The sequence below is a fragment of the Actinophytocola sp. genome (assembly GCF_036402745.1).
Taxonomy (GTDB): domain Bacteria; phylum Actinomycetota; class Actinomycetes; order Mycobacteriales; family Pseudonocardiaceae; genus Actinophytocola.
This window is the reverse complement of record NZ_DASWSJ010000173.1, coordinates 1-40,459: the sequence shown is the minus strand read 5'-3', so window position 1 is coordinate 40,459 and position 40,459 is coordinate 1. Positions and strand designations below refer to the sequence as shown.

At 71.5% G+C, this 40,459-nt stretch carries 33 protein-coding genes and 1 pseudogene; 19 read left to right on the top strand and 15 right to left on the bottom strand.

What is annotated here, in order from left to right; translation table 11 throughout:
- Positions 1 to 55: 55 nt before the first annotated feature.
- A complete protein-coding gene (locus VGD70_RS17195; protein ID WP_331082480.1) occupies positions 56 to 1,030 on the bottom strand; it encodes a LysR family transcriptional regulator in 975 nt (324 codons plus the stop codon).
- 88 nt (positions 1,031 to 1,118) lie between these two features.
- Here VGD70_RS17195 and VGD70_RS17190 point away from each other — a divergent pair, with 88 nt between their 5' ends.
- The 4 genes from VGD70_RS17190 to VGD70_RS17175 all read left to right on the top strand — a co-directional run bounded on the left by VGD70_RS17190 (position 1,119) and on the right by VGD70_RS17175 (position 4,128).
- On the top strand, positions 1,119 to 1,979 hold the full coding sequence (locus VGD70_RS17190) for an alpha/beta hydrolase (protein ID WP_331082479.1): 861 nt from the start codon (positions 1,119 to 1,121) through the stop codon (positions 1,977 to 1,979).
- A complete protein-coding gene (locus VGD70_RS17185) occupies positions 1,979 to 2,560 on the top strand; it encodes a molybdopterin-dependent oxidoreductase (RefSeq protein ID WP_331082478.1) in 582 nt (193 codons plus the stop codon). Before VGD70_RS17190 ends, VGD70_RS17185 begins: the two co-directional genes overlap by 1 nt.
- Before the next feature lie 24 nt (positions 2,561 to 2,584).
- Positions 2,585 to 3,385 carry an alpha/beta hydrolase gene (locus VGD70_RS17180; protein ID WP_331082477.1) on the top strand — a complete coding sequence of 267 codons (801 nt, stop codon included), beginning with the start codon at positions 2,585 to 2,587 and terminating at the stop codon, positions 3,383 to 3,385.
- A 98-nt stretch (positions 3,386 to 3,483) separates the two neighbouring features.
- Positions 3,484 to 4,128 carry an enoyl-CoA hydratase-related protein gene (locus VGD70_RS17175; protein ID WP_331082476.1) on the top strand — a complete coding sequence of 215 codons (645 nt, stop codon included), beginning with the start codon at positions 3,484 to 3,486 and terminating at the stop codon, positions 4,126 to 4,128.
- 12 nt (positions 4,129 to 4,140) lie between these two features.
- On the opposite strand, the gene VGD70_RS17170 is transcribed toward VGD70_RS17175, so the two are convergent.
- Complete coding sequence (locus tag VGD70_RS17170) at positions 4,141 to 4,974, bottom strand: enoyl-CoA hydratase/isomerase family protein (protein WP_331082475.1); 834 nt, start codon at positions 4,972 to 4,974, stop codon at positions 4,141 to 4,143.
- 121 nt (positions 4,975 to 5,095) lie between these two features.
- Between VGD70_RS17170 and VGD70_RS17165 the strand changes: the two genes are divergently transcribed.
- The 5 genes from VGD70_RS17165 to VGD70_RS17145 all read left to right on the top strand — a co-directional run bounded on the left by VGD70_RS17165 (position 5,096) and on the right by VGD70_RS17145 (position 14,363).
- Positions 5,096 to 5,674 (top strand): helix-turn-helix domain-containing protein, encoded by a 579-nt coding sequence (locus VGD70_RS17165; protein ID WP_331082474.1) that lies wholly within the window; start codon positions 5,096 to 5,098, stop codon positions 5,672 to 5,674.
- A gap of 192 nt (positions 5,675 to 5,866) precedes the next feature.
- Complete coding sequence (locus VGD70_RS17160; protein ID WP_331082473.1) at positions 5,867 to 7,078, top strand: ROK family transcriptional regulator; 1,212 nt, start codon at positions 5,867 to 5,869, stop codon at positions 7,076 to 7,078.
- Positions 7,079 to 7,311: 233 nt separating this feature from the next.
- Positions 7,312 to 12,996, top strand: coding sequence for a ThuA domain-containing protein (locus tag VGD70_RS17155; protein WP_331082472.1), 5,685 nt, complete (start codon positions 7,312 to 7,314; stop codon positions 12,994 to 12,996).
- A 147-nt stretch (positions 12,997 to 13,143) separates the two neighbouring features.
- On the top strand, positions 13,144 to 13,854 hold the full coding sequence (locus tag VGD70_RS17150) for a hypothetical protein (RefSeq protein WP_331082471.1): 711 nt from the start codon (positions 13,144 to 13,146) through the stop codon (positions 13,852 to 13,854).
- Entirely contained in the window at positions 13,851 to 14,363 is a 513-nt protein-coding gene (locus VGD70_RS17145; protein ID WP_331082470.1) for a hypothetical protein, read from the top strand. The genes VGD70_RS17150 and VGD70_RS17145 overlap by 4 nt, the downstream gene beginning before the upstream one ends.
- Positions 14,364 to 14,478: 115 nt before the next feature.
- Here VGD70_RS17145 and VGD70_RS17140 read toward each other — a convergent pair whose 3' ends face one another.
- A complete protein-coding gene (locus VGD70_RS17140) occupies positions 14,479 to 14,742 on the bottom strand; it encodes a WhiB family transcriptional regulator (RefSeq protein ID WP_331082469.1) in 264 nt (87 codons plus the stop codon).
- A 388-nt stretch (positions 14,743 to 15,130) separates the two neighbouring features.
- Here VGD70_RS17140 and VGD70_RS17135 point away from each other — a divergent pair, with 388 nt between their 5' ends.
- Complete coding sequence (locus tag VGD70_RS17135; RefSeq protein WP_331082468.1) at positions 15,131 to 15,892, top strand: GAF and ANTAR domain-containing protein; 762 nt, start codon at positions 15,131 to 15,133, stop codon at positions 15,890 to 15,892.
- A 12-nt stretch (positions 15,893 to 15,904) separates the two neighbouring features.
- Here VGD70_RS17135 and VGD70_RS17130 read toward each other — a convergent pair whose 3' ends face one another.
- From VGD70_RS17130 to VGD70_RS17105, 6 genes are all read right to left on the bottom strand, one after another.
- Entirely contained in the window at positions 15,905 to 16,717 is an 813-nt protein-coding gene (locus tag VGD70_RS17130) for an ANTAR domain-containing protein (protein WP_331082467.1), read from the bottom strand.
- 288 nt (positions 16,718 to 17,005) lie between these two features.
- Complete coding sequence (locus VGD70_RS17125) at positions 17,006 to 17,386, bottom strand: STAS domain-containing protein (protein ID WP_331082466.1); 381 nt, start codon at positions 17,384 to 17,386, stop codon at positions 17,006 to 17,008.
- A gap of 43 nt (positions 17,387 to 17,429) precedes the next feature.
- Positions 17,430 to 17,951, bottom strand: a complete 522-nt coding sequence (locus VGD70_RS17120) for an ATP-binding protein (RefSeq protein WP_331082465.1) — start codon at positions 17,949 to 17,951, stop codon at positions 17,430 to 17,432.
- Between the two features lie 108 nt (positions 17,952 to 18,059).
- Positions 18,060 to 18,488, bottom strand: coding sequence for an STAS domain-containing protein (locus VGD70_RS17115; protein ID WP_331082464.1), 429 nt, complete (start codon positions 18,486 to 18,488; stop codon positions 18,060 to 18,062).
- A gap of 45 nt (positions 18,489 to 18,533) precedes the next feature.
- Entirely contained in the window at positions 18,534 to 19,406 is an 873-nt protein-coding gene (locus VGD70_RS17110; protein ID WP_331082463.1) for an NAD(P)-dependent oxidoreductase, read from the bottom strand.
- 289 nt (positions 19,407 to 19,695) lie between these two features.
- A complete protein-coding gene (locus tag VGD70_RS17105; protein WP_331082462.1) occupies positions 19,696 to 20,883 on the bottom strand; it encodes an ROK family transcriptional regulator in 1,188 nt (395 codons plus the stop codon).
- 166 nt (positions 20,884 to 21,049) lie between these two features.
- Here VGD70_RS17105 and VGD70_RS17100 point away from each other — a divergent pair, with 166 nt between their 5' ends.
- Together VGD70_RS17100 and VGD70_RS17095 are read left to right on the top strand one after the other, a co-directional pair.
- On the top strand, positions 21,050 to 22,204 hold the full coding sequence (locus VGD70_RS17100) for a sugar phosphate isomerase/epimerase family protein (protein WP_331082461.1): 1,155 nt from the start codon (positions 21,050 to 21,052) through the stop codon (positions 22,202 to 22,204).
- A gap of 376 nt (positions 22,205 to 22,580) precedes the next feature.
- Positions 22,581 to 24,719: an acyltransferase family protein gene (locus tag VGD70_RS17095; RefSeq protein ID WP_331082460.1), complete on the top strand. Its 2,139-nt coding sequence runs from the start codon at positions 22,581 to 22,583 to the stop codon at positions 24,717 to 24,719.
- 124 nt (positions 24,720 to 24,843) lie between these two features.
- On the opposite strand, the gene VGD70_RS17090 is transcribed toward VGD70_RS17095, so the two are convergent.
- Complete coding sequence (locus VGD70_RS17090; RefSeq protein ID WP_331082459.1) at positions 24,844 to 25,443, bottom strand: TetR/AcrR family transcriptional regulator; 600 nt, start codon at positions 25,441 to 25,443, stop codon at positions 24,844 to 24,846.
- Positions 25,444 to 25,530: 87 nt separating this feature from the next.
- Here VGD70_RS17090 and VGD70_RS17085 point away from each other — a divergent pair, with 87 nt between their 5' ends.
- The 3 genes and pseudogenes from VGD70_RS17085 to VGD70_RS36965 all read left to right on the top strand — a co-directional run.
- On the top strand, positions 25,531 to 27,264 hold the full coding sequence (locus VGD70_RS17085) for an ABC transporter ATP-binding protein (RefSeq protein ID WP_331082458.1): 1,734 nt from the start codon (positions 25,531 to 25,533) through the stop codon (positions 27,262 to 27,264).
- Entirely contained in the window at positions 27,261 to 29,117 is a 1,857-nt protein-coding gene (locus tag VGD70_RS17080) for an ABC transporter ATP-binding protein (protein WP_331082457.1), read from the top strand. Before VGD70_RS17085 ends, VGD70_RS17080 begins: the two co-directional genes overlap by 4 nt.
- Position 29,118: 1 nt before the next feature.
- Positions 29,119 to 29,331, top strand: a pseudogene (locus VGD70_RS36965) (DUF6817 domain-containing protein); the annotation flags it as partial.
- A 264-nt stretch (positions 29,332 to 29,595) separates the two neighbouring features.
- On the opposite strand, the gene VGD70_RS36960 reads toward VGD70_RS36965, so the two are convergent.
- Entirely contained in the window at positions 29,596 to 29,721 is a 126-nt protein-coding gene (locus VGD70_RS36960) for a DUF1731 domain-containing protein (protein ID WP_414637983.1), read from the bottom strand.
- 24 nt (positions 29,722 to 29,745) lie between these two features.
- A complete protein-coding gene (locus tag VGD70_RS17070; protein ID WP_331082455.1) occupies positions 29,746 to 30,468 on the bottom strand; it encodes an SDR family NAD(P)-dependent oxidoreductase in 723 nt (240 codons plus the stop codon).
- A gap of 86 nt (positions 30,469 to 30,554) precedes the next feature.
- On the opposite strand from VGD70_RS17070, the gene VGD70_RS17065 reads away from it, so the two are divergent.
- Complete coding sequence (locus VGD70_RS17065; protein WP_331082454.1) at positions 30,555 to 32,627, top strand: transglycosylase domain-containing protein; 2,073 nt, start codon at positions 30,555 to 30,557, stop codon at positions 32,625 to 32,627.
- A gap of 244 nt (positions 32,628 to 32,871) precedes the next feature.
- Complete coding sequence (locus tag VGD70_RS17060) at positions 32,872 to 33,720, top strand: TIGR03619 family F420-dependent LLM class oxidoreductase (RefSeq protein ID WP_331082453.1); 849 nt, start codon at positions 32,872 to 32,874, stop codon at positions 33,718 to 33,720.
- A 144-nt stretch (positions 33,721 to 33,864) separates the two neighbouring features.
- Here the strand turns inward: VGD70_RS17060 and VGD70_RS17055 are convergent, their stop codons facing one another.
- Positions 33,865 to 36,684, bottom strand: coding sequence for a helix-turn-helix transcriptional regulator (locus tag VGD70_RS17055; RefSeq protein ID WP_331082452.1), 2,820 nt, complete (start codon positions 36,682 to 36,684; stop codon positions 33,865 to 33,867).
- A 424-nt stretch (positions 36,685 to 37,108) separates the two neighbouring features.
- Positions 37,109 to 37,450, bottom strand: a complete 342-nt coding sequence (locus VGD70_RS17050; protein WP_331082451.1) for a hypothetical protein — start codon at positions 37,448 to 37,450, stop codon at positions 37,109 to 37,111.
- 772 nt (positions 37,451 to 38,222) lie between these two features.
- Here VGD70_RS17050 and VGD70_RS17045 point away from each other — a divergent pair.
- Positions 38,223 to 39,413 (top strand): FAD/NAD(P)-binding oxidoreductase, encoded by a 1,191-nt coding sequence (locus tag VGD70_RS17045; RefSeq protein WP_331082450.1) that lies wholly within the window; start codon positions 38,223 to 38,225, stop codon positions 39,411 to 39,413.
- A gap of 208 nt (positions 39,414 to 39,621) precedes the next feature.
- Positions 39,622 to 40,002, top strand: coding sequence for a hypothetical protein (locus VGD70_RS17040; protein WP_331082449.1), 381 nt, complete (start codon positions 39,622 to 39,624; stop codon positions 40,000 to 40,002).
- On the opposite strand, the gene VGD70_RS17035 is transcribed toward VGD70_RS17040, so the two are convergent.
- Positions 39,989 to 40,459, bottom strand: a 471-nt coding sequence (locus VGD70_RS17035; protein ID WP_331082448.1) for a hypothetical protein, incomplete at its 5' end; no start/stop codon positions are given. The genes VGD70_RS17040 and VGD70_RS17035 overlap by 14 nt on opposite strands.

The window sequence follows — 40,459 nt, the reverse complement described above, 5'->3', positions numbered from 1 at the left end:
CCCGAGACGGACGCCGCGTTTCCCCGCGGTTACGGACTTTCTACGCCGGCGCCCCTCACCGGCGCGTGAGCTCCGGGGCCGCCGGGTCGTCGGCCGGCAGCCAGGCCGGCGCGGACGTCCGGGCGGAGAACCGTTGCCAGTCGAGACGGTCGGCGGTCTCGAGGGCGATGTCGAGGTAGTCGGCGACCGGTCGGGCCGGGGGCTCGTCACGCCAGGCGAGGGACCAGGGGTAGTGCGGGTGCAGCTCGGTCGGCTGGTGGACCGGTAGGCCCGCGGCCGCGTACTTGTCGGCGTAGCTGTCGGACTCGAAGAGGAACGCGGAGCCCTCCGCCCGCATCAGCGCGGCGAGGCAGTGGCTGAACGCGCCGGGCGTGCCGAGCCAGCGCATCCTCAGGCCCGTGTGCCGCTCGAACGCGGACAGGTAGTCGCCGTGCGCGTTGTACAGGCCCGAGCCGCGCGCGTCGGCGAAGACCTCGATCGGGCGCTCGTGCAGGGACACGCTCTCCCGCGGCACGTCGCCGGGGCGGCCGACGAGGCGCATGGGCTCCAGACGCAGCAGGCGATGCCGCCATCCGCTCGGCCGGTCGGCCAGCATCTGCGGGGTCACCCGCATGATCGCGACGTCGAGCAGGCCGTCCAGCAGCGCGTGCAGCTGGCCCACGCTGTCCAGCGCGCTCTCGATCAGCTGGATGTCCTTGCGGGCACTGGTGTACGCGTCGACGACGATCCGGCTGGTGGCGAGCTCGAACACGTGCGCCACGCGCAGGACGCCGGGCTGGTTCTCCTGCTGCATCCGCTCGGCGATCGAGAGCAGCGTGCGGGCCTCGTCCAGGAAGCGCTGCCCCCGCGCGGTGAGCGTGACATGCCGGCTGTCCCGCACGAGCAACGGCGCGCCGAGCTGCTCCTCGAGCTTGCGGATCTGCTTGGACAGCGCCGGCTGGCTGATGTAGAGGCTGGCGGCTGCCCGCCCGAAGTGCAGCTCGTCGGCCACGGCGACGAAGTACCGCACCAACCGCAGGTCGAGGTCCATACCCTGCCTCCCCCGACCACGCTAGCCGGGTTATCGATCGGCACCAAACGGGTCTTGGACGCGGCCACCCGGCCGGGTGTTGCCTGGGGTGGCACGCATCAAGCTGGAGGAGGGCGTCATGCCCCACGTCACCGTCGGCCGGGAGAACTCGGCCGACATCGAGCTGTACTACGAGGACCTCGGCTCGGGCAGCCCGGTCCTCCTCATCCACGGCTACCCGCTCAGCGGCCACTCGTGGGAGAAGCAGGTGCCGCCCCTGCTGGCCGCCGGACACCGCGTGATCACCTACGACCGCCGCGGGTTCGGCGACTCGAGCCAACCGAGCGGCGGCTACGACTACGACACGTTCACCGCCGACCTGACCACGCTCATCGAGACCCTGGACCTGCGGGACCTCACCCTCGTCGGCTTCTCCATGGGGACCGGCGAGGTCACCCGCTACCTCGGCACCCACGGGTCCGCGCGGGTGCGCAAGGCCGTTCTGCTCGCCCCGATCCCGCCGTTCCTGCTGAAGACCGACGATAACCCCGAGGGCGTCGACCGCGCCGTCTTCGACGGCATCGAGGCCGCGATCGTCGCCGACCGGCCCGCCTACCTCAAGGCGTTCCTCGACGACTTCTACAACGTCGACAAGCTGGGCGGCACCCGGATCAGCGACCAGGCCTGGCAGCTGAGCTGGAACGTCGCCGCGGGCGCGTCGGTCATCGCGACACTCGCCTGCGTCTCCACCTGGCTGACCGACTTCCGCGACGACGTGTCCAAGATCGACGTGCCCACGCTCGTGGTGCAGGGCGACGAGGACCGCATCCTGCCCATCGACGCCACCGGGCGGCGGCTCGCGGCGCTGCTCAAGGACGTCCGCTTCGTCGAGATCCCCGGCGGCCCGCACAACATCGGCTGGACCCACTCGGACGAGGTCAACGCGGCGCTGCTCGACTTCGTCGCCTGATGCCCGCGACCCCGGGCCGGCCGGGCACCGCCGACCTCCCGCCCGGGCAGGTGCTCATCGCGGACCTACCCACGGTCGGACCCGAGCCGCCGCCGCGGATCGGGCCCGCCGAGTGGGAGCTCTCGCTCATCACCGAGGACGGCGGCGTGCGCCGGTGGGACTGGGCCGCGATCCGCGCGCTGCCCAGCGAGCAGGTCACCGTCGACCTGCACTGCGTCCACGGCTGGTCGGTGGTCGACACGCGCTGGACCGGCGTGCCGGTCGCCACCCTCTTCGACGGCGTCCGGACCACCGCCGACCACGCCGTCGTGGACAGCTACGGGGGCTACACGACGAACCTGCCGCTGGAGGACCTGCTCGAGATGCCGACCTGGCTGGTCCACGCGTTCGACGGCCAGGACCTGACCCCCGAGCAGGGCGGCCCCGCCCGGCTGCTCGTACCGCACCTCTACCTGTGGAAGAGCGTCCGGTGGGTCCGCGGCATCACGCTCAGCCACCGGGACCAGCCCGGCTGGTACGAGCGGCACGGCTACCACAACTACGGCGACCCCTGGCGCGAGCAACGCTTCAGCGGCGACTGATCCGAACCAACGAGAGGCCCTCCCATGACCACACCGCGCAGACCCGCCGTCTTCATCCACGGACTCTGGCTGCACGCGACGAGCTGGAGCCCCTGGCTCGACCTGTTCCGCGAGGCCGGCTACGAGCCGGTCGCACCGGGCTGGCCCGACGAGCCGGCGACCGTCGAGGAGGCGCGGCAGAACCCAGACCTCGTGGCGAACGTCGGCATCGACGACGCCACCGAGCACTACGCCAAGATCATCGCCGAGCTCGGCACCGACGCGGTGCTCATCGGCCACTCCTTCGGCGGGCTGATCACCGAGAAGCTGCTGGGCCAGGGTGTCGGCGCGGCCGGGGTCGCCATCGACCCCGCGCAGATCAAGGGCGTGCTGCCGCTGCCGCTCGCGCAGCTGCGGGCCGCGCTCCCGGCCCTGGGCAACCCGGCCAACCTGCACAAGGCGATCTCCTTGACGCGCAAGGAGTTCCGCTTCGGTTTCGGCAACGCGCTCACCGACGAGGAGTCCGACCTGCTCCACGAGCGGTGGACCATCCCGTCGCCCGCGCGCCCGCTGTTCCAGGCCGCCGCGGCCAACTTCGTCCTGCACTCCCAGGCCAAGGTCGACACCGACAACAGCACCCGCGGGCCGCTGCTGCTGATCTCGGGCACCGCCGACCACACCGTGCCCGACGTGGTGACCCGCTCGACGCTCAAGCAGTACCGCGACTCGACCGCGGTGACCGAGCTCCGCCAGTTCGAGGGACGCGGCCACTCCCTCACGGTCGACAGCGGCTGGCGCGAGGTCGGCGAGGCCGTACTCGAGTGGCTCAAGGCGCACGGCGTCTGATCACCACCACCTGAGGGCGCGGCGCGGGGCCAAGCGAAGTTACCGGCCAGTACCATGCGGTCCGGTACCCGTTGGCCGCTGCCGCAGGAGAGTGCTCGATGCTGACTCGTGACGCCGATGTCTTCGTGCTCGACCTCGGCGATGGTGAGAACCGGTTCCATCCGGACTGGCTGGGCGAGGTGAACGCCGCGCTCGACGAGGTCGAGAAGGCCACGCCCCGGGCGCTCGTCACCACGGCCAGCGGGAAGATGTACTCCAACGGCCTGGACCTGGAGTGGCTCGGCCAGCACGGCGACCAGCTCGCGAGCTACGTCCGCGACGTCCAGGCGCTCCTGGCGCGCGTGCTGGAGTTCCCCGCGCCGACCGTCGCGGCGATCCAGGGGCACGCGTTCGCCGCGGGGGCGATGCTCGCGCTGGCGCACGACTTCCGGGTGATGCGTGCCGACCGGGGCTACTTCTGCCTGCCGGAGGTCGACATCAACATCCCGTTCACGCCGGGCATGTCCAGCCTGATCCAGGGCAAGCTCGGGCCGCGGGCCGCCGTCGAGGCGATGACGACCGGCCGGCGCTACGGCGGCACCGCCGCGGCCGCGGCCGGCATCGTCGACGCGGCGGTGGCCGAGGCCGAGGTGCTTTCCACCGCCGTCGAGCGTGCCCGCCCGCTGGCGGCCAAGAACCCGCAGACCCTCGGCGCCATCAAGGCCCAGATGTTCGCCGACATCCTGCGCGCGCTCCGCGACTGAGCCCGCCGGGCACTACCGCACGAGCCGGTCGGCGGACATGCCGAACATCTGGTGGGCGAGGCCGAAGCCGAGGTCCTGGACGAGGCGCCGCTTCCACGGGCGCTGCGCGATCGCGTGGGTGAGCCGGCGGGCCGCGCGGGGGCTCTTCATGATCGTCGCGGCGAGCTCCCAGGCGCGGGGGAGCAGCCGGTCGGCCGGCAGGACCTCGTTGACCAGGCCCAGGTCCAGCGCCTGCCGCGCGGTGATCGGCTCGGCCGTGTAGAGGTGGTAGGCGGCCCGCTTGGTGCCGATCAGCTCCTGCAGGGTCAGCTGCTGGCCGTCGCCGGGTGCGGCGCCGGTCGGCAGGTGCGGGTCGACGATGGTGGCGGTCTCGGCGGCGAGGGTGATGTCGCACAGCAGCGCGAACTCGGTGTGCGCGACGCTGGGCCCGTTGATCGCCGCGATCGTGGGGATGTCGATCCCGAAGACGAAGTTCTCCAGCAGCTTGGTGGCGTCGTAGTAGACGTGCTCGTAGGCGAAGTCGGCCGGGCGGGGCTCGCTGCGGAGCTCCTTCGCCGCGTCCGCCGGGTCACCGTCGGCGGCGAGCCACGTGTCGCCGGTGCCGGTGAGGATCAGGACCTCGTTGTCGGGGTCGTTGCCGATCTCCTGCCAGGCCTGGCCCCACGCGTTGTGCATGGCGAAGCCGAACCGGGCGGGGCCGCCGCCGGTGTGCATGCGCAGCTCGATGATCCCGTCGTGGCGGCGCATCGCGAAGTGGTCGGCGTACTTCTCGGCGTACTCGGCGAACCGGGGCCTGCGCACGTAGCCGCCGGAACGGTCGTGCCACTCGTCGAGCTCTGCGGGCATGGCGACACCTCACTGGTCGATACTGGTCGGTCCGGATGCGATGATGGGTTGAGCGGAGCGCTGCTCCGATAATACGGAGCAGTGCTCCGGAGGGCAAATGTCGACTGTGGAGGCTGCCCGCATGGCGAACGACGGTGTCGACGGCCCGGCGCGCAGCGACGCTCGGCGCAACCGCGACCACCTGCTGACCGCCGGCCGGGCGGTCGTCGCCGAGCAGGGGACCGACGCGTCGCTGCGCGAGGTCGCGCGGCGGGCCGGGGTCGGCATCGGGACGCTCTACCGGCACTTCCCGAACCGCGAGGCGTTGCTGGAAGCGTTGCTGGGTCAGGGTTTCGACGACCTGACCGCGCGGGCGGCGGAGCTCGGTGACAACCAGGACGCCGGCGCGGCACTGGTCACCTGGGCACGCGAGCTGGCCGTCGGCTCAACTCTCTACAAAGGACTTCCGGCCTCGGTGATGGACGCCCTGCACAACCCCCGCTCCGGCCTGCACGCCTCCTGTGAGGGGATCCGCGCGGCCGCGGCCGCCCTGCTCACCCGCGCCCAGCGGGCCGGCCACATCCGGCCCGATCTGCGCCCCGAGGAGCTGCTGGCAACCGTGAGCGCTATGGCGTGGGCGGCCAAGCACGCGGACCACCCCGACGAGGTCACCGACCGGTTCCTGTCCCTGCTGCTGGAGGGCCTGTCGGTGCGCCGGTGATGCGCCCGGTGATTCGTCCCGCTGGTGCCGTCGTGCCGGGTTACCGGTACGAAACTTGCCGGTAACCCTTGACGCCGGTTTCACATCGCCTTAATTTGTCCGGCTAACGGACAAATTAATTGGGCGGTGCCAATGAACGCCTCCGCGCCAACGCGACGACCGGCCGGCCGCCAGCCGGCCGACCAGCTGACCATGCGTCGCAGCAACCTTGCCCTGGTGCTGCGCCACCTGCGCGACGCCGGTCCCCGCTCCCGCGCCAGGATCTCGGTCGAGACCGGCCTCAACAGGGGCACCGTGTCGAGCCTGGTCGCCGAGCTGATCGAGCGCGGGCTGGTCCGCGAGGGCGACGTGCAGCGCGGCGGCTCGGTCGGGCGGCCGGGGCAGATCGTGGAGCTGGACGGGCGCTGCATCGGCGGCATCGGCGTCGAGATCAACGTGGACTACGTGACCGCGCTCGTGCTCGACCTCACCAACACCGTCGTCTTCGACCAGCGCGTGGCGCTCGACGTGCAGGCGCTGCCCGCCGCCGCCGTCCTCGACGCGGTCACCGACCTGGCCGTGCGGGCGCTCGCCGAGTGTGCCCGGATCGGGATGACGCCGGCCGGCATGACGCTGGCCATCCCGGCCCTGGTCGACACCGACTCCGGCGTCGTGGCCTTCGCGCCGAACCTGCACTGGACCCAGGTCGCCGTCGTCGACGGCGTGCTCGAGCGGCTGACCGAACGGCTCGGCCGGCCGGCCTTCCAGGTCCAGGTCGACAACGACGCCAACCTGGCCGCGCTGGGCGAGTACGCGATGGGCGGCATGGCCGGCACGCCCGACCTGGTCTACCTCACCGGCGAGACCGGCGTCGGCGGCGGCGTGATGATCGACGGCCGGCTGCTCCGCGGCGCCGAGGGGTTCTCCGGCGAGATCGGGCACATGCCGCTGAACCCGAGCGGGCACATGTGCGGCTGCGGCCGGCGCGGCTGCTGGGAGACCATGGTGGGGCTGGCCGCGCTCCTGCGCATGGCCGCCACCGCCGACGACCCGGTCTGCGACCCGTCGCTGGACCTGGAGCAGCGGCTGGCCATGATCAGCCGCCGCGCCGACGAGGACGACCCGCGCACGCTGGAGGCGCTGGAGCTCGTCGGCACCGCGCTCGGCCTCGGCGCGTCGATCCTCGTCAACGTGTTCAACCCGCGCGTCCTGGTCCTCGGCGGCTACTTCGCGAGCCTCGGCGACTACCTGCTGGAGCCGATGCTGAGCGAGATGCGCGCCCGGGTGCTCGCGGCGGACGCGGGGGCCTGCCGGGTGGAGCTCTCGAGGCTCGGCTTCGCCGCGGCCTCGCGCGGTGGCGCACACGTGGCGCTGGAGGCGGTACTCGACGACCCGACCCTGGTCGCCATGCGACATAGGGCCTGAAAGGCCGTGGTGCGGAGCGTTGCAGCGCGCCGCACCACGGCAGGTGCACCACACGGGAGGAAGGAGGAACCGTCGCGGACGATCCGCACCTGTCGGGGAAGCAACGCCAGTCACACCCCGCCCGGATTTCCGGGCACCTCTTGGGAGGTTAATCGATGTCCCTGACGAGCAGGGCCGCCGCGGCATTGTCGCCGCGGTTACGCCGTTTGGCTCGACTGTGCAGACCGCTGGTGGTGGTCGCGGCCGTTGCGGCGGTCGCCACCAGCATGGCGTCGGCGTCGGCCACCGTGGCCGAGGCCGCGCCGGCGGCCGCGGCCGCGCCGTTCAAGGCACTGGTCTTCTCCAAGACCACCGGATTCCGCCACGACTCCATCCCGGACGGCATCGCCGCGATCCAGAAGATGGGCCAGGACCACGGCTTCGCGGTCGACGCGACCGAGGACGACTCGCTGTTCACCGACGCCTACCTCGCGCAGTACGACGTGGTGATCTTCCTGTCCACCACCGGTGACCCGCTCGGCACGCAGGCGGAGAAGGACGCGTTCCAGCGCTACATCCAGCACGGCGGCGGCTTCGTCGGCGTGCACGCGGCCGCGGACTCGAGCTACAGCTGGGCGTGGTACGGCGGGCTCGTCGGCGCCTACTTCAAGCAGCACCCCGCGATCCAGCAGGCCACCGTCAAGGTCGAGGACCCGGCACACCCGTCGACCGCGGGCCTGCCGAGCAAGTGGACCCGGACCGACGAGTGGTACGACTACCAGTCCAACCCGCGCGCCAAGGTGCACGTGCTCACCTCGATGGACGAGACGTCCTACACCGGCGGCACGATGGGCTTCGACCATCCGAACACCTGGTGCCAGGACTACGACGGCGGCCGGTCCTGGTACACCGGACTCGGGCACACCAAGGAGAGCTTCACCGAGCCGAACTTCGTCAAGCTGCTGCTCGGCGGCATCCAGACGGCCGCGGGCGTGGTCGCCGCGGACTGCTCCGCCTCGCAGGACACCAGCTTCGACAAGGTCACCCTCGACGCCAACACGTCGAACCCGATGATGCTCGACATCGCCGCCGACGGCCGGGTGTTCTACATCGACCGGCTCGGCGACGTGAAGGTCGTGCAGCCCGCCGGCGGCACCGCGACCGCCGCGCACCTGAACGTGTTCACCGCCAACGAGAGCGGCCTGCTCGGCATGGCGCTCGACCCGGCGTTCGCGACCAACAACTGGATCTACCTCTACTACTCACCGACAGGCACCGAGAACGTCGACCGGCTCTCCCGGTTCACCGTCAAACCCGACAGCACCCTCGACCTCGCCAGCGAGAAGGTCGTGCTCTCGGTTCCGGTGCAGCGGTCGCAGTGCTGCCACCACGGCGGCGGCATGGTCTTCGACAAGCAGACCGGTGACCTGTGGCTCGCCAACGGCGACAACACCAACCCGTTCGCCTCCGACGGCTACAGCCCGATCGACGAGCAGGCCGGCCGGTCGGAGTGGGACGCGCAGAAGTCCTCGGCCAACACCAACGACCTGCGCGGCAAGATCCTGCGCATCCACCCGGAGGCCGACGGCACCTACACGGTTCCGGCCGGCAACCTGTTCGCGCCGGGCACCGCGAAGACCCGTCCCGAGATCTACGCGATGGGCTTCCGCAACCCGTTCCGGATCGGCATCGACCCGCGGACGCACAAGCTGATGGTGGCCAACTACGGCCCGGACGCCGGCACGCCCAACCCCAACCGCGGGCCGGAGAACACCGTCGAGTGGGACATCCTCAACCAGCCCGGCTTCTACGGGTGGCCCTACTGCATCGGCCAGAACGTGCCCTACCGCGACTACGACTTCGCCACCGGCACCTCGGGCCCGGCGTTCGACTGCGCGCACCCGGTGAACAACTCGCCCAACAACACCGGCCTGACCGACCTGCCGGCCGCGATCTCCGCGACGGTGGACTACCACTACGCGGCCAACCCCGCGTTCCCCGAGATCGGTGGCGGCGGCGCGCCGATGGCCGGGCCGGTCTACCGCTACGACGCGAACCTGGCGTCGGACCGGAAGTGGCCGGCCTACTGGGACGGCAAGGCGATCTTCGCCGAGTGGAACCAGAACAAGCTGTACTCGTTCCAGCTGAACGAGGACGGCAGCCAGCTCGTGGACATCAACCAGATCCTCAAGTCGTTCACGATGCTCAAGCCGATGGACATGAAGTTCGGTCCGGACGGCGCGCTGTACCTCATCGAGTGGGGCTCCGGCTTCGGCGGTGACAACGCCGACTCGGGGGTCTACCGGATCGACTACGTGCAGGGCAACCGGGCGCCGATCGCCCGGGCGCAGGCCGACAAGACCTCCGGCGTCGCCCCGCTCACCGTGCAGTTCGGCAGCGACGGCTCGCTGGACCCGGACGGCAAGCCGATCACCTACGCGTGGGACTTCGACGGGAACGGCACGACCGACTCCACCGAGGCGAACCCGAGCCACACCTACACCGCCAACGGCAACTTCAGCGCCAACCTCACGGTGACCGACGCCGACGGGCGGACCGGCACCGCGAGCGTGCCGATCGTGGTCGGCAACACCGCGCCGACGGTGACGCTGAACCTGCCACCGAACGGAGGCTTCTTCGACTGGGGTGACCAGGTGAAGTTCACCGTCACGGTCACAGACCCCGAGGACGGCACGATCAACTGCAACGACGTGCACCTGCAGTCGATCCTCGGCCACGACACGCACGGCCACCCGCTCGACCAGTACGTCGGCTGTGCGGGAACCGTGCAGACCACGCTGTCGTCCGGGCACTCCGAGGGCGACAACGTCTTCTCCGTGTTCGAGGCCAGCTACACCGACAAGGGCGGTGCCGGCGGTGCGTCGGCGCTGACCGGCCGGGCGCAGGCGATCCTGCAGCCCAAGCACAAGCAGGCCGAGTTCTTCACCGCGACCGGCCGTACCCCGGACGGCGCCGGCACCGGAGATCCCGGCGTCCAGGTGGAGACCACGTCCGACACCGCGGGCGGGTTCCGCAACATCGGGTTCATCGAGGACGGCGACTGGTGGTCCTTCGACCCGACGAACCTGTCCAATGTGGACACGCTCGGGTTCCGGGTGGCGTCGGCCGGTGGCGGCGGCACGATCGAGGTGCACGCCGGTGCCACGGACGGCCCGCTCGTGGGCAGCGTCGCGGTCCCGGTGACGGGTGGCTGGCAGACCTTCACCAACGTGTCGCTCACCCTGGCCAACCCGCCGACCACCAGCGGACCGCTGTTCTTCGTGGCCCGCAGGCCGGCCGGCAGCACCAACACCGGCGGCATGTTCAACGTCAACTGGGTCGACTTCGGCGGCAAGGGCGTCACCGACAACCAGCGCCCCGTGGTCACCGCGACCGGCACCCCGACCCGGGGGACCGCGCCGCTGACGGTGGGCTTCCACGCCGCCGCCACCGACGCCGAGGGCGACACCCCGCTGGCCTACCAGTGGAACTTCGGCGTGGCCGGGGCACCGGCACCGACCACACCGGACGCGTCCTACACCTACACCGCGCCCGGCACGTACGAGGCGATGGTGACCGTCACCGACTCGCGCGGCGCGGCCACCACCGAGCACGTACCGATCACAGTGGACAGTCCGAGCACGTCGTGTCTCACCGGGAAGTCCGACGACTTCCTCGGCACGGCACTCGACCCGGCCCGGTGGACGGTGGTCCGGCAGAACCAGGACCTGTCCGTCGCCGGCGGCAGGTTGCACCTCCCGACGTCCAACACCGACATCTACGGGACCAACAACAGCAGCCCGGTCCCCAACCTGGTCCTCCAGCCCGCACCCGGCGGCGCCTGGCAGGCCACGACGAAGGTGTCGCTGACGGCGCGGGACGCCTACCAGCAGGCCGGCCTGATCCTCTACGGCGACGACGACAACTACGCCAAGATGGTCCTGGAAGGCCGGGGCACGGCCGACGCCAACGCCCGGATCTTCCAGTTCATCAGGGAGGAGAACGGTCAGCCCAACGAGGTCGCCGGCTCCAACACCGCCAACCTCGGCGCCACCTACCCGGACACCGTCTACGTCCGGCTGGCGAGTGACGGCACCCGCCTGACCGCGTCGTACTCGGCGGACGGGCTGTCCTGGACCGCGATGCCGCAGACCGACAAGCTGATCGCGGGGATCACCAACCCGCGCATCGGCCTGGTCTCGCTGTCCGGCACGGGCACCCGGCCGGTCACCGACGCGGCGTTCGACTGGTTCCAGCTGGTGCCGGACGACACCGCGGGCGCCACCACGCCGAACGACGAGTTCACCGGGTCCTCTGTGGACGGTTGCCGGTGGACCACGGTCGTCCGGCCGGATCCCGCGGCGACCCGCGTCACCGGTGGCAACCTGGAGATCGACACCAGCACCGGTGACATCTACGGGACGGGTAACACCGGCCCGAAGAACTTCACCCTCCAGACCCCGCCGAGCGGGGACTGGACCGTGGAGACCAAGGTCGACGGGAGCGCGTTCAACCAGGCCTACCACCAGGGTGGCCTGATCGCGTACCTCGACGACGGGAACTACGTCAAGCTCGACTACATCACCGACAGCGCCACCGGCCGCCGGATCGAGCTGCGCAGCGAGGTCGGCGACGCCGTGCAGAACCCGCAGCCGACGGCCAACAACCTCACCCAAGGGGTGTGGTGGCTGCGGCTGGCCAAGCAGGGTGACACCTACCACGGGTTCTACTCCGCGGACGGGACGACGTGGACCGACATCGGCCAGGCCGTCACCAACGCGGCCGTGGCCGGTGGGAAGGTCGGGCTGTTCGCCTTCGGGGTCAACCAGACCCAGTCGGTGACCGCGAAGTTCGACTACTTCCACGCGTCCTGGGCACAGCCGGTCGACAAGACCGCACCGGTGACGGCCGCCACCACCGACCCGGCGAACCCGGGCGCGGGTGGTTTCTACACCGGACCGGTCACGGTCACCCTGGCCGGTGCCGACGAGCAAGGCGGCAGCGGGCTCGACAAGACCGAGTACACAGTGGACGGTGGGGCGTGGGTTCCTTACACCGCACCGTTCAGTGTGAGTGGTGACGGGACCCACCAGGTCCAGTACCGCTCGGCGGACAAGACCGGCAACGTCGAGGCGGCCAAGACCCTCGCGGTCAAGGTCGACGCGACGGCGCCGCTCACCACCGCGCAGTTCGCCCCGCCGAACGACGGTGGGTGGAACAGCGGTGCGGTCCCGGTGACCCTGGCCGCCACGGACGCGACGTCCGGGGTGGCGAGCACCGAGTTCTCGCTCGACGGTGGCGCGTGGAAGCCGTACACCCAGCCGGTCGACGTGTCCGGCGACGGCACCCACACGGTGGCCTACCGGTCGAAGGACAAGGCCGGTAACACCGAGACGGAGAAGGCGGCCACGATCAAGATCGACGGCACCAGGCCGACGGTCCTGATCTCGGGCATCGCCGACGGGCAGGTCTACGGCGACAGCCAGGACCTGCGGATCAGCTGGCAGGCCGTGGACTCCACGTCCGGGGTCAAGACGCTGACCGGCACGTTGGACGGCAACGCGTACAGCACCGGCACGTTGCAGGCGCTGTACTCGCTGACGCTCGGCGTGCACTCGCTGAAGGTCACCGCGGTGGACAACGCCGGGAACCAGACCGTGCAGACGGTCACGTTCGGCACCACCACGTCGACCCGCGACCTGGCCAACCTGATCGACCGGTTCCGTGCGGTCGGCTGGCTCAACCAGGCGTATGCGAACAAGCTGCAGGCGCAGCTCACCAAGGCGCGCAAGGCCGAGGCGACGGGGAACGACGCCAAGACCGTCAAGTTGCTGCAGCAGTTCCGGACCATGGCGACCGACCGGGCGAAGGTGCCGGTCGCCGAGGTCCGGGAGGTCCTCGCCAGGGATACCGACGCGGTGATCGCGCGGCTGTCCTGAGCGGTTGAAGACGGGCGTCCCGCGGTGTCGCACCCGCCGCGGGACGCCCACCCCAACGTTGGAGGAGGCCACCATCAGCGAGCTTGCGAGCGAATCGATGTGCACAGGCGACCGCGAGCGGCTCGCCCGAGGCTGCGAGGGGGAGTCGTGAGTCGAACCACGGTGCCGCCCAGGCGTCGCGGCCGGTCGTTCCGCCTGGGGACCGCCGAGCCGAGCAGCCGCGGCGCCTGGCGGCAGGTCGTCCCGGTCGTGCTGGCCTTCGTGATCGGCGCCTTGCTCTTCGGCGGCGGCGGGTACCTCGTCGGCAAGCCGAGCGAGCAACAGCAGCAGGTGCAGGACCTCCAGCGCGCCGACGCCGCCCGTGACGTGAAGCAGATCGGCGAGCTGACCACGCTGGCCCGCACCACCCGCGACCAGCTGGTGCCGGTGCTCACCGGGCTGGTGGCCGCGCTGCCGGTGGACCCGGCGACGGCCCCGAAGCCGGCGACCGCGGCCGAGGTGGCGCGGTGGCAGCAGACCGTCGACGCGGCCACCAAGCCGTTCGACGACCCACCGTCCGGCGCGACGGCCACCAACGTCGCTCGCGGCAGCCTCACCGCGGCGGTCGACCAGGTCGCCGTCGCGGTCCGGACCTACGCGCTGTCGCTGACCGTGCCCGCGGCCACCGCCGGGCAGCTGCGTGCGCTGGCCGCCAAGGAGCGGGACACCGCCGTGACGACGTGGTCGGTCGGCGGCACCCAGCTCGACCAGATCAACATCGACGCCGGCAACGGGCACCAGCACGTGTTCCTGCCGGCCGACCCGGGCAGCGGGGCGTTCACCGCCGACGGCGCCCCCGAAGGGAGCGGGCACCGATGATGATCCGCGCGGCGGCCGGCGTCCTGTTGGCCGGCGTTCTCGCCGTACTGGGGACCGCCGGCACCGCGTGGGCGCACGGCGGCCCCATCGAGCTCCAGGTACAGGGCGACGGTGGCCAGGGGGTCACCGCCACGGTGTCCTACGCCAGGGACCACCACCCGGTGACCGAGCAGGTGGAGCTGAGCCTCACCGCGGTGTCCGGCGACGGGACGACGGTCGGGCCGATCCCGTTGGTGGCGTCCAGCGAGGGCCAGTCCTTCTACGTCACCAAGGAGCCGCTGCCGGTCGGCAAGTGGACCGTCACGGTCACCGCGACCCACCCCTCACCCGCGACGAAGACTGTCGCCGTCACCGCCGCGGCGCTGCCATCCCCGGCGAAGCCCGCGGTCCCCGCGGCGGGCGGCGTGCCCACGGTGGTGGTCCTCGGCGTGACCGTCGCCGTCATCGCCGTGGTGGTGGCCGGGACGGCGCTCGTGCTGCGCCGGCGTCGCCGGGTCACGGCGGCCTGAGACGGGAAACGGCGCGGAGGTCGCGGTCGAGCCGCGTTCCTCCGCGCCGTAGTTGTGTTGCCGTTGTTTTGTTGCTGTTGCCCGGGATCCGGGCTTTGCCGCCCGAGCGAGTCGCTCAGGCGACGTGCCGGTCGGCGTGGCGGCGGCGGGCCAGCTGGCGCCGCTCGGCCTCCGTGGTGCCGCCGAAGATCCCGTCGGTGAGCCGGTTGTCGATCGCGTAGTCCAGGCACTGCGACCGCACGGGGCAGCGGGCGCAGACGGCCTTGGCGTCCGCGACCTGCCGCGCACCGGGCCCGACCTCGGACACCGGGAAGAACAGCTCGGGATCGGAGTCCCGGCAGGCGGCGAGGTCTCGCCAGTCGTTGATCGTGTTGTCCATTGTGGTGCCGCCTCCATTCAGGGCAGAGTCGCTCCCAGGGCCGAAGGCACAAGGCTGACCCGCGTGAGCGATGTCTCGGTGGGTTGCGCCTCACATCGGAGGACGCAGGAGAAATGCCGGTCGGCGCAACATATCGAGATCGCGCGCCGACTCCGACATCCTACCGTAACAACACGTTCCGGTACGCCGGTTATTCCGGCGCCCCGAACGGGAGGACCGGGCTCGGCCCGGCCCCGGCGGCCCCATAGGGTTACTGCCGCAGCGGTTCCGAGCGTTGAGAAGCCAGCGCCGGACCCGTCGCCACCGCGGGTGGCGACGGCGGTCCATGGCACGCTCGGGCAATCCCCTCGGTAGCCCCGGGCGTCTGACGACGGTTCGGAGAATCGGCTTGAGCGAGTGGGAGAAGGTGGCCGGCGAAAGACCCGGGCTGGGCCGGCAGTTCGGGTCGCTGACCCGGGCACTGCTGGACTCCGGGTCGGTGGTGTCGGTGCTGGAGCGGGTGGTGTTCGCCGCCCGGGAGATCGTGCCGGGCGCCGACCTGGTGAGCGTCACGCTGCGCAGCCCGGACGGCGCGTTCCACACCCCGGTCGAGACCTCCGGGGTGGCGAGCGACCTCGACCAGCTGCAGTACCGGTTCGGCGAGGGCGCGTGCGTCGAGGCCGCGCGCCCGGCCGGCCCGGCGATGGCCGCCAGCGACGACCTCGCCGCCGACCCGAGGTGGCCGCGGTTCGGGCCGGCCGCGGCGGCGCTGGGGTTCCGCTCGCTGGTGTCGACGGCGTTGCTGCCCGACGCCGCGCGCCCGCAGCTTTCCGGCGCGCTCAACGTGTACTCGCGCCGCCCGCACGGCATCGCGCCGGCCGAGCGGGACGTCCTGCTGTTGCTGGCCACGCACGCCTCGCTCGCGCTCGCCACGACCCGGGCGGTGACCCGGGGCGAGCTCAAGGCCGAGCAGCTGCGCCGGGCGCTGGACAGCCGCGACGCGATCGGCCAGGCGAAGGGCATCCTCATGGCCCGGCGCGCGATCAGCGCGGAGGAGGCGTTCGACCTGCTGCGCCGCACCTCCCAGGACGTCAACGTGAAGCTGCGCGACCTCGCGGAGGCGGTGACGACCCACGGCGTCGAGCTCGGCGCGGCGGACGACGAGCCCTGACCCCGCGCCGGCTCACCGCCTGCGGTCGAGGTCGGACAGGTCGAGCTCGGTGTGCCGGGTGGCGAGGACCTGGGCGAGGTCGGCCAGCTTGACGTTGAGGTCCTGGGACACCCGGCGCAGCTGGTCGAACGCCTCGTCGGCGGTGATGCCCCGGCGGTTCATGAGGATGCCCTTCGCCTGGCCGATCACGTCCCGGCTGTCGACGGCCGCGCGCAGCTGGACGGCGAGCAGCTCGGCCTGGGTGACCGCCATGGTGTCCGCGAGCGCGAGGGAGGCGTGCGTGGCCAGCAGCAGCGCGGCCTCGTGCGCGTCGGCACCCAGCGCGCCGGGCACCCGGGAGTAGATGTTGAGCGCGCCCGAGTACCGGGGCGGGGTGGCGTAGGGGAGCAGCGCCACGGCCAGCACCGCGTGGACCCCGTGCGCGGCCGCGGCGGGGCCGAACCGCGGCCAGACCGGCTCGAGCGCGAGGTTGTCGCAGCGCATGTGGGCCGGGCCGGTCGGGAGGGCGGCGGCCACGCACGGCCCCTCGCCGGTGGTGTACTGCAGCTGGTCGAGCTCGCTCGCGACCGGCTCGGTCTCGGCGGGCGTGTGGAAGGTCCCGTCCGCGGACCGCAGGGTGATCGACACGAGATCGGCGCCGGGCACGACGTGGTAAGCGGCCCGCACCACGTGGTCGAGCACCTCGGCCACGCTCGACGCGTCCAGCAGTCTCCTGGTGAGCACGGCGAACTGCGCCGCGAGCGGGCCGCCGCCCACCGCGTCCGAGGGCGGCTCGGCCAGGCCGAACGCCACCTTGTCCCGGGCCCAGTCCTCGCTGGTCACCATGAGGGCACCCCTACTTCCGCCATACCGGCGCCAGGAACGAGGTATGGAGCTGGTTGTCGGTGGTCCTCCGGCGCAAGAGAAGGCCGTGGCTGCGAAGAGAGACGGTAACCGGAATGCTGACCCTACGCTTCTGAAGGCCGAGGCCGCGACCACACCGGCCACCTCACGGCCCGGCGTGCGCGCAGCCACCGGCCGGCCCGTTGGCTCAACGCTACCCCGGCACCGGCCGGTCCGGGTCGGCGTGCGGCGGGGTCGGCGCCAGCAGCCTCCGGGTACGGGCCGAACGGCTCAGGTGGCGAGTGCGGCGTCCAGGGTGGGGTGCACGGAGAGGTAGCCGTCGAGACCGGCCACCTCCAGCGGGCGCGCGGTCTCCCGGCCGCCGGCCACGACGCGCACGGCCGTCCGGTCGGCGCCGGCCTGGTGCGCCTCGACGATGGCCGCCATCGCGCTCGAGGCGAGGAAGGTGACCTTGGCGAGGTCGAGCACGAGGACCGCGGGCTGGTCGAGCAGCGCGTCGGCGATCGACGCCTGCAGCTTCGGGGTGGTGAGCATGTCCAGCTCGCCGCCCACCCGCAGCACCACCGCGCCGGCGCGGTGCTCGACGTTCACCGTGACGCCGAAGGGATCGGAGCCGGGTACGGCGTCCGGAGCGAGCGGGTCGCGAGACATGGCCTCATCATCCACCCCGGTCCGGCGAGCCGCACACCGCCGATCAGACCGACCGCAGCGGCGGGGGCATCGGCCGGCTGTGGAGCACCACGGTGGTGCCGTGCCTGCCGTGGTCGATCGTCACGTTGTCCACGCACGCCCGCATGAGGCGGACGCCGTGGCCGCGGCTGGTCGCCCCGGTGCTCGGGGCCAGCCAGCGGCCCTGGTCGCGCACCGTGAACTCGACGCGCCGGCTGCCGTCCGGGTCGGTGACGAGCCGCCCGCGGACCTCGACGACCGCGCCGTCGGTCCGGGCGGGCTGCGCGCCGTCCAGGGGGACGAGGCCGTAGCCGTGCTCGATGCTGTTGCTGACGGCCTCGTTGATGGCGAGGACGAGGTCGTCGGTGTGCGACGGCGACCACCGGTGGGCACGCAGCCAGGATCTGACCCGGTCGCGGGCGACCGAGGGGGAGACCCAGTCGGCGGCGAGGGCGAACTCGACCGTCGCGGGCGCGGTCTCCACAGGCTCGGGACGCGCCGTGCCGTGCGGCTGCTGGCGTTTGTCCTGGTCCGAGTCCGGAGGCACTGTCCTATTGTCCCAACTTCGCGGACTGGTGCCGTGTCCAGGGGGACCGGGGCGTTTGTCGGGCGGCTGGGCCGCCGACAAACGTGCCGGGACCTCCCGGACGCGGCATTAGTGCAGATCGCCGCTGGCGATGGCGTCCTCGACCGTGTGGAACAGCTCGAGGACCTGGTCGAGCCCGACGATCTCGATGGGCCGGATGACCGGCCGCGTCTCGTCGACGACGATGCGCAGCTGGCGGATGTCGTGGTTGCGCGCGGCCTCGGTGGCGCTGTCGCGCAGCGTGCGCAGCCCGGTGGAGCCGAGGAACCCCACCTTGCTGAGGTCGACGACGAGCGGCCGCCCGCCGAGCCGGTCGAACGCCTCCGCGATGGCTGTGGCCAGCCGCCCCGCGGTCAGGCCGTCGACGTCGCCCTCGACATGGATGACGACCGCGTCGTCCCGATCGGTGGACCGGATCGTGATGAGCTGCTCGCGGTCCGGGTGCTCCGCGAAGTGCCCGCCACAGTTGGGTGTTCGCTCGTCACTGGCTGGCTTCACAGCACGGCACAGTACCGCCGAGCACCCACCTGGCGCGCGGGCTCGTCAGGTGGCGGACGGGTTGGCCGTGACGCGGATGACGGAAGCCATGTCCTCGTCGGTGTCGCCGGCCTCGGCGGCGGCCTGGAACTGGGCGTGGACGGCCCGCATCAGCCGGTCGTCGACGCCGGCGTCGCGCATGGCGGCCAGGATCAGCTCGGCGTCCTTGAGCGCGCCGCCGAGGGTGAACGCGGGGGAGAAGTCGCCCGCGATCATGTTCCTGCCCTTCAGCTGGGCGTAGGCGCTGTCCGCCGGGCCGCCCGCGATCACCTCGAGGAACCGCTGCGGGTCCAGGCCCAGCCGCTCGGCCAGGGCGATGCTCTGTGCCGTCGCCGCGGTGATCGACAGGATCCAGGCGTTGGCGACGAGCTTGAGCCGGTGGCCGTCACCCGGGCGCTCGCCGACCCACACGGTCCGCGCGCCGACCGCGTCCAGCACGGGTGCCACCCGCTCGCGCAGCGCTACCGGCGCGGCCGCCAGCACGGTGAGCTTGCCCTGCTCGGCGGGCTGGCGGGTGCCCAGCACCGGCGCGTCGACGAACCCGATGCCGTGTCGCGCGGCGAGCTCGGCCAGCGCCTCGGCGGCCTCGATCCCGACGGTGCCCGACTGCACCCACACGGCGTCCGGCTCGCACGCCGGCAGCACGGCGGCCATCACCTCGGTGACCGCGTCGGCGTCGAAGAGCATGGTGAGCACGACCTCCGCGCCGGCGACCGCGGCCGCCGGGTCGTCCGCGACCTCGGCGCCGTCCTCGGCGAGCGGGCGGGCCTTGTCGGCGGTGCGGTTCCACACGGTCACCTCGAGCCCGGCGCGGACCAGGCTGCGGGCCATCCCCGCGCCCATCAGCCCCGTGCCGAGCAACGCCACCTTCATCGTCATGCCAGCCGTTCTACCACCGCGTCGCGCCCCCGGCCGAAGGGAAGACGCGACGGGACAGGCACTTGCGTGACAGGCGCACAGAAAATTTGAGGGGTCGGCGCGGCGGTCGCCTCTCGGCGAAAAGGCACGAACACGGCTCCAGCCAAACGGTATTCCGTGACGGCAATAGGTGAGGCCCGGGGGACACGGACCGCACCGACCATCCGCTACAACCACGCCCCCCGCCCAGATGTTCCCGCCCGGACGTGCGCGACCGGCTCGACCACCACGGTCGGACCATGCGGGTGGGTCAGCGGTCGAGCAGGGCGTCCAGCTCGAAGGGGGACAGGGCGTGGTCGATGACCATGGTCGCCGCGCCGATCACGCCCGCCCGGTTTCCCGCACGGGACCGGACGATCCGCAGCTCCGTCGTCGCGAGGGGCAGCGAGCGGCGGTAGACGACCTCGCGCACGCCGGCGATCAGGTGTTCGCCCGCCTGGGAGAGCGAGCCGCCGACCACGATGACCGACGGGTTGAACAGGCTCACCGCGGTGGCGAGGACCTCGCCGATGTCGCGGCCGGCCTGGCGGATCTGCTGCACCGCGTCCACCGAGCCGGAGCGGGCCAGCGCCACGACGTCCGAGCTCGTCAGCGCGGGGATGCCCGCCGCGGTGAGGCGGGCGGCGATCGCGGCGCCGCTCGCCACCGCCTCGAGGCAGCCGAGGTTGCCGCAGCGGCAGGGGACCTCCACCCCGTGCGGGACCTGCACGTGGCCCATGTCGCCCGCGGACCCGCGGGAGCCGCGGTGCAGCCGGCCGTCGCTGATGAGGCCGCTGCCGATGCCGGTCGCGACCTTGACGAACATCATGTTCGGCGCGTCCGGCCAGTGGGTCTTGTGCTCGCCGAGCGCCATGAGGTTCACGTCGTTGTCGACGAGGGTGAGGACGCCGAGCCGCTCGTGCAGGTGCGCCTTGACGTCGAACCCGTCCCAGCCCGGCATGATCGGCGGGATCACCGGCCGGCCGGTCGAGTGCTCCACCGGTCCCGGCAGGCCCACCCCGACGCCCAGCAGGTCGCGCGCGGACCGGCCGGTCTGGTCGAGCAGCTCCTGCCCGGCCTCGGCCACGTAGCCGAGCACCGCCTCCGGCCCGATCGCCAGGTCGACCTTCGTCTCCTGCTCGGCGAGCACGTCCGAGGTCAGGTCGGTGAGCGCCACCTTGGCGTGCGTGGCGCCGATGTCGGCCGCCAGGACGACGCGGGCCGCGGGGTTGAACGTGAACATCGTGGGCGGCCGGCCGCCGGTGGAGCCGGCCTTGTCCGCGGACCGCAGAAGTCCCGACGCCAGCAGGGTTTCGATGCGCTCGGCGATGGTCGAGCGGGCGAGCCCGGTCTCGGCCGAGAGCTCGGCCCGGGTGCGCGGGCGGCCGTCGCGCAGCAGTTGGAAGACCTCGCCGCGACCCGCCGCGAGGCCGTCCGGAAACGCCCGATCTGCCGGCATGCTCCGTAACCTCCGCGGTCACTCTCGGCCATCTTCGCCCCTTCAGTCTAGAAGGTGCCCGATTTTGTATGTTTGTCCTCCGTCTTTTGCTTGACGACCGCGCAAAAGTCGCCTTACTGTCGTTCGGGGCTCGGGGGCACTCCGATCGCGAGAAGGTAGGAGTTTGATGAGCGAGTACGACAGAGACGTCGAACCTGCGGAGACCCTGCAACGCAGACTGGGCCTGAGCAGGCGCAAGTTCCTCGGCGCCGCCACCACCGGTGTCGCCGCCGCCGCGGCCCTCTCGGCAACGGCTCCGCTGGCCCAGGCCGCGCCCGCCGCGACGGCCGGTGCGGCCGGTTCCAAGGGCGTGCTGGTGTCGCCGGCGAAGCGCGGGATCATCCTCTACACCGTGCGGGACGCGACAGGCCGCGACCCGCTGTCGACCACCCTGCCCTCCGGCTTCCGCGAGGTGTTCAAGGAGCTGGGCAAGATCGGCTACCGGCAGGTCGAGTTCGCCGGCTACAACCAGCACGCGAACGCGCCGGGCGGGGCCAACCTCAACACCGTCGCGGGTGCGCGCATGCTGCGCCGCTGGCTCGACGACAACGGCCTCGTGGCGCAGGGCAACCACGGCTTCATCCCGCCGTCGTGGCCGCTGAGCACCCCCGACCGCGACGAGTTCAAGCGCCAGCTGGAGATCGCGAACATCCTCGGCATGGGCCACATGGGCACCGGCGGCGACCCGACGGGCAGCCCGTACAAGGCCGACTGGGACGTCGCCGCGGACAAGTGGAACGCGATGGGCACGATCGCCGCGGGTGAGGGGATCAAGCTCTACACCCACAACCACCACGACGCGTACGACTTCCTGCTCGACAGTGGCCCGCTGGACGCGCAGGGCCGGCCGACCCGGTCGTCGGGCATCCGCAAGCTCGAGTACTTCCTGAAGATCAGCGACCCGAAGACGGTGTGGCTGGAGATGGACATCTACTGGGCGCACGTCGCGCAGTACCGGCACAAGACCTACACCGCGCCCGACGGCTCGGTGCAGACCGACATCTTCAACCCGCTGGCCGTGGTGCAGAAGCAGACGAAGCGCTTCCCGCTCTTCCACGCGAAGGACGGCGACTCGAACACGGCCACCCCCGACGGCTACGACATGGTGCCCTTCGGCGAGGGCGACATCGACTACCAGCACTTCTTCAAGAACATGGGTGCCCGGGGCTACCACAACCCGATGTACGAACAGGACAACGCCCCAGGCGACGCCGCGCACCCCGCGCAGTCCCTGGAATACGCCGCGGAGAGCTACGCGGCGCTGGCCCGCTTGCGCGGCTGACCGGGGTCACCGGCCGGCCGGGCCCCCAGCGCCCGGCCGGCCGGTGTCGGCCCTGGCCGATCAGGTCCGTCACCGCCCGCACCACCACGTCCGGCTGCTCCTCGGCGACGAGGTGACCGCACGGCACGTCGACGGTCCGGACGTCGGTTCCCTTGCCCCGCAACGTCTGCGCGAGGTGCGGGCTTGCCGTCGGCCGGATGGACCTCGTTCCTCAACACCTTCACCGCGCGACCTGAGTGACGCACCCGTCCGGTGCCTGGCGTGGCGGCCGATGACGCGGCGGCCACGGGCAGACGTGCACGTCCCTGGTGCGTTCTCGGGTGCTCGATCTGGTCAGGTATGGTGCCCGGTCGGGGGTACGCCACTCGGGTGATACGTGGGGGTCGGCAAGGTGGACATGGTCATCGAGAAGCGACGTGGGTCTGTCGCCTCGGCGGCTGAGGGGGCGGCCCCGTCCCGGGGGTTCCGGACCGACGTGCAGGCGCTGCGCGCCGTCGCCGTGCTTGCGGTGGTGCTCAACCATCTCTGGCCCGGCTGGCTCACCGGCGGGTACGTCGGCGTCGACGTCTTCTTCGTCATCTCCGGGTTCCTGATCAGCTCGCACCTCGACCGGGAGATCGTCAGCACCGGGCGGGTCCGGCTCGGCCGGTTCTACGCGCGCCGCATCCGCCGGCTGCTCCCCGCGGCCTTCCTCGTGCTCGGGTTCACCCTCGTCGCGGCCTACCTGCTGCTGCCCTACCCACGCTGGGCGGCCACCGCGCAGGAGGCGTTCGCCAGCGGGCTGTACTGGGAGAACTGGCTGCTCGCCGCCAAGTCCGTGGACTACTCCGCCGCCGACGCGGCCGCCAGTCCCGTGCAGCACTACTGGTCGCTCTCGGTGGAGGAGCAGTTCTACCTCTTCTGGCCGTTGCTGCTGCTCCTGCTGTTCGTCATCCGGCGGCGGCGGGCGCAGGTCGTCGGGATCGCGGTCGTCGGCGCCGCGTCGCTCGCGTTCAGTGTGTACTTCACGCAGGCGTCACCCAATGAGGCCTACTTCGTCACTCCCGTTCGGGTGTGGGAGTTCGCTCTCGGTGCGCTCGTCGCGCTGGCCGGGTCGCGGCTCGCGCTCCCGCGGGTCGCCGCGGGGATCGCCTCGTTCGCCGGCTTCGCCATGATCATCGGGTCGGCGATCATGTACGACCACCACACGCCGTTCCCCGGCTTCCTCGCCCTCGTCCCGACGGTGGGCACCGCGCTCGTCATCGCGTCCGGACCGGGCCGGCAGTGGCACACGGCGGTCACCGCGTCCCGGCCGGTGCAGTTCCTCGGCAACATCAGCTACTCGCTGTACCTGTGGCACTGGCCGCTGATCATCCTCGCCCCGTTCGCGCTGAGCGAGCTGCTGAGCGCCGGCCAGATGACCACGCCGTACCTGCTGGCCGTCCTCGGCGCGTCGGTCGTGCTGGCGTTCCTGTCGAAGGTGGTGGTCGAGGACCGCGGCATGTCGTGGAAGCCGCTGACTCGCAGCACCGTGCTCACGTTCACCGCCATGGTCGCCGGGCTCGTCGCGGTCAGCGCGGTGGCGTACGGGCTGAACTGGACCTACGGCCGGCACGTCGCCCAGGCCGAGCGGGACGCGCTGGCGGCGGCTCGCGCGGCGGGGTCGTGCCGCGGCGCCGGGGCGATGGTGGCCGAGTACGGCTGCCGGGACCCGCTCGGCCCCGCGCAGATCGTCGAGATGGGCCCGGCCAACGAGTACTGGCACCTGAGCCCCGAGTGCACGATGCTCGACCAGTACAAGGTGGGCGACAAGCAGACCAGCTCGCTGTGCGACTTCAGCGGCGGCGCGCCGGATGCGCAGGTGGTGTGGCTCATCGGTGACTCGCATGCCCAGCAGTGGCAGGGCCCGGTGTTCGACCTCGCGCGCGAGCGCAAGTGGAAGCTGAAGATCGCCGTGCTCGGCGGCTGCCCGTTCGCCGACATCGCCTACACCGGCTATCACGGCCCCGCGCCCGCGTCGAGCACGAAGGCCTGCACGGACTGGAACGCCCGGATGGCCAACGTGATCGCCGAGGACCAGCCGGCCGCCGTGCTCGTGTCGTTCTACGCGCGCGAGGAGTTCGCCGACGACGGCACTGGACGGACCCAGACCGAGCAGTACCGCGACGGCCTCGAGCCGTACTGGGCGCGGTGGACCGACGCGGGGGCTCGGGTCGTGGTCGTGTCCGACCCGCCGCTCAACGGCGAGGTCCGCGCCCGCGACTGCGTGACCCTGAACCCGGGCGACCCGAAGGCGTGCGCGGTGGACCGGAAGGTGGCCCAACCCCCGGACCCCCTGTCCGAGGTCGCCCGGACGAGCCGCAACCCGGCCGTGTCCTTTGTAGACATGACGAACTACTTCTGCGACAGGCGCCACTGCTACGCGGTGGTGGGCAACGTGGTCGTCTACTACGACGCGAACCACGTGAACCTGGAGTTCAGCCGCACGATGAAGCCGATGCTCGCCACCGCCCTAGTCCGCCTCCCCGGGATTTAAAGTGTGCGTTGCGTTCCGGCGAATGGTGTGGGTATCGGGGTGGGTGGTGGTTGGGTGTCGTCACGGTCCCCTGAGGTTCCGGTGGTCGGCGCGGGACTTCGCACGATGATCTACGAGACAGGCCTTAAGGGCGGTCGACCGCCAGGCCGCGGAGCAGGGGTAGGTAGACGTTGTCGACGAGGTCGGCGATCGTCTCGTCGCTGACCGCCGTGCCGGTGAAGATCGACTCGCCGCGGACCAGGTCCAGGGGCAGGCGGGTGGCGCGCACGGACATGTCCACCGGCCGCAGTTCGCCCCGCTCGACCGCGCGGTCGACGATCGTGCCCACCACGCCCGACAGCGGTGCGGTCTTCAGCCGCTCCCGCAGCAGGGCGGCGACCTCCGGGTGCCGGAACGCCTCACCCATCACGCCGGCGATCATCTCGGTCATGACGGTGTTCGCGCGGCGGGCGATGCGGGTGAAGAGCGCGATGAGGTCCGTCCGCAGGGCACCGGTGTCGGGCGTCACCTGCGGTGTCGGGCGCTGGCGGCCCCACGCGGCGAGCACCAGCTCCGCCCGGCCGGGCCAGCGCCGGTAGATCACGGGCTTGCTCGTGCCGGCCCGGGCCGCGACCGCCTCGATCGTGAGGCCCGCGTAGCCAACTTCGTTGAGTTCCGCCCACGCAGCGTCCAGAATGGCGTGCTCCAGCTCCGCGCCTCGGCGGCGGGACCTCGTCTCTGTCACCCGGCCTCTTAAGATACGTTGCGTTTCTTGTAGGGGGCAGCGTACCTTATCCATGTTAGATACGGATCGTTTCCATACGGGGGAACTTTGCTCAGCCGCTTGCTCATCACCTACCTGCGGCCGTACCGCCGCGAACTGACCGCCGTGCTCGTCATGCAGCTGATCGGCACGATCGCCTCGCTGTACCTGCCGAGCCTCAACGCCGACATCATCGACCGCGGCATCTCCACCGGGGACACCGGCTACATCATGTCCACCGGCGGTTGGATGCTCACCGTCACCTTGGTCCAGATCGTCTGCTCCATCATCGCCGTCTACTTCGGCGCCCGCTGCGCGATGGCGTTCGGCCGGGACGTGCGGTCCGCGATCTTCCACCGGGTGGGCGAGTTCTCCGCCCGCGAGGTCGCCGGGTTCGGCCCGCCGTCGCTGATCACCCGCACCACCAACGACGTGCAGCAGGTCCAGCTGCTGGTCGTGATGGTCTGCACCATGTTCGTCACCGCGCCCATCATGTGCGTCGCCGGCGTCGTGATGGCACTGCGGGAGGACGTCGGCCTGTCCTGGCTGCTCCTGGTCTGCGTGCCGGTGCTGATCATCTCCATCGGCCTCATCGTCACCCGCATGGTCCCGCAGTTCCGCAAGATGCAGGACCGCATCGACGACGTCAACCGCGTGCTGCGCGAGCAGCTCTCCGGCATCCGGGTCGTCCGCGCGTTCGTCCGCGAGCCCGCGGAGAGCCGCCGGTTCGCCGACGCCAACGGCGCGCTCACCGACACCGCGCTGCGCGTCGGCCGGCTGCAGGCGCTGATGTACCCGACCGTGATGCTCATCCTCAACGCGTCCAGCATCGCCGTGCTGTGGTTCGGCGCGCACCGCGTCGAAACCGGTGCGATGCAGATCGGCGCGCTCACCGCGTTCCTGAACTACCTGCTGCAGATTCTCATGTCGGTGATGATGGCCACGTTCATCTCGATAATGATCCCGCGCGCGGCCGTCTGCGCCGAGCGGATCAACGAGGTGCTCGACACCGAGTCCTCGGTGGTCCCGCCGAAGGTGCCGGTGCGCGAGGTCACCGGGCACGCGGAGCTCGAGCTGCGCGACGTCGAGTTCCGCTACCCCGGCGCGGCCGACCCGGTGCTGCGGGACGTCTCCTTCCGGGCCGAGCCTGGCAGGATGACCGCGATCGTGGGCAGCACCGGCGCGGGCAAGTCCACGCTGCTCTCCCTGATCCCGCGGCTGATCGACGTCACCGGCGGCGGCGTGCTCGTCGACGGCGTCGACGTGCGTGAGCTCGACCCCGACATGCTGTGCACCCGGATCGGCCTCGTGCCGCAGCGGGCCTACCTGTTCACCGGCACCGTCGCGAGCAACCTGCGCTACGGCAACCCCGACGCCACCGACGACGAGCTGTGGGAGGCCCTGGAGATCGCGCAGGCCCGCGACTTCGTCGAGGAGATGCCCGGTGGGCTCGAGGCGCCGATCGCGCAGGGCGGCACCAACGTCTCCGGCGGGCAACGCCAGCGGCTGTCCATCGCGCGGGCACTGGTCCGCCGGCCCGAGATCTACCTGTTTGACGACGCGTTCTCCGCGCTCGACGTCGCCACCGACGCCCGGCTGCGCGCGGCGCTGCGCCCGCACACCGAGCAGGCGGCGGTCGTCGTCGTCGCGCAGCGGGTCACCACCATCCTCGACGCCGACCAGATCATCGTGCTGGAGAACGGATCCATCGTCGGCGTCGGAACCCACCGCCAACTGCTCGGCACGTGCCCGACCTACGTCGAGATCGTCGAGTCCCAGCTCACCCCGGAGCAGGTCGCATGAGTACCACGACCCAGGCGAGGCCGCGTCCGCCCATGGGCGGCCGGGGTATGCCCGGCATGGGCATGCCCGTCGAGAAGGCGAAGGACTTCGGGCCGTCGGCCAAGCGGCTGGCCGGCCGGCTGCAGCCAGAGCGGTTCCCGTTCGCGTTCGTCGTCGCGCTCGGCGTCACCAGCGTGGCGTTCGCCGTGGCGGGGCCGAAGATCCTCGGGCACGCCACCGACATCATCTTCAACGGCGTCATCGCGCGGATGCGCCACATCCCGGGCGCCGGCATCGACTTCGGCGCGCTCGCCGGCGTGCTCACCTGGGTGCTGGGGCTGTACCTGGCGTCCTCGGTGTTCGGCTGGGTCCAGGGGCGGCTGCTCAACGGCGTGGTGCAGCGCGTGGTCTACCGGCTGCGCGAGGACGTCGAGGCCAAGCTGCACCGGCTTCCGTTGCGGTACTTCGACGGCCAGCCGCGCGGCGAGCTGCTCTCCCGCGTCACCAACGACATCGACAACATCTCCACGACGTTGCAGCAGACGCTGAGCCAGCTGCTCACCTCGCTGCTCACCGTCGTCGGCGTGCTGGTGATGATGGTGACGATCTCGCCGCTGCTGGCGCTCATCGCGCTGGCCGTCATCCCGCTGTCGGTGATCCTCACCGGGCAGATCGGCAAGCGTGCGCAGAAGAAGTTCGTCGCGCAGTGGAAGCAGACCGGCGCGCTCAACGCGCACATCGAGGAGTCGTTCACCGGGCACCAGCTGGTGAAGGTCTTCGGGCGGCAGAAGGAGTCCGAGGAGGAGTTCCGCCGCCGCAACGAGGAGCTGTTCGGCTCTGCGCAGGGCGCGCAGTTCATCTCCGGGCTGATCATGCCGGCGATGATGTTCCTGTCCAACCTCAGCTACGTCGTGGTCGCCGTGGTCGGCGGCCTGCGGATCACCTCGGGCGCGATGAGCCTGGGCGAGGTGCAGGCGTTCATCCAGTACTCGCGGCAGTTCACCCAGCCGCTGACCCAGGTGGCGTCGATGGCGAACCTGATGCAGTCCGGGGTGGCGTCGGCGGAGCGGGTGTTCGAGCTGCTGGACGCCGAGGAGCAGTCGGCGGACCCGGCGGACGCGTCGCTGCCGGCGGAGCGGCGGGGCCGGGTCGAGTTCGAGAACGTCTCGTTCTCCTACCGGCCGGAGCAGCCGCTGATCGAGAACCTGTCGCTGGTCGCCGAGCCGGGGCAGACGGTCGCGATCGTCGGGCCGACCGGGGCGGGGAAGACGACGCTGGTCAACCTGATCATGCGGTTTTACGAGCTGGACGCGGGCCGGATCACGCTCGACGGCGTGGACATCACCCGGCTGCGGCGCGAGGACCTGCGGTCGCAGGTGGGCATGGTGCTGCAGGACACGTGGCTGTTCGGCGGCACGATCCGGGCCAACATCGCCTACGGCAAGCCGGCCGCCACCGAGGAGGAGATCATCGAGGCGGCGAAGGCCACGTTCGTGGACCGGTTCGTGCGCACGCTGCCCGACGGCTACGACACGGTGATCGACGAGGAGGGCACCAACGTCAGCGCCGGTGAGAAGCAGCTGCTGACGATCGCCCGGGCGTTCCTCGCGAGCCCGTCGCTGCTGATCCTGGACGAGGCGACGAGCTCGGTCGACACGCGGACCGAGTCGCTGGTGCAGCACGCGATGGCCGCGCTGCGCTCGTCGCGGACCAGCTTCGTCATCGCGCACCGCCTCTCGACGATCCGCGACGCCGACCTCATCCTCGTGATGGAGTCGGGGCAGATCGTGGAGCAGGGCACGCACGACGAGCTGCTCGAGCGGCGCGGTGCGTACTTCCGGCTCTACTCCGCCCAGTTCGCCGCCGCCGGCTGACATGGCACCGGCCGAGGAGTTCCTGCGCTCCCACGGGGCCGGCTCGATCGAGCACCCGGGCGGCACGCTGCTGGCACACCTGCAGCGGGTCGCCCGGGTGCTGGACGGGTGGGGCGCGGATCCCGACGTGGCGGCCGCGGGGCTGTGCCACGCCACCTACGGCACCGACGGCTTCGGCTCCTCGTTGCTGGCCGTGACCCAGCGCGAGGAGCTCGCCGCGCTGATCGGCGAGCGGGCCGAGGCCCTGGTCTACCTGTACGCGAGCTGCGACCGCGGGTACGTGTACCCGCAGCTCGGCTCCGGCCGGGTGGTCTTCCGGGACCGGTTCACCGGCCGCTCGTCGGTGCCCGCGGACCCGGAGCTGTGCGCGTTCATGGAGATCACCGCGGCGAACGAGCTGGACGTGCTGGCGCACAACGCCGACCTGGCCGCCCGCTACGGCGCGGACCTGCACGCCCTGTTCACCCGGTCCCGCGAGCTACTGTCCGCTCCGGCCTGGGCGGCGGTGGGTCAGCTCGCGGGCGGCTTCGGGCCAGGTGGGGAACCGGAAGGTGAACCCGGCGTCGAGTAGCCGGGTGGGGACGTCCCGCCGGCTCCTGATCACCGCATCGGACGGCCGACCGCACGCTCAGCGGGGATAGGTGTGGCCGCCGTTGACCGTGAGGCACTGGCCGGTGACGAAGGCGGCGTCGTCGGAGGCCAGGAAGGCGACGGTCGACGCGATGTCGGCCGGGGTGCCGATTCGTCCCAAGGGGACGTCGGCGACGTATGCGTCCTGTTCGTCCGCCGGGGTGTCGGCGTGCCGTTCCACCGGGATCCAGCCCGGGGCCACCAGGTTCACCGTGATGCCGTGCTGGCCCAGCTCGCGGGCCCACACCCGGGTGAGCGCCGCCAGCGCCGCCTTGCCCGCCGAGTACGCGGACCAGCCCGGCAGCGCCCGGTCGGGCATGTCCGATCCGATGTGGACGATCCGGCCGCGGCCGCGCTCCTTCATCCCGGGCAGCACGGCCTGGGCCAGCAGCGTGGGGCTCTTCACGAAGAACTCCAGCTGGTCGAGGTGCGTGCGCCAGGTGAGCTTCGCCAGCTCCACCACGGGCTGCGGGCCCGTGGCGTTCGCGACCAGGACGTCGACCGGGCCCACCTCCTCGACCAGGGCACGCACCTCGTCCTCGGCGGTGACGTCGGCCGGCGCGGCCAGCGCGGTCCCGCCCTCCTCGGTGATCCTCGACAGCACGTCGGACATGCGGCCCGGCAGGTCGTTCACCGCCACGGTCCAGCCGCGCGCGGCCAGCAGGCGCGCGATGCCCGCCCCCAGCCCGCGACCCGCCCCGGTCACCAGCGCTACACCCATCGCGCCACTGTACTGATCAGGATTCCTCAGCAGCCTCACAGTTTCTCCTCAGGTTCGCGGCGGATCGTGGGCGCGGGAGGGGAGACATGCGCAAGCTCGTTCGGCTCGGGGGCGCCTGCATGCTCGCGGGCGTGCTCCTCGCGGCGCTGGTGTCGCCGTTCGTCCTCGGTGGCGGTGCGGTGGCGGCACAGGTGGCCGCGTCCGCGGCGCAGATCACGCCGGCGTCCGTGGCCGGCGACGTGCCCATGGTCACCACGCTCACCGACCGCAACGGCACGCCGATCGCCACCGTGTTCGACCAGTACCGGTTACCGGTCACGGCCGACCAGATCGCGCCGGTGATGAAGGCCGCCGCGGTGTCCATCGAGGACCGCCGGTTCTACTCCGAGCACGGCGTCGACCCCACCGCCGTGCTCCGCGCGCTGATCAACGACGTCTCGGGCGGCGCCACCGAGGGCGGCTCCACGATCACCCAGCAGTTCGTCAAGAACTACCTCATCAACGTCGTCAACCGGAACAACCCCACCGCGCAGGCCGGCGACCGCGCCAACACGCTCACCCGCAAGATCCGCGAGGCCCGCTCGGCGATCCAGCTCGACCAGCAGATGAGCAAGGCCGACATCCTTGCCGGCTACCTCAACGTCGTCGAGTTCACCGGCCGCATCTACGGCGTCGCCGCGGCCGCGCACGCGTACTTCGGCACCAGCGCCGACAAGCTCACGCTGCCCCAGGCCGCGCTGCTCGCCGGCATGCTCAACAACCCGACCATCTACGACCCCTACGCGCACCCGCAGGCGGCGCTCACCCGTCGCAACATCGTGCTCGGCGCGATGGTCACCACGCACGCCATCGACGGCCCCACCGCGGACGCCGCGCGCAAGGCGCCGCTCGGCGTGCTGCCGAACGGCCCGGCCGTGCCGTCGAGCACGTGTGCCGGTGCCGCGCCGAATGCCGGTTTCCTGTGCCAGTACGCGTTGAGCTACCTGCGTTCCGCCGGTCTCAGCGCCGACCGGCTCGGCAGCGGCGGCCTGACCATCCGCACCACGATGGACCCGGCGGCGAGTGCCGCGGCCAAGAGCGCGGTCGAGGCCAACGTGCCCACCACCCAGGACGGCGTCGCCAACACGATGGCCATCGTCGCGCCGGGCACCACGTCGCACCAGGTGCTGGCGATGGTCGCCAACCGCAACGTGGGCACGGACATCTCGCGCGGGCAGACCACCAGCAACCTGGTCGCCGACGTCAGTGACCCGTTCGGCGCGGGGTCGGTGTTCAAGATCTTCACCGCCGGCGCCGCGCTCGAGTCGGGCAAGGCCGGGCTCAACACGCCGCTGCCCAACCCGTCGACCGGCTGCTTCAACCTGCCCGGCCGGGCCTGCTACCCGGTGCACAACGACGGGAGCTACCCCGACCCGATCACCCTCGCCGACGGCCTCGCCACGTCGCCGAACACCGCGTTCGTCGGGCTCGAGACCCAGGTCGGCATGCGGGCGGTGCTGGACATGGCCAACCGGCTCGGCCTGCGGACCACGTTGCGCACCAACGACGCGGGCAGCGCGCCGGACGCCAAGTCGCAGGACCCGCAGCGCAACCAGCCGCAGTCGACGTACTTCCAGGACAAGCCGTCGTTCACGCTGGGCAACAGTCCGGTCAGTCCGCTGGAGCTGGCGAACGTGTCGGCCACGCTGATGAGCGGCGGCACGTGGTGCCCGCCGAACCCGATCCTGTCGGTGGTCGACCGCTTCGGCCACCCGGTCGACGTGGCGTCGGCCCCGTGCGAGCAGGCGGTGCCCCAGGGCTTGGCCGACACGCTGATGGCGGGCCTGAGCCAGGACACCACCAGCGGGACGACGGCCGCCTCCGCGTCCGCGGCCGGCTGGACCCGCCCGGGCATCGGCAAGACCGGCACGACCCAGAACAGCGAGTCGGTCGCGTTCGTCGGCGGCACCGACGGCTACGCGGTCTCCTCCCTCGTCTTCGCCGACGGCCCCAACCCGCGCGAGCTGTGCCCGGGCCCCCCGGTCCACCTGGGCACCTGCGGCAACGGCGCCTTCGGCGGGACGGTGGCCGCACCCCCGTACTTCACCGCGATGTCCACGATCCTGGCCGGCAAGCCGGACCAGCCCGTACCACCCCCGGACCCGAAGTACCTGAACTGACTCACTTCGGGGGTCGCGCCGCCACGATCCCGCTCACGGCCAGGGAACGGGATCGCGGCGGCCTGGCGTCGGCTCACCTCGGGTGCGGCTGGGTGGTCACCGGGCTGCCCGGATGGCTTGCGGCGCAACAGATCGAGGCGACAACGTGCTCGGTGGTGGCGGTGCCGTGGACTGGGCACCGGGCAGGTTCACCACCGTCAAGCGGGTTGACCCGAAGTGTGCCGCACGGTGTTGACTGCACGTCATGAAGCTCGCACTGTACGGACTGCACAGGGGAAGCAGCGCGGATCCGGACACGCTCGTCCGCCGCGCCCGGCTGGCCGAGGAGGCCGGCTTCGACGCGCTCTGGGTCGGCGACCACATCGCGTTGCCGGTCGGCGAGGACGGCGATCCGGCCGACCAGCCACGCCTGGAGGCCGTCGTCACGCTCGCCCACCTCGCCGCGGTCACCACGCGGATCGGGCTGGGGTTCGGCGTGCTCGTGCTGCCGCAGCGCCAGCCGGTGCTGCTGGCCAAGCAGCTGTCGTCGATCGACGTCCTGTCGCGCGGCCGGCTGACCGTCGGCATCGGTGTCGGCTACGTCGAGCCGGAGCTCACCGCGCTCGGCGCCTCGCTCGCCGACCGGGCGGCGCGCACGGACGAGTACCTGGCGGCGATGCGTGCGCTGTGGGACGAGCCGGTGCCGTCGTTCACGGGGCAGTTCGTCTCGTTCGCCGGCGTGCAGCAGCGGCCGCGGCCGGCGCAGCGCCCGCACCCGCCGATCATCGTCGGCGGCCACGCGCCGCAGGCCTACCGCCGCGCGGTCCGGTCCGGAAACGGTTGGTACGGCTGGGATCTGGACCTCGAGCGCACGGCCGCGTCGCTCGCCGCGCTGCGCGAGACCGCCGCCCGCCACGAGCGCCCGGCCGCGCTCGGCGAGCTGGAGGTCACGATCACCCCACCCGGCACCCCGGACGCCGACACGGTCCGCCGCTACGCCGACCTCGGCGTGCACCGCCTGGTGCTGCAGCCGCCGACGATGGACGGCACCGCGATCGAGGACCTGGTCACGACGGTCGGCGACACCCTGGTCGGCCGGGTCGCAGGCCCGTGAGCGGCCGGTAAGGACCGGAGCCGGCCGCGATGACCGGCTCCGCCGCGGACCCGTTCGGCGCGCTCGTCGAGCCGATCCGGCGCTCTGGCGGAAGTGCCGCCGTTGGCGCCAGGACCCGGGCGGGTGGCGGGGCGGCGCCGACGGTCAGGTCGGGATCTTGTCGTGTTCGGCGGCTTCTCTTGCTATGTCGATGCGGGAGCGGACGCTCAGCTTCGCCAGGATGTGGGAGACGTGCGTGCCGACCGTCCGCGGTGACAGGACCAGGTGCTCCGCGATCTGGCGGTTCGGCAGCCCCGCCGCGACCATGCCGGCGACCTTCGTCTCCGTGGGGGTGAGGCTGTTCCAGCCGGTGCGGTCCTGGCGGTGCTTCGAGCGGGGACCGCGGCGGATGCCGTGGCGGCGGAGCTGTGCGCGCAGGTGCGCCAGGTCCCAGTTCGCGCCCAGGCCGTCGTACAGGTCGTCCGCCCGGGTGAACGCCTTGCGGGCGGAGCCACGATCGCCCCGGGTGGCGTAGCCGATGGCGGCCGCTTCCAGTGCCTTCGCGCGCAGCAGGGGACGGCCCGCGTCGTCGTAGCGCTCGGCCGCGTCCTGCAGCAGGGCGGGGTCGCCGTCCAGCAGCCCGCGGCAGTACGCGGCCGCCGCCAGCCGGTGCGGCACCTGGGACCGTCGCGCGAGGGTGGCGGCCTGCGTGGCGATGTCGGCCGCCGCGTCCGCGGTGCCGGTCTGCGCCGCCAGCCGCGCGGCCTCGGGCAGCAGGTCCTCCATCTCGTCGAGCTCCTCCGCGTGGCTCGTGACACCGGCGGTGAGCACCGCGAGCGCCTCGGCCGGCTCGTCGGAGATCTCGTGATCCAGGCTCCGCGCGAGCGCCAACGACGCCACGACGCGGTTCCCGATCTTCTCCGCACTCGGCGCCGCGAGGCTCAGATGCTGCCGCGCCGTGTCCGGATCGCCCCGGTGGAACGCGATCGTCGCGGCGACCCCGCGGTCGCAACACGTCACGCTCGGATCCTTGAAGTCGTCCGACAGGTTCTCGACCTCGGCCTGCGCGTCGTCCCACCGGCCGACCTCGAACAGGAGCGTGCCCAGCGCACTCTGCGCCTGCGCGAGCCGCACGAGGCTGCCGGTGTTGTCCGCGAGGTCACGCACCCGCTCGGCGGCGTGCAGCGCCTCCTTGTACCGGTCGAGGTCGCCGAGCGCCACAGCCTGGTTGACCTGCAACAACAGCGCGAGATCGGTGAGCGCGGTGTCGTCGGCCACGACATCGAGCGCCCGGTTGAACAGGGGCAGCGCGGCGGCCATGTCACCGCGCATCATCGACACAATGATCAACACGTGCAGGGACCAGCCGAGTGCCCAGCGGTCGCCCGCCCGCTCGGCCGTGGCAAGTGCTTCGGTGGCGACGTCCCCGGCGACGATCACCTCACCGAGGTCCCGGTGCACCCGCGCCCGTAGCACCAGCAACCGCGCCCGCTGCTGCGCGGAGATATCCGGCATGGCGAGCGTCTCGGCCAACGACTCGAGGGACTCGTCCGACTTTCCTTCCAGCGCCCGGCACTGGGTCACCGTCCAGTGCAGGTCGACGAGCAGGTCGGAGTTGGTGACCACGGACATGGCCCGGGTGGCGACCCGCTCGGCGTCGGCGCAGTCGCCGGCCCGGTAGAGGGCGTCGGCAAGCCGGCTGGCGAGCACCGCGCCGCGGGCGGTGGTGGCGGGGCACCGGCGGGACGCCTGACGCAGCAGCTCGATCGCGGTCTTCGGGGCCTGCGCGACGAGCGTCGGCGCGGCGTCGGCCAGCCAGGTCAGCAGCGTGTCGTCCAACGGGCCGGCGCCGGGCACGCTGATCGCCTGCAGCAGCTGCCGGGCGACTCGCTGAATCGGTGCGCCCGCCTTGGCGAGTGCCTTCGCCGCGTCCGCGTGCCAGGCCGGGCGGATCGCCGCGGCGATGTCGTCGTACAGCGCGGTACGGATCAACGGGTGCCGGAACGCGAGCCGCTCCCGCGCGTCCCTGAGAACCCCCGCGGTGCGGGCCTCCTCGATGGCGGGAACGAGCTCGGGAATCCGGCAGTCCAGAACGATCGCGAGGTCGGAGACGAGAAAGTCCACGCCCAGCAGTGCCGCGGCCTGCAGGACCGAGCGGACCTCCTTGGGGAGGAAGTCGAGCCTGTGCGCGATCGCGGCCACCAGCGAGTTCGGCACCGGACCGCTGGTCACCTCCACGACCCCGGCGTCGGTGACCTTCAGGCGCTGCGAGCGGACGAGCGCGTCCATGAGCTCGGTGAGGTAGAGCGGGTTGCCCGCGGCGTCGTCGGCGAGCCGGAGCAGGTCCTCGCCGGGCTTGCCGTCGGAGATCTCGGTGACGAGATCGGCCACAGCCGGGGCCGGCAGCCCACCGAGCCGGATGATCCTGCCCTCGCCGACCACCCGCCGCACCGCGAGTAGCTCGTCACGCTGGGGCACCGGCCGGACAACCCCGATCAGCAGCAGGGCCGAGCGATCGACGGAACGGGCAAGCCATTCCCAGACCCCGATGGTGGCCTGGTCGGCCCATTGCAGATCGTCGACGACGAGGACGGTGGGTGCGGCGCTGCACAGCTCCGCCATCAGCGTGAGCATCTGCTCGGCGGCGGCGACGATCGGGTCGGCGGCGCCGGTGAGTTCCCCCCGAAGCAGGCGAAGGATGGTCGCGAGCCGCCGCTCGCCGGCGGATTCCTTTGCCAGCAACGCATCGAGCAGTGGCTGCAGGGGGAGCTCCTGGCCCAGCTCGTCGCCTTCGGCCAGATAGACTTGGAACCCGCGCTGCTCGGCGGCAAGCGTTGCGGCCCGGGCAAGGGACGACTTGCCGATGCCGGGTTCGCCCTCGATCAACACCGCTTGTCCGGTTCCCTCGACGAGGTCGTCGGTCCAAGCTACGAGTCGGGCGAGTTCGGCGTCCCGTCCAACGAGCGCACAAGCATCACCCGGCATGGTTCGACACTATGACCTGGCGTGGCCGTGAACATCGGCCATCCGGGCGGTAATGCCTAGAGGGACACGTTCGGGCGTTCCGCGTCATCTGACACACAGGTGCATGTCGTTAGCCGGTCGTTAGCATTCGGTTATCACGTAATTCTCAACGGCATGCGATAGTTTTCTTGGAACCAATAAGTTGGGGCGCCTCTCCTACCCAAAATTTCCACCAAGGCATGCCTGCCAGTCAGATTGTCCATTCCTCTGTTGTGAAAAGTCGGGAGGCAGGGATGCGAATCTCGCGAATGGTAGTGGCGTTCGTTCTCGCGGTACTGGCGACGTTTGCGGCCGTAGGTGTGGCCGCAGCGGTCGACACCCCCGGGATGACGTACAACGGCGTCACCCCGGGGATGACATATAACTGACCGGACAAATGGACCGCTCAATGGTTGACACATCTGGCGCGGTTCAAGAGTCCCTCCAGCGGGAGCGGCCGAGGTCGCGGGTCCGGGTCGACGATGTTGGCTGCATCGTCGTCCCGGCCCGCGTCTCGGTGCACTGCTCGATTCTGCAGTGCGTAGCCCAGGTCGACAAGGCGGCCACCCAGGTGGCTCTCGTCCGCCGCGGCTACTTGCTCCTTTCGTCCGGCATCCGCGTCGAGGAGCCGAAGTACGAACCGGGCAATCTGGTTGTTGACGCTGGCCAGCTCGGCTACGAGCACCAGCTCGTCATGCCAGTCCGGAGCGGTCACCGCATCTTCACCCCACGAACCGTATTCGTTCATCAATGTCGGACCTCAGCAACTCTTGACCCCTCGACACCCTGAGACATCGGTCAACTGACGGATGTACGTAGGCACGCACCGACAGGTCGATGTGACGGTCGGTGTCGAGCCGTGCTCATCGCCGCGGGCGTGGCAGCGCCGCCTGCTGGCCGCCTGACGCCCTCCGCGTGGCCGGCCGCGCCGAGGCCCACCGAAGCGCAACTGGCGCGCCCGATCGGTCCGCGCGGCCGCGGAATATCCTCCCGACGGCACCGCCCGGGAGTCCGATTTCAGCGGTTTCCCGCTCCTCGAGGACGCCTCGTCGCACCGCCGGATCCGCCGGGCGAGTTACCCGGCCGACCCATTGTATTGTCCCGGCCGGAATTGGTATCATTTTCGTCTGTTCGTCTTCTTCCCGCACGTGCAATTGATATTGCGAATGACGCGGGCGTCCGCACGTGCACCGAATATCCTGAACCGGCACCGCGATGCGCGGCGGGCAACTCGTCGAGGGCGGCGAACAAGCGGGGAATTCCGATAATCCGATTGGCCCACCGCACGATGTCCATGACTCCGCCGCGACCACGGTCAGTGACCATCGGCAGGGCCGTGTCCCGCGCATGGAGCACTCGAGCCCGGTCGGCGTGGACCAGAGGGTCAGCATCAGCCGCCAACTGAACCGTCCGGGCGTGCCGGACGTGATCAGTCGTGCCGGACGTGACCAGAGCGGCAGGAGCGGTCGCCTTCTAGAGTCGGCGTTACGTGACATCGAGGGAACGGACAAGTGACGGACATGGCCGATACGTTTGTCATCGTCGGCGGCGGGCTCGCCGGCGCCAAGGCTGCCGAGACCCTGCGCGAGGAGGGGTTCGACGGGCGGGTCGTGCTCGTCTGCGCCGAGCCGGACCGGCCCTACGAGCGGCCACCCCTGTCGAAGGGCTACCTCCTCGGCGACCAGGAGCGCGACACCGTCTTCGTCCACGAGCAGGGGTGGTACGCCGACAACTCGGTGGAGCTGCTCCTCAAGCGCCGGGCCACCCGGATCGACCGCGCGGCGCACGAGGTCGAGCTCGACAGCGGGGAGCGGCTCGCCTACACCAAGCTCCTCCTGGCCACCGGCTCGTCGCCGCGGCGGCTGCGGGTCGACGGCAACAACCTCGACGGCGTGCACTACCTGCGCCGGCTCTCGCACTCCGACAAGCTCCGCGAGGACATCGCCCGCGGCGGCCGGGTCGTCGTCGTGGGCGCCGGGTGGATCGGGCTCGAGACCGCCGCCGCGGCCCGGCAGAAGGGCAGCGAGGTCACCGTCGTCGAGCCGCAGTCCACGCCGCTGCACGTGCCGCTCGGCCCGGAGATGGGCGGCTTCTTCGCCGACGTCCACCGCGCGCACGGCGTCGACCTCCGGCTCGGTGTCGGCGTCACCGGGTTCCGCGGCGGCGGGCGGGTCGAGGCCGTCCTCACCGACGACGGCGAGATCCCCGCGGACCTGGTCATCGTCGGGATCGGCGCGCGGCCCAACACCGAGCTCGCCGAGGAGGCCGGCCTCAAGGTCGACGACGGCGTCCTCGTCGACAGCTCGCTGCGCACCGAGGACCCGGACATCTACGCCGCCGGCGACATCGCGAGCAGCCCGAGCTCGGTCTACGGCAGGCCGATCCGCGTCGAGCACTGGGCCACCGCGCTCAACGGCGGCCCCGCCGCGGCCAAGGGCATGCTCGGCCAGGACGTCACCTACGACGACCTGCCCTACTTCTTCTCCGACCAGTACGACGTCGGCATGGAGTTCACCGGCTGGTTCGCCCCCGGCGGCTACGACGAGGTCGTCACCCGCGGGGACGTCGCCGGCCAGGCCTTCCGCGCCTACTGGCTCGCCGGCGGTCGGGTCGTCGCGGGCATGCACGTCAACCTCTGGGACGACGGCGTCGGGCCCATCCAGGAGCTGGTCCGCGGCGGTGCGCCGGTCGACCCGGACGACCTCCGCTGAGAAATCCACAGTGGATCCGCGGCGGGGTGTAACACGACCGTGGTGGGCCACGATGACCCGGATGACCCCGCGGTGCTGGCGGACCCCCGACCTGGCAGCACCGCGGGGCCCTTCTTTCCGGGCCCCCCGTGACCGCGGCCGCAAGCACGCCGACGAGGTCCACCGGCGTCCCCACTCGTGCGCCGGCTCCTCGCACCCGGTTCCCGCGGTGGGCGGGCCTTCCGGTCTCCCGGTCGAGTCCGCCGGCACGGACAACGCGATGTTCCGGCTCGGCGCGGACCTCGCCGTCCGGCTGCCCCGCATCCCCGCCGCCGTGTCCACTGTGGACATCGAGCAGCCGTGGCCGCCGTGCCTGCGTCCGCGCTCCCGGTGGCCGTCCCCGCCGCCGTTCGCACGAGGGGAACCCGGCGCCGCCACCGCGCTGCGCCGCATCGACCCTGCCGGCAGCCCACCCGCGGGCCGCGGCGTGCCGCTTGCCGACGAGGGACGCGTATCGCCGGGCCGCGATCGAGGAGCCGCACGGATCGTCGACACGGCCGCGTGGGACGACCGTCACGTGATCGACGAGATCCTCGCTACGGGGCGGTGAGGTCGGTGATCCGGCGCCGCGCCGAGGCGCGGAGGTCCGGGTCGGTGGTGGTCTCGGCCTGGCGGAAGGCTTTCAGGGCGCCCGCGTGGTCGCCGCGGGTGGACCGCATCTCGCCCAGGTCGTGGGCCGCGCGGTGGTTTCCCAGGGCGGCGGCTTGTTCGAGCATCGCCTCGGCGCGGCCGGCGAGCACCGCGTCGAGCCGGCGGATCTGCAGGCGCGCCTCCGTGGCCGCCGCCGGATCGTCGGCGTCGACGGCGTGCTCGTAGATCTCCCGCGCGCCCGCGTGATCCTCGCGCCGCAACAGGATCGTCGCCAAGTTCGACACCGCCCACGTGCTGCCGCGGTCGACCGCGCGCCGGTACGCGGGCTCGCCGTCCTCACCGGCCTCGGAAAGCAGGAACCCCAGCCGGAAGCTGCCCATCGCGCTGCCCCGAGCGTCGGCTCGCTCCAGGCATTC

Coding starts and splice junctions, on each gene's coding strand:
- VGD70_RS17145 (WP_331082470.1), top strand. CDS start 13,851: ATGATGATCCGCGCGGCGGCCGGCGTCCTGTTGGCCGGCGTTCTCGCC.
- VGD70_RS17105 (WP_331082462.1), bottom strand. CDS start 20,883: ATGCCGGCAGATCGGGCGTTTCCGGACGGCCTCGCGGCGGGTCGCGGC.
- VGD70_RS17185 (WP_331082478.1), top strand. CDS start 1,979: ATGCCCGCGACCCCGGGCCGGCCGGGCACCGCCGACCTCCCGCCCGGG.
- VGD70_RS17045 (WP_331082450.1), top strand. CDS start 38,223: ATGGCCGATACGTTTGTCATCGTCGGCGGCGGGCTCGCCGGCGCCAAG.
- VGD70_RS17050 (WP_331082451.1), bottom strand. CDS start 37,450: ATGAACGAATACGGTTCGTGGGGTGAAGATGCGGTGACCGCTCCGGAC.
- VGD70_RS17110 (WP_331082463.1), bottom strand. CDS start 19,406: ATGACGATGAAGGTGGCGTTGCTCGGCACGGGGCTGATGGGCGCGGGG.
- VGD70_RS17125 (WP_331082466.1), bottom strand. CDS start 17,386: ATGTCTCGCGACCCGCTCGCTCCGGACGCCGTACCCGGCTCCGATCCC.
- VGD70_RS17065 (WP_331082454.1), top strand. CDS start 30,555: ATGCGCAAGCTCGTTCGGCTCGGGGGCGCCTGCATGCTCGCGGGCGTG.
- VGD70_RS17080 (WP_331082457.1), top strand. CDS start 27,261: ATGAGTACCACGACCCAGGCGAGGCCGCGTCCGCCCATGGGCGGCCGG.
- VGD70_RS17070 (WP_331082455.1), bottom strand. CDS start 30,468: ATGGGTGTAGCGCTGGTGACCGGGGCGGGTCGCGGGCTGGGGGCGGGC.
- VGD70_RS17160 (WP_331082473.1), top strand. CDS start 5,867: ATGCGTCGCAGCAACCTTGCCCTGGTGCTGCGCCACCTGCGCGACGCC.
- VGD70_RS17180 (WP_331082477.1), top strand. CDS start 2,585: ATGACCACACCGCGCAGACCCGCCGTCTTCATCCACGGACTCTGGCTG.
- VGD70_RS17195 (WP_331082480.1), bottom strand. CDS start 1,030: ATGGACCTCGACCTGCGGTTGGTGCGGTACTTCGTCGCCGTGGCCGAC.
- VGD70_RS17100 (WP_331082461.1), top strand. CDS start 21,050: ATGAGCGAGTACGACAGAGACGTCGAACCTGCGGAGACCCTGCAACGC.
- VGD70_RS17055 (WP_331082452.1), bottom strand. CDS start 36,684: ATGCCGGGTGATGCTTGTGCGCTCGTTGGACGGGACGCCGAACTCGCC.
- VGD70_RS17175 (WP_331082476.1), top strand. CDS start 3,484: ATGCTGACTCGTGACGCCGATGTCTTCGTGCTCGACCTCGGCGATGGT.
- VGD70_RS17140 (WP_331082469.1), bottom strand. CDS start 14,742: ATGGACAACACGATCAACGACTGGCGAGACCTCGCCGCCTGCCGGGAC.
- VGD70_RS17170 (WP_331082475.1), bottom strand. CDS start 4,974: ATGCCCGCAGAGCTCGACGAGTGGCACGACCGTTCCGGCGGCTACGTG.
- VGD70_RS17165 (WP_331082474.1), top strand. CDS start 5,096: ATGGCGAACGACGGTGTCGACGGCCCGGCGCGCAGCGACGCTCGGCGC.
- VGD70_RS17060 (WP_331082453.1), top strand. CDS start 32,872: ATGAAGCTCGCACTGTACGGACTGCACAGGGGAAGCAGCGCGGATCCG.
- VGD70_RS17130 (WP_331082467.1), bottom strand. CDS start 16,717: ATGGTGACCAGCGAGGACTGGGCCCGGGACAAGGTGGCGTTCGGCCTG.